This window comes from Streptomyces sp. B15 (assembly GCF_018070605.1).
GTDB lineage: Bacteria > Actinomycetota > Actinomycetes > Streptomycetales > Streptomycetaceae > Streptomyces > Streptomyces smyrnaeus.
The window spans coordinates 1-43,233 of the sequence record NZ_JAGPXJ010000067.1; the positions used below are offsets into that span (position 1 = coordinate 1).

The 43,233-nt window shown below is 73.2% G+C and carries 35 protein-coding genes and 1 tRNA gene; 19 read left to right on the forward strand and 17 right to left on the reverse strand.

The features are described from left to right. The 4 genes from KBY19_RS25595 to KBY19_RS25610 all read right to left on the reverse strand — a co-directional run. The coding region (locus KBY19_RS25595) for a serine/threonine protein kinase (RefSeq protein ID WP_210966794.1) at positions 1-1,675 on the reverse strand (1,675 nt) is incomplete at its 3' end. Further along, positions 1,672-2,970 (reverse strand): hypothetical protein, encoded by a 1,299-nt coding sequence (locus KBY19_RS25600; RefSeq protein ID WP_247691418.1) that lies wholly within the window; start codon positions 2,968-2,970, stop codon positions 1,672-1,674. The genes KBY19_RS25595 and KBY19_RS25600, both read right to left, overlap by 4 nt. A 97-nt stretch (positions 2,971-3,067) precedes the next feature. Then, complete coding sequence (locus KBY19_RS25605) at positions 3,068-4,159, reverse strand: glutamate ABC transporter substrate-binding protein (protein ID WP_247691419.1); 1,092 nt, start codon at positions 4,157-4,159, stop codon at positions 3,068-3,070. A 13-nt stretch (positions 4,160-4,172) separates the two neighbouring features. Continuing rightward, positions 4,173-5,603 carry a hypothetical protein gene (locus tag KBY19_RS25610; protein ID WP_307843619.1) on the reverse strand — a complete coding sequence of 477 codons (1,431 nt, stop codon included), beginning with the start codon at positions 5,601-5,603 and terminating at the stop codon, positions 4,173-4,175. A 443-nt stretch (positions 5,604-6,046) separates the two neighbouring features. Between KBY19_RS25610 and KBY19_RS25615 the strand changes: the two genes are divergently transcribed. The 3 genes from KBY19_RS25615 to KBY19_RS25625 all read left to right on the forward strand — a co-directional run bounded on the left by KBY19_RS25615 (position 6,047) and on the right by KBY19_RS25625 (position 8,565). Then, complete coding sequence (locus tag KBY19_RS25615) at positions 6,047-6,772, forward strand: ABC transporter ATP-binding protein (RefSeq protein ID WP_099880855.1); 726 nt, start codon at positions 6,047-6,049, stop codon at positions 6,770-6,772. Further along, the gene (locus KBY19_RS25620; protein ID WP_099880857.1) at positions 6,769-7,845 is read left to right on the forward strand and encodes an ABC transporter permease; all 1,077 of its coding nucleotides are present in this window, start codon (positions 6,769-6,771) and stop codon (positions 7,843-7,845) included. The genes KBY19_RS25615 and KBY19_RS25620 overlap by 4 nt, the downstream gene beginning before the upstream one ends. A gap of 318 nt (positions 7,846-8,163) precedes the next feature. Next, positions 8,164-8,565: a globin gene (locus KBY19_RS25625; protein WP_180289638.1), complete on the forward strand. Its 402-nt coding sequence runs from the start codon at positions 8,164-8,166 to the stop codon at positions 8,563-8,565. A gap of 68 nt (positions 8,566-8,633) precedes the next feature. On the opposite strand, the gene KBY19_RS25630 is transcribed toward KBY19_RS25625, so the two are convergent. The 7 genes from KBY19_RS25630 to KBY19_RS25660 form a co-directional block, all read right to left on the reverse strand. Next, the gene (locus KBY19_RS25630) at positions 8,634-9,308 is read right to left on the reverse strand and encodes a hypothetical protein (protein ID WP_185016858.1); all 675 of its coding nucleotides are present in this window, start codon (positions 9,306-9,308) and stop codon (positions 8,634-8,636) included. Further along, on the reverse strand, positions 9,289-9,714 hold the full coding sequence (locus tag KBY19_RS25635; RefSeq protein ID WP_099880863.1) for a thioesterase family protein: 426 nt from the start codon (positions 9,712-9,714) through the stop codon (positions 9,289-9,291). The genes KBY19_RS25630 and KBY19_RS25635 overlap by 20 nt, the downstream gene beginning before the upstream one ends. A 4-nt stretch (positions 9,715-9,718) precedes the next feature. Further along, on the reverse strand, positions 9,719-11,383 hold the full coding sequence (gene ettA / locus KBY19_RS25640) for an energy-dependent translational throttle protein EttA (protein ID WP_099880865.1): 1,665 nt from the start codon (positions 11,381-11,383) through the stop codon (positions 9,719-9,721). 233 nt (positions 11,384-11,616) lie between these two features. Further along, complete coding sequence (locus KBY19_RS25645) at positions 11,617-13,116, reverse strand: thioester domain-containing protein (protein ID WP_185016859.1); 1,500 nt, start codon at positions 13,114-13,116, stop codon at positions 11,617-11,619. Positions 13,117-13,347: 231 nt separating this feature from the next. Further along, on the reverse strand, positions 13,348-13,887 hold the full coding sequence (locus KBY19_RS25650) for a single-stranded DNA-binding protein (RefSeq protein ID WP_185016860.1): 540 nt from the start codon (positions 13,885-13,887) through the stop codon (positions 13,348-13,350). Between the two features lie 147 nt (positions 13,888-14,034). After that, on the reverse strand, positions 14,035-17,628 hold the full coding sequence (locus KBY19_RS37615; protein ID WP_307843620.1) for a GTPase: 3,594 nt from the start codon (positions 17,626-17,628) through the stop codon (positions 14,035-14,037). Between the two features lie 5 nt (positions 17,629-17,633). Further along, positions 17,634-19,772, reverse strand: coding sequence for an ATP-binding protein (locus KBY19_RS25660; protein WP_307843621.1), 2,139 nt, complete (start codon positions 19,770-19,772; stop codon positions 17,634-17,636). A gap of 342 nt (positions 19,773-20,114) precedes the next feature. On the opposite strand from KBY19_RS25660, the gene KBY19_RS25665 reads away from it, so the two are divergent. The 6 genes from KBY19_RS25665 (at position 20,115) to KBY19_RS25690 (ending at position 25,087) form a co-directional block, all read left to right on the forward strand. Beyond that, positions 20,115-20,190 (forward strand) — tRNA-Arg (locus KBY19_RS25665). Between the two features lie 394 nt (positions 20,191-20,584). Continuing rightward, positions 20,585-21,079 carry a MarR family winged helix-turn-helix transcriptional regulator gene (locus KBY19_RS25670; RefSeq protein ID WP_099880995.1) on the forward strand — a complete coding sequence of 165 codons (495 nt, stop codon included), beginning with the start codon at positions 20,585-20,587 and terminating at the stop codon, positions 21,077-21,079. Continuing rightward, the gene (locus tag KBY19_RS25675; protein WP_210966797.1) at positions 21,076-21,549 is read left to right on the forward strand and encodes a MarR family transcriptional regulator; all 474 of its coding nucleotides are present in this window, start codon (positions 21,076-21,078) and stop codon (positions 21,547-21,549) included. Before KBY19_RS25670 ends, KBY19_RS25675 begins: the two co-directional genes overlap by 4 nt. Before the next feature lie 392 nt (positions 21,550-21,941). Next, positions 21,942-22,694 carry a DUF4232 domain-containing protein gene (locus KBY19_RS25680; protein ID WP_210966798.1) on the forward strand — a complete coding sequence of 251 codons (753 nt, stop codon included), beginning with the start codon at positions 21,942-21,944 and terminating at the stop codon, positions 22,692-22,694. 150 nt (positions 22,695-22,844) lie between these two features. Then, entirely contained in the window at positions 22,845-24,098 is a 1,254-nt protein-coding gene (locus KBY19_RS25685) for a glycosyltransferase family 4 protein (RefSeq protein WP_099880999.1), read from the forward strand. After that, the gene (locus KBY19_RS25690) at positions 24,095-25,087 is read left to right on the forward strand and encodes a hypothetical protein (RefSeq protein WP_247691420.1); all 993 of its coding nucleotides are present in this window, start codon (positions 24,095-24,097) and stop codon (positions 25,085-25,087) included. Before KBY19_RS25685 ends, KBY19_RS25690 begins: the two co-directional genes overlap by 4 nt. Positions 25,088-25,432: 345 nt before the next feature. On the opposite strand, the gene KBY19_RS25695 is transcribed toward KBY19_RS25690, so the two are convergent. Both KBY19_RS25695 and KBY19_RS25700 read right to left on the reverse strand, forming a co-directional pair. Continuing rightward, positions 25,433-26,110 (reverse strand): transcriptional regulator, encoded by a 678-nt coding sequence (locus tag KBY19_RS25695; RefSeq protein ID WP_099881001.1) that lies wholly within the window; start codon positions 26,108-26,110, stop codon positions 25,433-25,435. Continuing rightward, complete coding sequence (locus KBY19_RS25700; RefSeq protein WP_185019394.1) at positions 26,107-27,318, reverse strand: pyridoxal-phosphate dependent enzyme; 1,212 nt, start codon at positions 27,316-27,318, stop codon at positions 26,107-26,109. The genes KBY19_RS25695 and KBY19_RS25700 overlap by 4 nt, the downstream gene beginning before the upstream one ends. Positions 27,319-27,456: 138 nt before the next feature. Between KBY19_RS25700 and KBY19_RS25705 the strand changes: the two genes are divergently transcribed. After that, entirely contained in the window at positions 27,457-28,164 is a 708-nt protein-coding gene (locus KBY19_RS25705) for an SUMF1/EgtB/PvdO family nonheme iron enzyme (protein ID WP_185016870.1), read from the forward strand. Positions 28,165-28,247: 83 nt separating this feature from the next. On the opposite strand, the gene KBY19_RS25710 is transcribed toward KBY19_RS25705, so the two are convergent. The 4 genes from KBY19_RS25710 to KBY19_RS25725 all read right to left on the reverse strand — a co-directional run bounded on the left by KBY19_RS25710 (position 28,248) and on the right by KBY19_RS25725 (position 32,248). After that, positions 28,248-29,129, reverse strand: a complete 882-nt coding sequence (locus tag KBY19_RS25710) for a glycosyltransferase (RefSeq protein ID WP_307842321.1) — start codon at positions 29,127-29,129, stop codon at positions 28,248-28,250. Positions 29,130-29,209: 80 nt separating this feature from the next. Continuing rightward, entirely contained in the window at positions 29,210-30,280 is a 1,071-nt protein-coding gene (locus KBY19_RS25715; protein WP_210966799.1) for a glycosyltransferase family 2 protein, read from the reverse strand. A 64-nt stretch (positions 30,281-30,344) separates the two neighbouring features. Next, the gene (locus tag KBY19_RS25720) at positions 30,345-30,536 is read right to left on the reverse strand and encodes a DUF2795 domain-containing protein (protein ID WP_210966800.1); all 192 of its coding nucleotides are present in this window, start codon (positions 30,534-30,536) and stop codon (positions 30,345-30,347) included. Positions 30,537-30,727: 191 nt separating this feature from the next. Further along, positions 30,728-32,248: an MFS transporter gene (locus tag KBY19_RS25725; protein WP_307843622.1), complete on the reverse strand. Its 1,521-nt coding sequence runs from the start codon at positions 32,246-32,248 to the stop codon at positions 30,728-30,730. Between the two features lie 551 nt (positions 32,249-32,799). Between KBY19_RS25725 and KBY19_RS25730 the strand changes: the two genes are divergently transcribed. From KBY19_RS25730 to rfaE2, 9 genes are all read left to right on the forward strand, one after another. Beyond that, positions 32,800-33,792, forward strand: a complete 993-nt coding sequence (locus KBY19_RS25730; protein ID WP_210966801.1) for an NAD-dependent epimerase/dehydratase family protein — start codon at positions 32,800-32,802, stop codon at positions 33,790-33,792. A gap of 39 nt (positions 33,793-33,831) precedes the next feature. Beyond that, entirely contained in the window at positions 33,832-35,547 is a 1,716-nt protein-coding gene (locus KBY19_RS25735) for a carbamoyltransferase C-terminal domain-containing protein (RefSeq protein WP_210955299.1), read from the forward strand. Beyond that, on the forward strand, positions 35,544-36,638 hold the full coding sequence (locus KBY19_RS25740; protein WP_210966802.1) for a glycosyltransferase family 2 protein: 1,095 nt from the start codon (positions 35,544-35,546) through the stop codon (positions 36,636-36,638). Before KBY19_RS25735 ends, KBY19_RS25740 begins: the two co-directional genes overlap by 4 nt. Then, entirely contained in the window at positions 36,635-37,342 is a 708-nt protein-coding gene (locus tag KBY19_RS25745) for an HAD-IIIA family hydrolase (protein ID WP_099886512.1), read from the forward strand. Before KBY19_RS25740 ends, KBY19_RS25745 begins: the two co-directional genes overlap by 4 nt. Beyond that, entirely contained in the window at positions 37,339-38,469 is a 1,131-nt protein-coding gene (locus tag KBY19_RS25750; protein ID WP_099881017.1) for a glycosyltransferase family 9 protein, read from the forward strand. The genes KBY19_RS25745 and KBY19_RS25750 overlap by 4 nt, the downstream gene beginning before the upstream one ends. Continuing rightward, entirely contained in the window at positions 38,466-39,431 is a 966-nt protein-coding gene (locus KBY19_RS25755) for a glycosyltransferase (protein ID WP_099881019.1), read from the forward strand. Before KBY19_RS25750 ends, KBY19_RS25755 begins: the two co-directional genes overlap by 4 nt. After that, on the forward strand, positions 39,431-40,735 hold the full coding sequence (locus KBY19_RS25760) for a glycosyltransferase (RefSeq protein WP_099881021.1): 1,305 nt from the start codon (positions 39,431-39,433) through the stop codon (positions 40,733-40,735). The genes KBY19_RS25755 and KBY19_RS25760 overlap by 1 nt, the downstream gene beginning before the upstream one ends. A 156-nt stretch (positions 40,736-40,891) precedes the next feature. Continuing rightward, a complete protein-coding gene (locus KBY19_RS25765; protein ID WP_099881023.1) occupies positions 40,892-41,554 on the forward strand; it encodes an SIS domain-containing protein in 663 nt (220 codons plus the stop codon). A 43-nt stretch (positions 41,555-41,597) separates the two neighbouring features. After that, entirely contained in the window at positions 41,598-43,061 is a 1,464-nt protein-coding gene (gene rfaE2 / locus KBY19_RS25770) for a D-glycero-beta-D-manno-heptose 1-phosphate adenylyltransferase (RefSeq protein ID WP_210966803.1), read from the forward strand. Positions 43,062-43,233: the final 172 nt, after the last annotated feature.

Sequence of the window (43,233 nt, forward strand, 5' to 3'; positions counted from 1 at the left end):
CGGTGCGCGCCGGTGCCGCCGTCGCCACCGGGGAGGGCGCGGCAGCCTCGGAGGCGGGAGCCGCCGGGGAGGCGGACAGCGCGACGGGGGCCGCGGGCGCGGAGAGCTCAGCCGGAAGCAAGGCCTGCTCCTTTCGGGTACGGCGTTTCTTCGCGGCGGGTTCGCGCGCCCCCAGCAGCGAGGCATCCCCCGTGTGCGGGGCGAAGAGCCCGGTGTCCACCACACGCAGTTCGGGTCCGAAGAGCGTGGACAGGGCGGGGCGCGGCTTCCCGGTCTGCACCGCGACGACCTCGCGCAGCACGCCCAGCAGTTGATCGGACATCTCCTGCGCGGAGGCGAACCTGCGCCGCGGGTCGGGGTCGGTGGCACGTACCAGCAGCCGGTAGAAGGACTCGTACCGCTGGAAGACCTCGATGTTCTCCGGGTTGGGCAGGCTGTCGACGTAGACGTTGGTGTAGCCCTGGAAGTCGAAGGTGAGCACGGCCAGGGTGCGCGCCACGGTGTACAGGTCGGAGGCGACCGAGGGGCCCTCCTCCGCGACCTCCGGTGCCTGGTAGCCGACGGTGCCGTAGATCGCGCTGTCGTCGTCGTCCATGCGGCGTACCGCGCCCATGTCGATCAACTTGAGCTGATCGTCCTGCTGTATCGCGTTGTCCACCTTGAAGTCGCAGTAGAGCAGATTGCGGCTGTGCAGGTGTCCGAGGGCTTCCAGCGCCTCGATGCCGTAGGCGCACGCCTGCTCGACGGGGAGCGGGTCGCGCTTTCCGTCCGCGGCGCGCCGGGCGTTGGCGATCTGCTTGAGGGAGTTGCCGCCGACGTACTCCATCACGATGTAGCCGTCGAGGCTGCCGGTGCGCTGGTCGAGGTGTTCGACGAAGTTGTAGATGCGCACGATGTTGGAGTGCTCGATCTCCGCCAGGAAGCGCCGCTCGGCGATGGCCGCGGCCATGGCGTCCTGGTCGCCGGTGTCCAGCAGGCCCTTGAGCACGACCCAGCGGTCGGAGACGGCACGGTCGACGGCCAGATACACCCAGCCCAGCCCGCCGTGCGCCAGGCAGCCGGCGACCTCGTACTGGCCGTGCACGATGTCGCCGGGGCGCAGCTTGGGAACGAAGGAGTAGGGGTGGCCGCACTTGGTGCAGAACCCCTCCGTGCGGCCCGGCCTGCCGCTGCGCGCGCGTCCAACCGGTGCGCCGCACTCGCCGTTGCTGCAGAAGCGCTTGCGCTCGGGGACCTCGGGGTTCTCCAGGACGACACCGGCCGGGTCCGGCCTGGGCACGGGTGGGATCTGCACCAGTCCGGCGCCCAGCCTGCCGCGGCCGGAGCTCTCGGCGGAGGTGCGGGCGCTGCGCACGGACACCGAGCGCTCGGTGCTCCGCCCGGACAGCGAGGCGGACAGCCGCCCGGAGACCGAGCGACGCGAGGAGCGGGACCGCCCCGAGCTCCGGGAGGAGGCCCGCGAGGAGGAGCCGGAGCGCGCGGAGCCGGACGAGCGGCTGTCGCGTCCCGGGCCGGTCATCCCGGTGGGTGCCGAGCCCAGCATGCCGCCGGGGGCCACCACGGGGGCGAGCCCGCAGGTGTTGCAGTACACCTCACCCGCGCCCATGTCCTCGTAGGTGCCTTCGCACTGCGGCCGTTGGCACGGCCTGTCCTGCGCGCCCGACTGCTCGCTCATTCCGCCCCCATGTTCATCGCTCCGCCCGCGGCGTCCCGCGCGTCCTGCTGCCGCTGCTGAAGCGTCTCCTGTGCGGCACGCTGGTAGCGCAGTACGGCGTCCTCGGCGGCCCGCAGATCGCACGGAGCGCTCCACAGCATCCGGCGCGCCACGTCGTAGCGCTCGATGAGCAAGCGCTCCTCCGCCAGACCGTTGTGGGCCACCTTCGCCTTGTACGCGTCCAGACGGCCGCGCAGTTCCGCGCGGACGGCCAGCGGCGCGGTGACGGCCGACAGCTGGGCACGCGCCCGCTGCAGCTCCTCCTCCGCGCGCTCCTCCAGGCTCTCCAGCAGCGGGGAGAGCCGGTGCCACTGTGCGTATCTGCGGTACTCGGCGGCCATGGCGAGCTGTTCCTGCAGCGCGGTGGGCGGGCCGCTGACGGCGGGTACCTCGGAGGCGGCGATCTTGGCCAGTACCTCGCCGCGTGCCACCCGGGCCTCCGCCAGGGTGCGGTCGGCGCGGGTGAGCAGGTCGCGCAGTCTCATCAGCCGCTGCTCGGCGTCCTGCCGCACGGCGAGCACGGCGTCGATCTCGCGCCGTACCTCCTCCAGGGCGCGGGCCGCGCTGTCGTAGCGGGTGGTGTCCGGCCGGCCACCGCCCGGCGCGCCGCTGCCTCCGGTCGGCGTCCAGAAGGCGAGCGGGTCCTGGACGACCTCCTCGCGCAGCGCCTTGAGTTCGGCAGTCGTACGGTCCAGGTCGTCGGCGGCCGGATGCTCGCCGGGGCGCACGCCCACCGAGTGCGCCAGGGAGCGCACGCGGCCCAGTTCGGCGGCGAGCAGGTCGATACGGGCCGGCAGCGCGGACCACACCGAGTCGGCCGCCGCCACCACGTCGAGGGCCTGCGCGTACCACTCGTTCATCCGCTCGACGAGTTGGGTGAGCGTCAGCTCCTCGGCCAGTTTCGGGGTCCCGGTGAGGCTCGCGCCCGGCGTGCCCGGCAGCGCACCGCCGGGCACGGTGAGGGTGCCGCGCAGCAGGCGGGTCAGTTCGACCAGGTCGTCGCGGCTGGGCCAGCGGCGGCGGGCCCGCAGTTCGCGGGCCTGCCGCAGGGTGTGCGAGTAGACCTCGAAGCCGTTCCACAGCCAGGTGATGGCCGCCTCGGCCCGAGCCCAGCGGTGCGCGGTCGTCCCGGTGAGCCGCGCGCCCTCCAGGAGCCTGCGCCCCGCGTGGTCCTGGAGTGCCAGCAACGAGGACTCCACCGCCTCGTGCTCGGCGTCCAGCCGCTCCAGCACACGGTCGGTCTCCTCCCGGCTCATCACCTCTCCGGCAGCACCCGCGGGCCCCATCGATCACCTCGCTGTTCGACTCGTACTCACGGACCGGCACATCGGTATCGCGACCACGGCAACTGGTTCAGTCACGGTAGAGCGGTTCGGGCGGTGCGGGTTTCTTCCCTTCCGTACCCATCATGTCGTCAGCCAGCCAGCGGTCGTAGGAAGACTTCCACCCGTCCTTGCGAAAGTCCTTGAGAACCTTGTTGACCCTGCGGACGAGATCCTTGTCCTCCAGGTTCATCGCGACACCGTACGGCTCCACCGTCTCCGGCTCACCGATGAGTTCGACGGCAGGGTCCTGCGCTGCCTGCCCCGCGCCCAGGGCGCTGTCGGTGACCGTGGCGTCCGCCTCGCCCAACTGGAGGCGCACCAGGCAGTCGAGCTGGTTGGGCACCACGACCGGCTCGGCGCCCAGCGCCGCGTACCGGGGTGATTTCATCATCTTCTCCGCAGTGGAGCCGGAGGCGTAGCACACTCGTTTGCCGCGCATGCTGCTGTCGAAGCCCTTGACGCGGGCCCGTTTCTTCGGCACGACCAGCTGCTGGCCGGCCTCGAAGTAGGCGGTGGAGAAGGCGACCTGTTCGATCCGCTCGCAGTTGATGGTCATGGTGCGCACCACCATGTCGACTTCGCCGTTGCGGATGGCGGGGATCCGCTGATCGGTGGGGATGGTCCGGTAGGTGATCCGGTCCGGCCCGTCGTCGCCGAGCAGATCGCGGGCGATGGCCTTCACCAGGTCGATGTCGAAACCCTCGATGGTGCCGGTGGCCGGGTCGCGGTAGCCCCACAGATAGCTGTTCTGGTCGACGCCGACGACCAGTTTGCCCTTCTTCTTGATGCGCTCGACCGCCTCGCCCGAGGCGCCGGAGGGCTTGAGGCTCTCGGCCGGGTTGCGGCCGTCCTCGCACTTCTCCGGCTCGGGTTCGGCGCCGGGTTCGGAGGCGGACGCGGGCCGGCCGGGCGTGACGCCGGTACCACTGTGCACCTCGCCCGTCCCCGCCGTGTCCGCGGGGACGCCGGTACCGGTCGGCCCGGTGGACAGCACCGTGGAGACGAGTACGGCCGCCGTGACCGCCAGCCCGCCCGCGGCGACGGCCCACGGCTTCCGGTAGGACTCCTGCCGCCGCGCACGCTCACTGCCGCGCACCGTCATGGTGCCGCGCTTCGTCATGGCGTTCCCCTCCTCACCTGTACTCCGCGAGCCTGCGCCCGAGGCCCAGCACGGCGGCGGCAGCGCCCAGCACGGACAGCAGCAGAGCCCCGACCACCAGCCCGCCGAACCGGTCACGCGCCGTGTCGGCGGCCTTCTCGAACTGCCGCTGCTCGTGCGCCGCGGCGCGACCGAGGCTCTTGTCCACCTCGTCGAAGCTCTCGCGCGTACTGTCCTCGGCGCCGATCACCCGGGCCACCGCGTCCTCGTAGTTGCCGCCGTCGTCCGCCGCACGCGCCTGCTTGTGCCGCTGCTGCCACGTACGCACGGCGTCCTGTGCCTCTTCCACCGCACTGCGGCCCGAACGGTCGTCCGCGGCCTCGCGGGCTTCCTCCAGCAGGCCGCTGCCCGACCGGCCCCGCTCACCGTTGCCCGCGACAGCCGCCATCTGCTTGCGGTAGCTCTTCTCGTACTCCGCGCCACCGCCGCGGGCGACCAGCGTCATGTTCTCGTCGCCGCGCGCCTGGAGGATGCCTATGCGTGCCTCGTTGAGGGCCTGCAGGGAGCCGGCGCCCTTGGTGTCCGACTCGTTCAGCCCGGAGCGCGCCAGCGCGTGCCCGGCCACCAGCCACACCAGCAGGGTCAGTGCGGCGGCGGTCGCGCCCAGCAGGCCGCGGTTGAAGACCCGGTTGGTACGGCGGTAGTTGCGGCGCTGTGCCCAGCCCAGCGCGACCAGCGCCACCGCACCGGTGCCGACAGCGAGCAGCGGCCAGCTCTCGGCATCGCTGTAGTCGCCGCCCAACTGCTCGGTCTCGGCCGTGTAGAGCTTGCGTGCGGCAGGCAGCAGTTCGCCGCGCATCTTCTCGTTGGCGTAGCGCAGATAGGCGCCGCCCAGCGGAAGGCCCTGCCGGTTGTCGGCGCGCGCGGACTCCACCAGGCCCGTGTAGACCGGCAGACCGCGGTTGAGGACGGCGATCTGGCGCCGGGCGGTCCGCGAGCCCGCCGAGTTGGCCGCCGCCTCGGCGAGCAGCTCGGACGCCTCCCGGATGTCCCGCTCGTAGCGGCGCCGCTCCGAGCGGGGCTCGTCGCCGCCGGCCAGGAAGCCGCTGGAGGCGGAGGTGTCGGCGTCGGCCAGCGAGCGGTAGATGTGCGCGGCGTCCGCGCTCAGCGGCTGGCTGTGGTCGACCACGGCGTCCGCAGCGGCGACCCGGTCGGAGATCTGCCAGGCGGACACGGCCCCGAACAGCAGGAGGAGCGCGGCCACGACGGCGCCGATCGCGCGCAGCCGTCCGGGCTCGGTGGTCGCGGCCGTACGCAGCCGCCGTACGCCCTCGGACCAGGCCGTGCGGCGCGGCGCGTCGGCCGCGGGAGCGGCGCCGGAAGGGGCAGCGCCGGGCTGCGGGGCGGTGGCCTCCGGGTACGCGTCAGCGCCCGAGCCGGGCCCGTCCGGTGGGATTTGCGGCACCGGCGGTGGGGTCGGTGGCGCGGTCGGCGGCTGTGTCACGGCTGGAGCCCTCCCCCTCGGTCGCTGGCAGACACTGCCGGTGCGTTCGCTCTGCTCCCTTCCGTGCAGTCCCCCGGCTCCCCTGCCCGGGTCTGCGGGCGTCAGGACGCCCCGGTGTCGCTGCCCAGGCCAGCAGTATGGCCGCAGCAGCAGGTCTCCACAGCCGCTTGGTCGGCATCTTGTTCGGATCGCGACCAAATGTCCGGCTCGCCGTGCGGCTGTCCGGCCGGGCTTTCCGGCCGCGCACTCCCGCCGTGCTGTCCTCCTGTAACTCCCTCACGCATCCGCCGGGACGGGCGGTTCCCCGCCGGGCCACGCACTCCGCCGGACGGCGAGGGCCGTACGAGACCGGACCGATGACCGCGCGAGACCGGAAGCTTGGATTCAGCCGTTAGCCTCCGCGCATGTCCAACGCGATCACAGCCGAGGGGCTGCGCAAACGCTACGGGGAGACACAGGCCGTCGACGGCGTCTCCCTGGAAGTACGGCGCGGCGAGTTCTACGGCATCCTCGGGCCGAACGGGGCCGGCAAGACCACCACCATGGAGATCCTGGAAGGGCTGCGCGAGCCCGACGAGGGAAGTGCGCAACTGCTGGGACAGCCGTCCTGGCCGCGCGACCCGTCACTGCTGCACCGCATCGGCGTGCAGTTGCAGGCGTCCGCCTTCTTCGAGCGGCTGACGGCCCGCGAACAGATACGCACCTTCGCGGCGCTCTACGGCGTCGCGGAGACCCGCGCCGACGAGATGCTGGAGACCGTCGGGCTGACCGAGAAGGCCGGCACCCGCGAGGACAAACTCTCGGGCGGCCAGGCGCAGCGGCTCTCCATCGCCTGCGCCCTGGTGCACGACCCGGAGCTGGTCTTCCTGGACGAGCCGACCACCGGACTCGACCCGCAGGCCCGGCGCAACCTGTGGGACCTGCTGCGCCGTATCAACTCCGCCGGCCGCACGGTGGTGCTCACCACGCACTACATGGACGAGGCCGAGACACTGTGCGACCGGGTGGCCGTCATGGACCACGGCCGGGTGCTGCGCGTCGGACCGCCGCGCGAGCTCGTACGGGAGCTGGGAGTCGACACCCTGGAGGACGTCTTCCTCCAGCTGACGGGGCGGGAGTACCGGGAGTGAAAGCCTTTCTCAGCCTGTCGGTGGCGATGGCGCGCGGGCTGGCCCGCGACCGGGCGGCGGTCTTCTTCACGCTGATCTTCCCGCTGATGTTCCTGATGCTCTTCGGGGCGCTCTTCAAGGACCAGGGCGTCGACCGTTCCGAGATCGTGCAGATCGGCTCCGTCAAGGTGCTCGACAGCATGCCGGACAAGGAGCGCGCCTCACTGCGGGACGTCTTGAAGATCGAGAAGACGGACGGCTCGGCGGCGGCCCGCAAGGAGGCGCTGGAGAAGGTGCGCAAGGGCGACGCCGACGCCGCTGTCTTCCAGCAGGACGGCAAGGTCGAACTGCGCTACTCCGCCGCCGACCAGGTCCGCTCGGGCACCGTACGCGGAGTGCTCGACAGCATCGTCCAGCAGGCCAACCAGCGAGCCACCGGACAGCCGCCCGCCTTCGCCCTGCGCACCGGCACCGTGGAGGACGAAGCCACCAAACCGATCCAGTTCCTCACCCCGGGGCTGCTGGGCTGGGCCGTGGCGATGGGTGGCGTCTTCGGATCCGCCTTCAACCTCGTCAGCTGGCGCAGAAAACGCATCCTGCGCCGCCTGTGGCTCGCCCCGATCAACGCGAGAACCGTCGTGGGCGCCCGCATCGGCGTCAATCTGGTGACCGCGTTCGCGCAGACGGCCATCTTCCTGGCACTCGCCTCGCTGCCCTACTACGGGCTGAAGCTGACCGGCATGTGGTGGCTGTGTCTGCCGCTGGTCGCCTGCGGCACGCTGGCGTTCATGTCCATCGGGCTGCTGGTCGGCTCCTTCGCGAAGACCGAGGAGGCGGCCAACGGGCTGGCGCAGATCATCATTCTGCCGATGGCGTTCCTGTCCGGGGCCTTCTTCCCCCTGGACAGCGCACCGGGTTGGGTGCGCGCAGTCAGCGAATTCATGCCACTGAAACACCTCGCCACAGCCATGCAGGACGTTCTCAGCCGCGGCGAGGGCTGGGGTGCGGCGCTGCCCGTGATGGGTGGGCTGCTGCTGTTCGCCGCGGTGCTCACGCTGATCGCTTCGCGGCTCTTCCGCTGGGACGCGGCGTAGGGCCGTCCGGCGGGAGGCGCGGTCGTTACGGTCGCGGGGTCGTTACGGTCGCGAGTCGGTTCTTCCGCCGGCCGGTTCTTCCGCCGGACCCGCGCTGCTGCGGTTGCGCGTGGCGGCGGACGGGGGCCGGGGGCTCCACTCCCCGTCCCCGGGGCCCCTGGACGCCTGGGCGCCTGGGCGCCTGGGCACCTGGGCACCTGGGCCTCAGGCACCCTCGTGCCGAAGCGGAGGAGGAGCGGGGCTCGCCCCAGGGCGCCCTCGGAAGGTGGCCCTAGGACCACAGACCTCCTCCGGGGCGTCTGCGACCATGGACGGGTGATGGAGATTCCGCGCGGCAGCCTGGAGACGCAGACCTTCTACGAACAGGTCGGCGGCGAGGAGACCTTTAGACGACTGGTGCACCGCTTCTATCAGGGCGTCGCCGAGGACCCCCTGCTGCGGCCCATGTACCCCGAAGAGGACCTGGGACCCGCCGAGGAGCGACTGGCGCTCTTCCTGATGCAGTACTGGGGCGGCCCCCGCACCTACAGCGACGCACGGGGCCACCCCCGGCTGCGGATGCGGCACGCGCCCTTCAAGGTGAACCAGGCGGCCCACGACGCCTGGTTGCGGCACATGCGCGACGCCGTCGACAGCCTGGAGCTGCCCGAGCACCTGGAGACCCAGCTGTGGAACTACCTCGTCTACGCCGCCGGGTCGCTGATCAACTCCGCGGAGTGACCGGACGGAGACGGACCCCGGAGTGATCGGACGGCCCGCCGGGGCCCCGCGCCCCGGCGGGGACGCCCTCACACCGGGGTGACGCTCAGTCCACCGCCCGCGCCCGGGCGCTCGCGGCGGCGTACGACCACCGAGCCGTAGGCCGTCCGCAGCCGCAGCCAGGCGCCGGACTCCAGCAGGACGGCCGGGTCCGTACCGCGCAGAAAGCCGAGCGCGTGTGCCGCGTGCGCGGCGCGCAGCGGCAGCTGTGTCCGCCCCAGCGGCCGGGACCAGATCTCCTCCGCGAGAGCGTCCAGGGTCTGCCGGGCGCGCCGCTCGGGCGGCAGCTTCTCCGCCCGTTCGCGGAACTCGCCGACAGCGGCGGCCGCCACCGAACCGACCGCGTCCACCGGCACCCTGGCGAACTCCTGCCAGCCGCCCCGCGGCGGCAGCACACCCGCCCAGGACGGCCCGGTGACGGCCTTCGGAACGCCGACCGCCTCCTGCTCCTCCTCGACGAGCTCCAGCAGTTCACCGGCCGCCACAGTCACATCCAGCTCGACCGGCTCCAGCAGCCTGCCCGTACGCACGGCAAGCACCTCGAAGCGGGCGGGCTTGGCGAACACCGCCGCCACACCGCCACCCGCCTGGATCCGCACGGCGGCGTTCTTCTCCCAGCGCACCAGCCGCTCCAGGAAGGCGGCCAGACCCGCCGCCTCCCCGGGGTCGGCGAACACCAGCCGGTCAGCCACTGTGGCTGTCATCGAAATAGCCCTCCAGGAAGGAGCGCTCGGCCGCCGACAGCCGCCTCAGATGCCCCTCCCTCAGGTTGTACGGCACCACGACCGTCCGCGCCCGCACATACGGACCGCCCTCGGACGCCGGGTCCCTGATCTCGTAGGCGAACGTGGCCGAGGCGGCAGTCAGCTTCTCCACCCACAGCTCCACCGTCACCGGGTCGGTCTGGTGGACCAATTGCCGCAGATAGTCGATCTCGTGCCGCGCCACGACAGTGCCGCCGGTGAACGCCTCCGGGTCCGTCTGCCGCGCGGCCCGGGCCAGGAAGTCGATCCTGGCCTCCTCCAGATAGCGGAGGTAGACCACGTTGTTGACGTGCCCGAAGGCGTCCATGTCCGACCAGCGCAAAGGGCACTGGTAGCTGTGCCGCACGCGCTCAGCTCCGGGTGAGCTTCTTGTACGTCGCCCGGTGCGGACGCGCCGCGTCCGGTCCCAGCCGCTCGATCTTGTTCTTCTCGTACGACTCGAAGTTGCCCTCGAACCAGAACCACTTGCTCTCGCCCTCGTAGGCGAGGATGTGGGTAGCGACCCGGTCCAGGAACCAGCGGTCGTGGGAGACGACCACCGCGCAGCCCGGGAAGTCGAGCAGCGCGTTCTCCAGCGAGGAGAGCGTCTCCACGTCCAGGTCGTTGGTCGGCTCGTCGAGCAGCAGCAGATTGCCGCCCTGCTTGAGGGTCAGCGCCAGGTTGAGGCGGTTGCGCTCACCGCCGGAGAGCACACCGGCGGGCTTCTGCTGGTCCGGGCCCTTGAAGCCGAACGCGCTCACATAGGCGCGCGAGGGCATCTCGACCTGGCCGACGTTGATGTAGTCCAGCTCGTCCGAGACGACCGCCCACAGCGTCTTCTTCGGGTCGATGTTGGCGCGGGTCTGGTCGACGTAGGAGATCTTGACCGTGTCACCCACCTTGATGGAGCCCGAGTCGGCCTCCTCCAGCCCCTGGATCATCTTGAACAGGGTGGTCTTGCCCGCGCCGTTCGGGCCGATCACGCCGACGATGCCGTTGCGCGGCAGCGAGAAGGACAGATCGTCGATGAGCACCTTGTCACCGAACGCCTTGTGCAGGTTCTCGACCTCCACCACCACGTTGCCCAGCCGCGGCCCCGGCGGGATCTGGATCTCCTCGAAGTCCAGCTTCCGGGTCTTCTCCGCCTCGGCGGCCATCTCCTCGTAACGGGTCAGTCGCGCCCGAGACTTGGCCTGCCGCCCCTTGGCGTTGGAGCGGACCCACTCCAGCTCCTCCTTGAGGCGCTTCTGCCGCTTGGCGTCCTTCTGCCCCTCGACCTTGAGGCGGGCCTGCTTCTTCTCCAGGTACGTGGAGTAGTTGCCCTCGTAGCCGATGGCACGGCCGCGGTCCAGCTCCATGATCCAGCCGGCGACGTTGTCCAGGAAGTACCGGTCGTGGGTGATGGCCACGACGGTGCCCGGGTACTTCGCCAGGTGCTGCTCCAGCCACTGCACCGACTCGGCGTCCAGGTGGTTGGTCGGCTCGTCCAGCAGCAGCAGGTCGGGCTGCTCCAGCAGCAGCTTGCACAGCGCCACGCGGCGCTTCTCACCGCCGGAGAGGTTGGTGACCGGCCAGTCGCCGGGCGGGCAGCCCAGCGCGTCCATGGCCTGCTCCAGCTGCGCGTCCAGATCCCAGGCGCCCGCGTGGTCGAGCTTCTCCTGAAGCTTGCCCATCTCCTCCATCAGCTCGTCGGTGTACTCGGTCGCCATCTGCTCGGCGATCTCGTTGAACCGGTCGAGCTGCTGCTTCGTCTCCGCGACACCGTCCTGGACGTTCTCCAGCACCGTCTTCGACTCGTCCAGCGGCGGCTCCTGCAGCAGGATGCCCACGCTGTAGCCGGGCGAGAGCATCGCGTCACCGTTGGAGGGCTGCTCCAGCCCAGCCATGATCTTGAGCACGGTGGACTTGCCCGCGCCGTTGGGGCCCACGACACCGATCTTCGCGCCGGGCAGGAAGCTCAAGGTGACGTCGTCGAGGATCACCTTGTCGCCGTGCGCCTTGCGCGCTTTGCGCATGGTGTAGATGTACTCAGCCAAGAGGAACCGTCCGGCAATCTGTAGGTAGTCGTACGCGGCCAGGCCGCGCGGGTCGTCATGCGGCAGCGCGCCGCGGGTTGAAGTGCGGCCGCACCACGTAAGGCATACGCACCCCATCTTGCCGCACCCGGGCCCCGCCCCGGAAACCGCATCTGTACCGAAGCCGGGGAGCACCCCTCGGGACCGGGCCGCCGACGGGCGCGGGCGACACGGGCTGCGACGGCCGCCGGGCCTCAGCCGCGGCGGCGCAGAACGCGGAGCGTGGTCACCCCCACAGCGAGCAGCCCGAGGGCCAGGGCCGTGAACAGCCGGGTGCCGCCACCGCCCGTGTCGGCCAGATCACCGTCCCCGGACACGGCGTCGCCACCCCCCACGGTCGCGGGGCGCTCCACCGTGGCGGGAGCCTTCTGCCGGCTCACCCCGCCATCGGCGGCGGAGGTCGTGCAGTCGAGAACGCCGCTGAACGTCTTCTCGTAACCGTGCGGGCCGCGCACCGGAATGCGGTAGGGCTGGTCCTCGGCGACCGGCACCGTCACCGTGCCGCGCTCGCCCTCCGCGACCGCTTCGCGCTGCTTCCCGACCCGCAGCGGAAAGGCGCCGTCACCGCTGTTGACGACGGTGATGTCCACCCCGGATCCGGCGCAGTTCTCCGCCGCGGAGGTGGCCGGCACCGGTCCGCGCTCGGCCCAGTTGACGGCTGCGGTGGCCGAGACGGTCGACTGGCTCGACCCGGCGAGGATCTGGGCCTGGCCCCCGCCGCGCTCCCCCGCACCGGTGAACACCCGCCCCACGGGCACCTTGGTGGCCGCCTGCGCGGTCAGCGAGGCGCTGCCGGACTTCGTGCTCTCGGGCAGATCGAAGTAGAGCTTCGTCCCGTTGCGGGCGGTGCGGACCCGCTTGCCGTCCCGGTCCACGATGCGCACCCCCTGGGAGACCGCGTGCGGTCCCGGCGCCACGCTCACGGCGCCGGCGTTCGTCCGGACCGTCACCGGGCCGGGGCGCTCTCCGTTGCGCCCCGCCACCTCCGGCTTGTCGAAGGTGAGCGACGGTCCCGGCTCGGCCATCGAGCGGGCCTTCCTCACCAGGTAGGCGGCGAGCTTCTGGGCGGCGGGGTCGGCGGCGGTGATGACGGGCCGCTTCGGGGGGCCCTCCCCCCTCCCCCCGCCCCTCACTGTCTTCCGTGCCCCGTGTTCGGCGAACCTCCAGATGGCGACCTGCGTGCCCGCGGCGGCGGTCTGCGGAGTGAGCCGCTTGGCACCCGCGGACTTCGCCAGCGCCTGAAGGTCGTTGCGCCGCGGGTAGGAGTGCTCAACTATCCAGCGAATCTTGCCGGCGTTGCGGTTGCCGGACAGCGACGAGGACTTCCACTTCCCCTCCGCGTAACGCGACTGCTTCCGTATCGGGTTGAGCGCGTCGAGCCCGTAGGTCTGCAGGGTGCCGCCCCCGTCGACGGACATCTCGAAGAGCCCGGCGCCGATCTTCTGCTTCTCACCATCGACGGTGATGACCGCCTGGTCGTGGATTTCGAGCCCGTTCAGCGTGGCCACCGCGCCACTGCGCTGCTCCGGTATCCCCTCGGTGAACGCTCCTCCGGAGGCGGCCCCGGCGGCAGACCGGGCCGTCACCGCGGCCGCGGCCGACCCGGCACTGCTCACCATGCCGGTCGCGCACAGCCCTGTGGCCGCCGCGACGACGGTGAGCCGGCGGGCCGCCCGCGCGCGTGCACAAGTCATGGTCTTCCCCTCTTGGCAGAACCTCCCCCCGGCCGCGTCGCCCACGTACCGCTGGTCTACCGCAAAGCTTCGAACCCCCTGGTCAGTACGCGTGGGATCGTAAGGAGACGGACGCCGCGCAATCCCCACGATTCACGGTGGCCACACATTCCGACTCGGAATCGTTATCGCCGAATCCGGCGGACCGGGACGATCAAGGCGCACCGCGCTGACCTGGAACGCTTCCTTCCGCTATCCCTCGGGCACCAGTTCCTCGCCCTCCGCCGGCTCCTTCCCGGCCGATCCGGCACCGGAAGTGTCCGCCCCGTCACCGGGGGCTCCGAACGGAGGCGGCCCGGCGTTCTCGGCCGGCGGCCACACCGGCGCCGGCCCACGGGTCAGCTCCGGCCCACGGAACGGTTCCGGGGCCGCGCGGGAGGTCCGTACGAACGCGGACGTCCCCCGCGCCAGATCGTGCCCGACCGTCGACGCCATCAGATCGGCCGACAGATACCGCCTGTCCTCCCGCTCCTCCTCGACGACCCGCAGTTGCCCCCGGACGACCACAGGTTCGCCGCGCGCCACCGACGAGGCGACATTGACGGCCAGCCCTCGCCACGCCCAGACCGTGTAGAAGCTGGTGGACGCGTCCGTCCAGCACCCCTTGTGCTTGTCGAACCGCCGGACGGTGCTGGCCAGTCGGAACCTGGCGACGGGCACCCCCGAGGGTGCGGTCCAGTGGTCGACCTTCGTCGCCACATTGCCCAGCACCGTCACATATGTCTCGTTCATCCGAACCTCCCCCGGATCGCAGCCGGTCGGCTGCCTTCGGACACCACCTCGGCGCCGCCGCGAGGCGGTCACCGGGTGGTGTCGTCGTGCGGATTCCAGAGTGAGGGCGGAAGTGGAGAAGCGGGGAAAGAAGTTCTCAGCTGTGGATTACTCGGAGGTTGTGCACAACTCGGTCCTCCCTGCGGGTGACCCGTCCGCGTTCTCGCGTGCCGCATCGGGGGCGTCGGCTTGCGGGCCACCAGCCGTCTCGGCTCGTACGTCCCCACCCGCCTGGGCTCGTGCGTCGCCGTACGCGGGGGCGTGCGCCTCACCGTGGCCGTCGGTCTGCGCCTGAGCGTCCAGGCTCCTGGAGCCGGCGCCGCCCGCACCGCCCGCCGTGGCGGCAGCGGCCATGTCGCCCGCAGCGGCCGCGACAGCCGCCGCAGCGGCGTCCAGTGCCCCGACGGCCTCCGCGACCCCCGCGACTCCTCCGCCGACCATCGGCCGCTCCTGCGGGGTCGAGTCCACCGCACCGGCCGCGATCGCGTACTGCTCCCGCACCTGCCGGTACCGCAGCAGTTCGGCGGCCACCGGCTCCAGCACCCGCGTCCGGCCGCAGCACGCCGCCAACTGGCGCAGCCTCCGCTCCTCCTCCAACCCGTATGCCCGCGCCGGGCCGCGCGCGGCTCTCCGGCACGCCCAGGCGAGCGCCGGGCCCGCGAGAGTGGCCACCGCGAAGAGCGCCCCGGGCAGCAGCACGGTCCGGTCGACACCGTGCGCGAGGACGACCATCGCGACCGCCCACACGGCTCCCACCGCCTGCAGGGCCAACAGCAGCCACTGGCCCGCGAAAGCCGCGGTGTGCCAGGTCGGGCGCGGCACGCGTGCTCCCAGGCCCGTGCGCCTGCCCGTGCCCCGCGATTCCTCTTCCGCAGCTTCCGCAGCACCCGCAGCACCCGCGAGCGGCCCGGCCGCGGCCTCGGGTACGTCCTGAGGCCCGGTTGCCGCCGCGGCGGCAGCTGTCGGCTCGTCCCTTCCGCGCTGCCTCGCGGACGCGTCCGCGGAAGGCTGCTGATTGGGCACGGTCGGTGCGGCAGGTGCAGTCGGTGCTGCGGTGGCAGTCAGTGCGGCAGGTGCGGCGGCCCGTGTCGGCCAGTTGGCGTCCACCCCCAGGGCGATGTCCGTCATCGACGCCGTCCGCACCGCGTCCGGTCCGGAGGCGCACACCTCCATGACCTCGTCCAGCACCTCCGGCAGGCCCGCGGCACCGCGCCGGGCGGACTCGCGTACGGTGCGCGCCCAGGCGCCGGGCAGGCCGCTCGCTGCCGCGTCCGCCAGCTCCCGTACGGCCTGCGCCACCACCGGCCGGGCGGCGAGCGACTGCTGCAGGGTCTCGCGGCGGGCGGCCCCGCCGGCGGCAGTGCCTTCGTGCTCTTCTCCCTGGGCCTCCCCGAGGGGAGTCCGGGCCGACTCCTCCCGCTCCTGGGTGGGCCTGGAGGCGTACCAGCGCAGTGCGCGCACCCAGGGGATGCCGGCGGAGTGCTCGGCCTGGCGCAGCCAGGCCCGCTCGGCGGCCTGTCCGGCGGCAGCGGCGCCGACGGCGACGGCCAGACGGTCCTCGAAGTCCTCACGGGCGCGCTCGGTCAGCCCGATGGGGCCGTCCTCGGTACCGGGCCCGGGTTCGGCGTAGACGGGGCGCAGCCGTTCCATCGCGTCGTCGAGGTCGGCGGTCAGCCGCAGGACGGCGGCGCGCTGCTGTGCGACGAACTCGCCCAACTCCTCGCGCAGGACGTCGATGCCCTCGTGGGTGAGGGCGGAGGCGGACAGCACGACCGCTCCCGGCTCCCCGTGCTCGCCCAGTGCCATACCGTCCTCGTCCAGCAGCCGCCGCAAGTCGTCCAGGACGACGTCCACGGCGTCCCTGGTGAGCCGGTCGGTCTGGTTGAGGACGACGAACGTCACCTCGGCGTGCCCGGCGAGCTGTCGCAGATAGTCCTCGTGCAGCAGCGCGTCGGCGTACTTCTCCGGGTCGACGACCCACACCACCGCGTCGACCAGTTCCAGCATCCGGTCCACCTGTTCGCGGTGCCCTGGTGCGACGGAGTCGTGGTCGGGCAGGTCGACGAGGATGAGGCCGCTCAGTGTGCCGTCATGCGTACGGTGCCGCGCGTGCTGCGGGATGCCCAGTCTGTCCAGGAGCCCGTCGGGCCCGCCGTCGCTGTACCGGCCCGCCTCCCAGGTGCACGCCACCGGTGCCGCGGTGGTGGGGCGGCGCATGCCCACTTCGGAGAGGCGTCCGCCTGTCAACGCGTTGAACAGGGAGGACTTTCCGCTGCCTGTCGCGCCCGCGAGGGCGACGGTGGTGTAGGAGCGGGGCAGCGCTCGGCGCGTCGCCGCCTCGTCCAGCACCTTTCCCGCCTCGGCGAGCACGTCGGTGTCCAGCCGGGTGCGTGACAGTCCGACGAGTTCGCGAAGGGCCCCGAGCCGCTTCCGCAGGGCGCTCTCTCCAGCGTCGCACCGGGGGTCCCTGCGGATGTCCCTGCGGAGGTCCCTTGTGATGTCCCTGGAGATGTCCCGGCACAGGTCCCTTTCGATGTTCCTGGAGGAGGCCGTCCCGGTGTCCTGGTGAGCTCCCTTTTCGACGTCCTGGCCGACACCCCTGTCGCTGTCCTGCCTGTCGCTGTCCTGGCCGACGCCCTTGTCGGGACTGCCGCGCTGTGCGGCATGGACGGGGGTCTCCTGTACGGCCTGGGCGGTCGGCCCCTGTGCGGCCTGAACGGGTGTCTCCTGTTGGGCCTGGATGGGCGTCTCCTGTACGGCCGGGGTGGAGGCCCCCTGAACGGCCGGTGAGGGTGTCGGGGCGGCGGGCGGAGGCGTTTCCCGCCCGGCCTCATAGGCAGTGCCGTACGGGGGATTCGGCCAGGCGGTGCCGCGCCAGGGCGGGGTGGGGGCGAAGCCGGGCCTGGGATGGTCCGCCCCCCGCTCCGTGGTGTCCGTCTCACCGGCGTGCCCCCGTGGCTTCGGCGCCCGGAGCCCGGCCTCCGCCTCGGCGGCGACGTGCTCGGAGCGCTCGGCCTCCTCCGCGCGCTCCACCGTGTGCTCGGCGCGCTCCGCATACCCGGCGGGCTCCCCGTGCTCGGCGCGCTCCGGGTGCCCCGCGCGCTCGCCGTACTCGGCGTCGCCAGGGTGCTCGGCCCGCGGGGCGAGCGGGGCCGCCCGTTCGGCACGTTCGGCGCGGGCCCTGCGGGCGATGACGCCGTCGTCCCAGGCGGGCTCGGGGCCGACCGCGTACGCGTGGACGTCCTGCGGCTCGGCGCCCCGGTGGGAGCGGCCCCCGTCGGTGTGGCTGCGGCTGTTCTCCGGGCGCTCCGCCGGCCCGCCGCCGCTCTGCTCGGCCCGCTGCGCGGAGGCCTCCGGCTCGTTACGGGCGCGCCGCTCACCCGTTCCGTCCGGCTGCTCTTCCAAGCCGCTCGTCCCGTCCGGTTGCCACGGGACGCGTCCGGCCTCCGACGGGCCGGCTGCTGCGGCCTCCGACTGCTGGCGCGGCAGGTCCGCGGCGGCACGGTGACCCAGCGATCCGTCGGGTCCGCTCTGCGAGGGGGCCTGCCGGGGCGGGGCCTCCTCGTCCAAGCTCAGCTCCAGCTGCCCCTCGACGGGCTCGCTGTGCGGGCTGACCCAGCCGTCGGGCCAGCCGCTGCGCCAGCGCTCGGGCCGCTCGGGCGGCTCACCCGCTCCGGGGTTGGTGGCATCGGTGGACGTCACTGCTGTCACCTCTCCATGTGCGCGCTCTGCAGACCGCGCGTGCCGTCCGGGCCGAGCGGGCTACGCGTCGGCGGGAATTCACGGGCGGTCACGTCCGTCCTGCTCAGCTCCTGCGGCCGGTGGAGCTCCCGGAGCTGGTGCGGCTCGTGCAGCCCGTGCGTCCTGTTGAGCTTGTCCAGTACGGAGAACGCGGCGATCAGTTCCATCTGGGGTTCCGGCCCGGCGTTGAGCTCCTCCAGCGGGGCGAGTCGGAGGTCGCACTCGCCGTACAGCACGCGCTGCACACAGTCCTCCAGCAGCTGAGCGCACTGCTCGCGCAGCTCGTGGGCGTCTGTTTCGCCGAGCAGTTCCTCCAGGGCGTCGTCGGCGCCCGCTGCCCGGCGTCCACCGAGGAGGGCGGCGGCCAGCAGCCCGGCGACGCGCTCGGTCTCCTCCTCGCCGCAGGCCGCGCGGCCTGCGGCGTGTGTCTCCTCCTCGGCCAGTTCCTCGACGCAGCGGCGCCATCGGCGCACCATCACGCCGATCCGGCCCACCGCCTCGTCACGCTCGCTCTGGCCGCCCGGGAGAAGCCGGGCGCACTCCTCCAGGCCCGGCACGCCGCGGCGCAGTTCGGCGATGCGTTCGTCTGCGGCGGCGACCGCGCCGGACAGCAGCGCGGTCAGGCCGTCGGCGAAGGCGTCGAAGAGTTCGTCGCCTTCGCTGTCGGTGGGGAAGCAGCGCCAGTGCTCGGCCGCGTCACCGGCCAGCAGTTCGCCGTCGGCGATTCGGGTGCGCAGGCGCTTCTCGGCGTTCTCGAAGGTGGTTTCGATGAGCCGGGTGAGCCGATCGGCTGCCGCGTGCTGTGCGGCGGAGGCGCCGGCGAGGGCGGTGATACGGGGGCGCAGCGAGGCCAGCGTGCCGTCCGCTGTGCGACTGGCCGCCGCGTACCTGGCGTCGGCGTCCCTCGTGCGCTCTTCCAGCCAGTCGCGCAGTCCGCAGACGGCCGAGACGGGCAGCAGTCCTGAGCCGCCCGCCGATTCGGGCAGCTCGGGGATGGTGAAGCGGGGCACCTGTCCGAGGCCTTCGCGTTCCAGCAGCAGGCCGTACTGCGCGGTGACCTCGGCGGCCATCTGGTGCGGCACCCGGTCGAGCACGGTGGCGAGGGTGACGTCGTACTCCTTGGCCGTGCGCAGCAGATGCCAGGGGATGGCATCGCCGTAGCGCGCGGCAGTGGTGACGAGCACCCAGATGTCGGCGGCGCAGATCAGTTCGGCGGCCAGATCGCGATTGTGTGCGACGAGGGAGTCGATGTCGGGCGCGTCCAGCAGCGCCAGGCCGGGGGGCAGACCGCTGTCGGTCTCCAGGCGGAGGAGTCGCCGGGGCTCGTCCCGCTCGGCGTCCCACTCGGTCTCCCAGTCCGCCTCGGGCCCGGCACCCCAGCCGCCGTCCCAGGCCGCGTCCCGCCCGGGATGGCGGACTGCGTCCCGTCCGGCGCCCCGCCCCGGGTCCCAGTCCGCTGCCCAGCCGCTCTCCCAGTCGGTGGAGCGGTCGGCCGCCGCCCGGCCGCCGAAGCGGTCGGTGCCTCCGCCCGCGCCGTCCCGCCCGCCGTGGCCGCCGTTGGTGCCGTGCGTGCCGTTGACGCCGTGCATGCCGTGGCTGCCGTCGGGGCCGTGCGGATCGTGCGCGTCGTGAGCGCTGTGCGGGCCGGAATCGTCGGAGGCACCGCCGCTACCGGACATGCCGGGTACGCCGAGCATGCCTGGCGTACCGGCCGCCGCGTCCTGCCGGGGCATCCAGACCCGCTCCAGCCGGGGCAGCACGCGCTGTCCTACGAACCACCCCCGGTCGTCCGGATGGCAGACCAGCACAGGCGTGCGCGTCGTGGGCCGCAGCACCCCGGCCTCGCTGACCTTGCGCCCCACGAGCGAGTTGACCAGCGTCGACTTGCCCGCGCCCGTGGAACCCCCGATCACCGCGAGCAGCGGCGCCTCGGGGGTGCGCACGCGTGGGACGAGGTAGTCGTCGAGCTGGGACAGCAGCTCGTCCCTGGAGCGGCGGGCGCGTTCGGCGCCCGGCAAGGGGAGGGGGAAGCGCGCGGCAGCGACGCGCTCCCGCAGTGCGGTGAGCGCGTCGAGCAGTTCGAGCCGTACGTCCAAGATCGCCACATGGGCAGAATGCCCAATTTTGCGGCAGTTTTGAAGCTTATTCGCGGTTGCGGACGATGAAATTGAGTGGTTTCACCATCGAATGACCCCTTTCGTACCATTCACCCCGCATGACCCACCTGCCACCCCGCCGCCCCCATAACGACTGCGCAACACCCGCACCCCACGCCGCCAAAACCGCTGCATGAATCGCACCCGCCTGCGATTATCGGGACCGCTTCACGGAACCTCCACAAAGCGTCGCGGCCGTGAAGCGAACAGGACGAGCCGCACGGCCCCCTATCCTTGACCCCGCCGTGGTCACGGGGGACGGCGAGCCCGCCCACCCCGCGACGGAGGCCGGCCCCCGTAGCTCAGTGGATAGAGCAGGCGCCTTCTAAGCGCTTGGCCGCAGGTTCGAGTCCTGCCGGGGGCGCCACACAGGGGGAACAGCGTTCTCGCCCGGACACCCGGCGCACAGGACGTCCCCGGGCCCCGCGGGCAACGTCCACGGTCGCTTCACCGGCAGGTGTCACCCGGCAGCGCAGTGGCAGTGGCGGACGCGGTCGGCGCGCTTGCCGTAGTGCAGTTGGGGCCCGGAACGCTTCGAACACGCGTCGGCGTGTCGCGTCCGGGAATCCGGCGACGTCACCGGCGAACCGCCCTCGCAGTCCCGCTGGGGGGACCTGAGCCGACCGCCCTTCCGGGCAAGACGAACGAGACCGAGGGACCGACGGGGCCAACACGCACCTCCGCCACCCGCCTGCCGACTCTCAGGTTCCCCCTTCGGAAGATAGTAGCCTTGGCTATAATAGCCATGTAATGTATACGCCATGAGCAAGGGTTCACCGGGCCCCACGCCCGGCTTCCTGGTATGGCGACTCGCCAACAAGTGGCGCGTCGCGGTCGATCGCGCTGTGGCTCCGCTGGGCCTCACCCACGCGAAGTACTCACTGGTCGCGTCGCTGCACGGCATGCAGCGCACCGGCGAGCGGCCCAGTCAGCGCCGACTCGCCGACCACACCGGGCTGGAGGCGCTGTACGTCTCGAAGCTGGCGCGCGCACTGGAGTCGTCCGGTCTGATCGAGCGCACCCGCGACCCCCGCGACCCGCGCGCCGTACAACTCGCGCTCACCGAGCAGGGCCAGGCCGTCACACGGCAGGCCATCACGGTGGTCCAGGAGCTGCTCGACCAGTTGCTGGAGCCGCTCGGCGGTCTCGACGCCCCGCGGACGCACGCGTTCACCGACGAGCTGACGACCCTGCTCGACGCGCCTCTCACCCCACCCGTACCGAACGACGAGAGCACTCAGGGGACAACACCATGACCACCACCGCATCTGCCACCGGCGCATCCACCGCCACCGCACCCGTCGCCAACGCCCGCAACCTCGCCCTGGCCCACTACGCGGCCCGCGGCGTCCTGGAGCACGTCCTGAATCGGCACGGCAGCACGTTCCAGCAGCAGGTCGCCCTGCGCGCCGCCATCACCGCCGACGCGCCGCAGACACCGGACGATCTCGTCACCCGTGTCCAGGACTCCCTCAAAGCCGATCCGGCCGACATCCGCACCACTGTCGACACGCTGCTGGCCAAGCAGTTGCTCGTCACGGACGGCGAGCACCTTCGCCCCACGGACGCGGGGCGCGAGCTGTTGGCCGCCGTCGGCGACGAGACCGCCCCCGTCAGCGCCCGCATCTGGGGCGGGATACCCGACGAGGACCTGGCCGCCACCGGCCGCGTCCTCGCCCTTGTCACCGAGCGCGCCAACGCGGAGCTCGCAGCGCTGACCGCCTGACCGCCCAGCCGACCGACCGCTCAGCCGACCGACCAACCGACCGGCCGACCAGCCGACGCAACGTCAACCGCCCCAACGACACCCGGACCCGCGCACGATCGCCGGCTCCCACGGCGTCTGCCCAGGCACTGCCGGTGGCGCCACGACCCGCCCTCCCATCAGGAGGGCTTTTTTTCGGTCGGAAGGCGAAACCCAAGGCCGCCAAGTGGCCGCATGGAACAGATGTCGCTCCCGGCAGGCGCCGACGGGCTGTTACAGGGTGCGGACAAAATGCCGTGAACAAATCCGGGCCGGTCGCCATCGAAGTGCATGTACCGACAACTGAACCCGGCCGGGGCGCCCCGCGGAAGTGGGCAGCCGTGCCGCGTCCGACATTCGTGGGGGACCTCGTGATGACCGCTCGTACTCGCCGTACCGTCCGTTCCGCCGGCCTCGTCGCCGTCGCCGCCACCGCCGCGTTCTCGCTGACCGCCTGCCAGGACGGCGGCGGCAAGGATGACGACGCCGGCTCCTCGACCTCCTCGGCGGTGTCGAAGGACTCGCAGACGAAGGACTCGCAGACGAAGGACTCGCAGACGAAGGACTCGCAGACGAACGGCTCCGGCTCCACGGGCTCCACCGGCTCCGGCTCCGCAGGCAGCGGCGGCAGCGGCAGCAGCGGCGCGAAGAGCGGCAACGGGGGCGGCAGCACCGCGGGCGGGTCGCCCCAGGCCGAGGCCGCGGGCGTGAAGCGGACCGCCTGCGCCGTCGGCAAGGTCTCCGTCGGGCTCAAGGAGACCGGCGGCAGTGCACCGGTCATCCTGCTCAAGGCCACCAACAACGGCAGCACCCGCTGCGACCTGTACGGCTCCCCGTTCGTGGGCTACCCGGACGCCCAGGCCCCCATCGCGGTCGGCGGCGGCAAGCCCCAGGCCGTCGTCTCCCTGGAGCCGGGCGAGTCGGCCTACGCCTCACTCGGCCTGGAGAAGGGCGACGGCGGCAACATGCACCGCGAGAAGCACCTCACCGTCGAACTGGCGGACCGCAACCAGCACGGCACCGGCGCCACCGCCAAGGTCAGCGCCCCCGACGGCGCGGGTCTCGCGCTCAGCGACAACTCCACCGTCTCCTACTGGAACACCACCCCCGAGTCGGCGATGCAGTAAGGCGGCACCGTCTCCGCGCGGAAACCGGCCGGCTTGTTCCGGCGACGCACGGGTACCGCTTCGGCGCTGCGGTGGAAGCCGTTCAGCGAGCGGTCAGGCGTCGTCGGCACCTCGGTCAGGCATCGTCGACATCCAGGGATTCGAGGAACAATGCACATCTCTTTCTTGATCTTCAGTGCGTACGGGATGGGCGGAACGGTCCGCACCACCTTCAATCTGGCGCAGGCGCTCGCCGAGCAGCACGACGTGGAGGTCGTCTCGGCCTTCCGGTTCCGTGACCGGCCGTTCTTCGAGGCGGGCGACGGCGTACGGCTGACCTCGCTGGTCGACATGCGCCGGCACAGACCGACGTATGACGGCGCCGACCCCGAACACGCCCGCCCCGCCCGGGTCTTCCCCGCTGCCGACGGCCAGTACGCCCAGCACAGCGCGTTGACGGACCGCCGGATCGGGGAGTACCTGAGCAGCACCGAGGCGGACGTCGTGATAGGCACACGGCCCGGACTCAACGTGCACGTGGCACGGCAGACACGCCGCGGCCCCGTCCGTGTGGGGCAGGAGCACCTCACGCTTGCCACGCATTCCGGGAGACTCAAGCGCCTGCTGCGCCGTACCTATCCCCGGCTGGACGCGGTGACCACGGTGACCGAAGCCGACGCCCGCGACTACCGCAGCTCCCTGCGGCTGCCCGGTGTGCACGTCGAAGCGCTGCCCAACAGCGTGCCCGCCCCGGAGGTCACGCCCGCCGACGGCAGCGGCAAGTGGGTGGTGGCCGCGGGCCGGCTCGCCCCCGCCAAGCGCTACGACGTGCTCGTACGCGCCTTCGCCGAGGTCGTCCGCGAGCGCCCCGACTGGGGCCTGCGGATATACGGGCACGGCCGCGAGGAGAACAAGCTGAGGAAGCTCATCGACGAACTCGGCCTCTACAACCACGTATTACTGATGGGCTCGGCGAACCCCATCGAGACCGAATGGGTGAAGGGGTCGATCTGCGCGGTCACTTCGAGCCTCGAATCCTTCGGCATGACCATTGTCGAGGCCATGCGGTGCGGCCTCCCCGTCGTGGCCACCGACTGCCCGCACGGGCCGGGGGAGATCATCCGCGACGGCGAGGACGGGCTGCTGGTCCCCACAGGCGATGTGAACGCGATCTCCGGCGCGCTGCTCCGCCTCATCAACGACGAGGGGCTTCGGACGCGGATGGGGCAAGCCGCGCTCAGCGCATCGGCGCGGTTCGATCCGGCGCGGGTGGCCGCCCGGTACGAGGACCTGCTGACCTCGCTGGTGAACCGCCGGGCCGGCACCCTCCACCGGGCGCGCGGCACCCTGCTCGGCGGAGCGTACGCGGCCACGGAGACGGTCCGGCTCGGAGTGAAGCACGCCTTGGAAGGAGCACGGACATGATGCGGCAATCCTGCGCCACGTCACCGGACGACGCCGCGGTCGCAGCCCCGCCGGATGCCGGTTCCCCAACCGCTCGCAAGGCCCACCGCCCGCGCGCCGACTGCACGACCGACACCGCCGGGGGGCTCACCTTCCGGGTGCGGCTCTGCGACGGGGCAGACGAGGAAACCGGGGCCCCCGAGGTGCCCCGGTCCGCGGCCGTGCTGCTGCGCCTGCGCCACCAACACGGCCCGGACGCCTCCCTCCGACTGCCGCTCGCCCGCGCAGCGGCAGACAGCAGGCTGCAGGCCTCGCTGCCCAGCACGACGCGGCTTCGCGAGGGGCGCTGGGACGCCTACCTCACCCTCGGCGACGAAGAGCCGCAGCGGCTGCTGCCCGGGGTGCACGATCTGCGATCCCTTGTCGGCAGTGTGTCTGTCGACGCACAGGCATGGATCGGCGTCCGGATCCCCTACACGACCAAGTACGGCAATCTCGCCGTCCGTACGTGGCTACGCCGACCGCACGCGGAGGCAGGGGCGCTGCGCGTGGCCGACGACGCCATCACCGTGCAGGGCAGGCTCTACGGTGCGCGCCTCTCGGCAACCGCGTGCCTGGAGGCGCACCCCCGCGACGCTGCCGCGTCCCCCGTGCGCGTACCGGTGCGCCCGGACAGCGAGGAACGCTGCGAACCGCAGGCCGCCGCGCCCGGGCACGGCGCCGACACAGGCCACTCGGTACGCGACTTCACTGCCGAACTGCCCCTCGGCTCCCTGCTGCCCGGCCACCGGGTGTGGGACCTGTGGCTGCGCCCCGCCGAGGACCAGGAGCCTGTCCGCCTCGGACGGATACTCGATGACATCCCGGACAAGAAGCGCGTCTTCAAGTACCCGTCGCAGCACGTGACCAACCGGGACGGTGCAGCCCACTCGGTGAGGCCGTACTACACGATCAACAACAACCTCTCGGTGCAGGTGAGTGTCGAGAACCCGGCACCGGCGGAGGCATAAGCGGAGGCGGAGTGGGGGGCCTGAGCGGTTCGTGACTGTCGGCTCCGCAGCCGGGGGAACAGGGGCGCAGGAGGAGGGAGTGCTATATCCGGTCCTGCACCGCCAAAGGCGCGCTGCCGTAGGCGCGCGGCCGGACCAGGGGCGACCAGAGGGGGGCCGGCGCGGGCCGTACGCGACATCTGCTCACGGAGCCGGAGTGGGTGGTGCGGCCCGCGCCCGGGCCTACCCCAAAAGCGGTCACCGGGGAAGCGGAGCCCCTGACCGCGAACCCCCGAAGCGGGCCCGCGCGGTGGCCGGGGGCCGCTCAGTCGAGGCCGTCCAGGACCGGGCCGGCCTCGCGGCCATTCACCCCGGCCCTGAAGGGCCGGGCACCCTCCCCGGAAACTCGGTGGGTGGGCGGCGCAGGTCGTTGTAGACGGTGGCTCGGGAGACGCCCAGGAGGCCTGTGAGGGTCTGTACGGCGCCTTTGAGTTCGAGGAAGCCCTGGTCCTTGAGGGTGTGGACCAGGGTGGCGCGGTCCGTGGTGGCCAGGGCGCGGGGTGCGGTGCCGCGGGCGGCGGCGAACGACTCGGTGACGGTGCGCAGTTCTTCCACCGTGCGGGCGCGCAGGGTCTCGTGGACCGGCGGCTGGTGCTCTTCCGTGCGCAGCAGCTCGTTGAGGCCGCGGGTGAGGGTGGACAGTACGGAGACATCCAGGTTGAGGCAGACGGCGGCGATGTAGACGCCCTCGCTGTTCTTGATGCCGATCGAGGTGCTCTTGGCGGGGCGGCCGTCGGGGAAGCGGTTGGGGTAGTTCTGGAGGATCTCGGGGTGGGCGGGGTCCGCGATGCGGGCCAGGCCCAGTTCGGTCGCAGGATCGCCGATCCGGCGGCCCGAGAGGTTGTTCTCCACCGTGCGCACCGCGTGCTCGGGGCTGCGCAGGTCGTGCAGTACGGCCTCGCACAGGCCGGGGAACATCCGGCCGACCGCGGTGACGATCTTCTCCGCCTCCCGCAGCAACACCTCGTCCTCCGGGCTGCTCACGACGCCCCCTCCACCAGGGCCGCCATCGCGGTGGGCGCCTTGAGGGCCGAGCCGGTGAGGATCACCACCGTGGTCTCGTCCGGCTGCAGCTGACCCCGGGCTGCGAAGACCTCGACGGCCGCCGCCGCGGTGGCGCTGGTGGGCTCCGCGTACAGCCCGGTGGCCGCGAGCCGGCGGACGGCCGAGGCGATGTCCGCCTCCGGGATCGCGGCCGTGCTGCCGCCCGAGCGGCGTACGGCGGCCAGCACTTCGGGGAGGCGGATCGGCTCCTTGATGGCCGTGCCCTCGGCCAGCGTCGGCTGCCACCCGCCGGGGACGGGGGTGTCCCGCCCGGCGTGGAACGCGGCGTGCAGCGGGGCGCAGTTGGCGGGCTGGGCGACCAGGAGGCGGGGCCGTGCCGCGATCTGCCCGGCGTCGAGGAGTTCACCGAAGCCCAGATCGCAGCCGAGCACGGTGCTGCCCGCCCCGGCGACCGTGACCACCGCGTCCGGGGCCCGGAATCCGAGGTCCTCCCAGATCTCGTACGCCAGTGTCTTGGTGCCCTCCAGGAAGTACGGGTGCCAGTTGTGGCTCGCGTACACCGTGTGCTCCGCCCGGCGCAGTGCCGCTGCGGCCGTGGCGTCCCGGTCGCCGGGTAGCGGGGTGACCCGTGCTCCGTAGGCCGTGGCCTGCAGCGTCTTCGCCGGTGAGGTGTGTTCGGGGACGAGGATGGTGGCGTCCACGCCGGCGGCGGCGCAGTACGCGGCGACGGAGGAGCCGCCGTTGCCGGAGCTGTCCTCCAGGACCTCGCCGACGCCCTGTGCGGCCAGCGCGGAGATCATCACGCTGCTGCCGCGGTCCTTGAAGCTTCCGCTCGGGTTGAACCACTCCAGTTTGAAGCCGACCTCCACCCCGCCCCACGTCCGCCGCAGCAGCGGGGTGCACCCCTCCCCCAGGCTGACGGGCCGCACCGCCGACTGCGCGGCCTGCGCCGACGGTCCCGACGTCCCCGGGCGGGTCTGCGCGGTGTGCAGGGCGGGCAGGGCGGCGCGGTAGCGCCACAGCGAGCGGTCCGCCGTCTCGATGTCGGCGGGCGCCAGACCGCGCGCCGGTGAGACCAGCAGCGGCGTCCCGTCGTCGCCCCGCCAGCGCAGCGGGTCCAGTGGATAGCGCCGCCCCGAGCGCGGGTCGCTCAGATGGCGCGGGTCGCGCTGCTGGGGCGCTTCCATGGCGGGGGTGACCACGGCTGGTTCTCCGTTCACGGTCGGCCGACTTTACAGAGAGTCTAGATGTAGACGGTATGTGCAGACCAACCCACGGTCGGGCCGGGTCCCAAGCCGGACCGGTGACAGTAGGATCGCCGGATCATGGAAGCACAGGGGCCGGTCGGGATGATCGCCGTACCGGCGGGGCGGGTCACCCTCTCCGACCGTCGGACGCGGCGCAGTTGGCAGGTCGAGCTGGCGCCGTACGAGCTCGCCGCGTTCCCCGTCACCCAGGACCAGTACGCGCGGGTCACCGGCCGGTGGCCGAGCACCGCGCCGGGTGACCGGCTGCCCGTGGAAAGTGTCTGCTGGTGGGAGGCCGTCGAGTTCTGCAACGCCCTCTCCGCAGGCGCGGGGCTCGCGCCCGCCTACCGGCCGGTTACCGACAGCGAGGGGCAGCGGAGCGTCGAGTGGGACGGTGACGCCGACGGGTACCGGCTGCCGACCGAAGCCGAGTGGGAGTACGCCTGCCGCGCCGGTACGGCAGGTCCGCGCTACGGGCCGCTGGACGAGATCGCCTGGTACCGCGGCAACTCGCACGAGCGCCTCCACGAGGTGGGCGGCAAGCGCCCCAACGCGTGGGGGTTCCACGACATGCTCGGCAACGTCTGGGACTGGTGCTGGGACCTGTACGACCCCGAGGTGTACGGCGGCTACCGGGTGCTGCGCGGCGGCGGCTGGTTCGACGAGCACTGGAGCTGCCGGGCTTCCGCGCGGCGCCGCAGCCACCCCGCCTTCACGGTGGACGACGTCGGTTTCCGCGTCGCCCGCGGACGGACACGCGGGCGGGCACGCGAACAGGCGCCGTAGGTCGGGGCCGTAGCTCGGGCGGACGACGCACCGCCGGAGGGCTACCGCCCCGGCCGCCGTCGATCCAGCCGTCGACGCGGCCGTCAGCCCACGTACTGGCGTGCCGTCGAGCGGCGTTGCTCCCTCTCCAGAGCGGCAAGGCGCGCCTCGACCCGGGCGGGGACCGGGCGGCGGTTGGCGAGCACCCAGGGGAGGGCCGCGGCCGCCCGGGCGAAAGCACGGGCGCTGGCCGCGTCGCGGGGCACCGTGCGGGCCAGGTACCAGGTGCGGCGCAGCGCTGCGGGGAGGGGGCGGCGCAGCCAGGTGTACCAGAGGGTGTTGCGCAGCCCGTCGACGCGCCTGCCCGTGGCGTCCCGTACCCGGGAGGGCGCGTGGTGGACGGTGAGGTCCTCGGCGAAGGCCAGCCACCAGCCGTGCACGGCCAGGTCGGTGGCGAGCAGTTCCTCCTCGCCGCCGAGCCACAGCCGGGGCTCGAAGCCGCCCGCCGCGCGGAACGCGGAGACCCGCAGGCAGGTCGCGGCGGCCAGAAAGGAGCCCAGCGCCGGGCCGGGCAGCCAGTCGGGGCCGGGCACCGGGGAGTGGCGCAGTTCGGCCACCACCGGGTCCTCCGTCCCCTCGGGCTCCACGACGATCCGCGCGACCACGCCCGCCAGCCCCGGGTGCGCGTCCAACTGGTCGGCGGCGCCCCGCAGCGAGCCGGGCGCCCACCAGGAGTCGTCGTCGCAGAAGGCCACATACGGGGTGGTGACCTGGCGCACGGCGAGGTTGCGGCCCACCGCGCCGGTGTTGCGGCCCGGCGACAGCAGTGTGATGTGCGGATGCGCGGCCCGTACGGCGGCGGCGGTGCCGTCGCTCGAGGCGTTGTCGACGACGATGACCGGGGGCTGCTCGGGCAGCTGGGCCAGCAGGCCGAGAGTGCGCAGCAGTTCGTCCTTGCGATCGCGGGTGATCACGACGACCGTCACGCGGTGGTCCGGTCCGCCGGCGCGGGGGTCCTCGGCCGGCCCTTCCGTCCGAGCGGCGGCGGGGCGCCCGTCGGTGTCCGTCACGCCGCTGCCCCCTCCACCAGGCGGGCTGCCCCCTCGACCGCGTCCGGAAGGGGGCGGCGGAGACGGAGGGCTGCCGGGAGGCGGGGCAGCAGGCCGCGGGCGGCCCGGCGGGCCTGGTCGTCCCGCACGGAGGCCGCGCACAGGGCCGCCGTACGCGACAGCGCGACCGGCAGCGGACGGCGCAGCCAGTCGATCAGCAGTTCGTTGCGGCGGATCAGCGCTTGCCGCCCGGGCCGGGGAGCGTCCGCCGGGAGGCCGGTCGGGGTGTCGGCCGGGCTGTGCCGGGCGACCACCTCCGGGCAGTGCAGGACCTCCCAGCCGGCCGCTGCCAGGTCGTAGGCGAGGAGTTTCTCCTCCGCGCCGAAGAACAGCAGCGGGTGGTAGCCGCCCACGTCCAGATAGGCCTGCCTGCGCGCCACGGCGGCGCAGCCGAGGAAGCCGAGGACCTTGCGGCTGCGTGGAACGGCCCCCTCGCCCAGCGGGGAGGCCGCCAGCACGCTGTTGAGCGGGTCCGGGCGCCCATCGGGGCCCACGGTGATGCCCGCGGCCAGCAGCCCGGTGGTGGGGCGGGCCGCGAGGATGTCCACCGCCTTGCGCAGGGCGCCCGGCTCCCACCAGGAGTCGTCGTCGCTGAAGGCGATGTAGGGCGTGTGCAGGGCGCGGACTCCGTCGTTGCGGGCCAGGGCACCGCGGTTGACGGGCAGCCGCAGCAGCTGCACCTCGGGGTAGGAGCGCGGCACCATCTCCGGCGTCCCGTCCGTCGAGGCGTTGTCGACGACCAGGATGCGCGGTCGCTCGGGAAGGGCCAGCAGCCTCTCCAACGTGCGGGCGAGGGGGTGGCGCCGGTCCCGCGTGGCGATCACCACGCCGAGCCGGTCGTAGAGGCTGCGGCCGTCCTGGGACCGGTCCCGCTCCTCGGTGGCGGCCTCGGCCCGGTCCTCGGTGACGGCCTCGGCCCGGTCCTCCGTGACGGCCTCGGCCCGGTCCTGGGCGACGGCCTCGCTACGGCTCCGCCGGCCCCCGGAAGGGCCCGGGGGTGCGCTGCCGCCGGGGGTACCCGGGTCCATGGCGCCTCCTGTCAGCGGAGCGCGCGGCCCGGTGTGGCGGCCGGGCCGGCGAGGGGTCGGTGGATCAGCCGCGGAACATCTCCTTCTCGACCTGGTCGGGACCCTCGATGCGATCTCTCTTGAGATGTGCGATCTTGTCCACGACCTTCTCGCTCGCGTGGTTCTTCTTGGCGAGGTCGGTGAGGGGCTTCCGGTCGGCGGGATAGGAGGCTCCCTTGAGGGCCTGCTGCACCTCGATGGGGTTGGTTTCGCTCATCGTGTCCTCCGCTGTCCGCGTCGCTCCATGCCGAGTTTGTGCCGTCTTCCCTGTTTTGCGGCTTCCTCGCTTCATGGTGTGAGGCACCCGCATGGCCCGCAACACGGGCCCGGCCGCGCAGCAGCCGGGGCCCGTATCCGCCGGTGCGGCGAGTACGGGCCCCGGAAAGCGCGGGCCGGAGCGCGCAAGCGTCAGACAGTCGCCGGTTCCGGCTCCGGCACGGGCGCTGCGGCCCTCGTACGCGGCGCGGGCACCGCGACCGTCACGGCCCCGGCGGAGGCCGCCACCGGGTCCGGTACGGGCGCGGGGGCGGGTGCCGCTGCCGGGGCGGCACCGCCGGCGGCAGCAGGCCGCAGCCGCGGCTTCGGCAGCCGGACGGGGCGCTGCTGCAGCAGCTGCGCGGCACCGGTGACGGCCACGATGGCCAGCCCGCCGACGATCAGCCCGCCCCGGGCACCGGCGAACTCCATGAGCACACCCAGCAGCGGCGGCCCGACCAGGCCCCAGCCGGTGCTGGCGCTGCGCCAGACGCCGAGCACACGGCCCCGCAGATGGCTGGGCGGCTCGGTCTGGAGCACGGTGGTGCCCGCGGTGTCGGAGACCGACTCCACGACGGCCATCGGCGCCACCAGCAGGATCAGGAAGACCAGCGACGGCGAGAGACCGGCGACGGCCTGCAGCAGCGCACCGGCGGCGGCCAGCAGCGCGACGTGCCGCACCGACGGCTTGCGCAGACAGCCCGCGAGCACGGCGCCCGCCATACCGCCGACCGCGAGCACGGTGGAGACGGTGCTGAACGCGCCGGCGCCGGCCGCGAGCGGGCCCGTGACCAGGACGGCCAGTGTCAGCTGGTAGTTGCGGCCGAAGATCGCGGAGATACCGGTGATCGCGGCGAGGGAGACCAGGCGGGGGTTGCGCAGGAAGTAGACCAGGCCCTCGCGGGTGCCACCGGTCAGGGCGCCGCGCTTGCCGCGCCGGTCCTCGACGGCTGCCGGAGCGGTGCGTTCGTGGACCGTCTGCGGTTCCCGCTCCTCCTTCGCCACCAGCTTCAGGAAGGGGATGACGGCGGCGACGGCCAGGAACGACAGCCCGTTGACCACATAGGCGGACGCCATACCGAACCAGGCGACCGTGGCACCGGCGGCGGCGGTGCCCAGCAGCCGTCCGGCGCTGTGCACCACCGAGCCCAGCGCAATGGCCGAGGGCACGTCCTTGCGCTTGACCAGGTCGTTGCCGAGCAGCGAGCAGGCGGGGTTGTCGACCGTGGCGATGGAGCCGGTGACGGCGGCGAGCACCATCAGCAGCGGGACGGTGAGCATGTCGAAGGCGACGAACGTGGCGGTGCTGAAGGCGACCACACCGAGCAGCGCCTGACTGACCGAGGCGGTCATCTTGCGCGGCCAGGAGTCGACGAGGCTGCCGCCGACCAGGCTGAGCAGCAGGCCCGGAGCCGCCTGCACGGCCAGCGAGAGGCCGGTGGTGGCGGCGGAGCCGGTGAGCTGGAGCACCAGCAGGTTCTGCACCGTCAGCTGCATCCAGGTGCCGACGTTGGAGACGAGGTTGGCCGCGGACCACCAGCGCATGCTGGGGTAGCGCAGGGAGCGCCAGGGGCTGCGTTCGGAGCGCTCGGAGCCGGCGGATCCCGCCGGGGCGGCGGGGCGGCGTCGGAAGCGCTCGGCCCAGCGGGCGGCAATCGGGTGAAGAAAAGGCATGGGGAATTCACGCGGGAGGGCAGGCGACAGGGGGCGGAGAAGAAGGAGAAGCCGGAAGTGGAGAAACAGGCGGAATGGCTCGCGCCTGTTGCCCTCAGCCATGTTCACAGACGGTTCACTTCGGCCAGTCCCCGAATGCCGCCGCGAACCGACCAGTAGGTCGTTTTTCTCCGTTCTGACCTGCGAGGAAATGACTCCGCGTTGCCTTGCTCACAGCCCGGAGCGCGATCGGACGCCAGTCACAGAGCGTCCACGATTGACCCCCCTATACAGCGCTCAATGACAGGCGGTGACGGCATTGTGTGTGGTGTCGACCGGTCGAGTACTCGACCACGGTGAGCAGCGCTCGACAGCTTCTCGGTTGCGACCGGACTTACCGAGCCGCACGCTGAGAGAGCGAACTGACCGGCCCTTCAGCGCGTCATGATTCCGCGTTCCATGGCCCGGGAGAACGAGGAAAGACAGTACATCGCTTCCCCTCTTGAGAGGGCCCTCCACCTCAGGAATCGGCTGTGCCCCATGGCACGGTGCCCGTGACCGTAGGAGTGTTCATGGACGTCCCCACCGATGCCATATCCCGTTTCCGGCACGCCGTCGTCACGGGCGGGGCGGGATTTCTCGGCTCGCATCTGTGCACCGCGCTGCTGGAAAGCGGATGCGACGTCACCTGCGTGGACGACTTCTGCACCGGCCGCCCGGAAAATGTGGCGCATCTGACCGGGCGGCCGGGATTCACCTTGCTGGAAGCCGACATCTGCCGCCCTTTCGAGGTGGCGCGGAGTTCCGGCTCCTTTGCCCCGCCCGACCTCGTACTGAATTTCGCCTCACCGGCCTCGCCCGCCGATTATCTTCGGATGCCGCTGCACACCCTGGAGACGGGGAGTGCGGGCACCCGCAACGCTTTGGCGCTGGCCCGGCGGCACGGGGCGCGGTTCGTGCAGGCCTCCACCTCGGAGGCGTACGGCGACCCGCAGGAGCACCCGCAGAGCGAGCGGTACTGGGGGCATGTGAACCCGGTCGGGCCGCGCAGCGTGTACGACGAGGCCAAGCGGTTCGGCGAGGCACTGACGGCGGCGGAGGCGCGCGTCCACGGCAGCAATGTGGGCATCGTCCGGCTCTTCAACACCTACGGGCCGCGGATGCGCGGCTACGACGGGCGGGCCGTCCCCACCTTCGTGCGGCAGGCGCTGGCCGGCGAGGAGCTCACGGTGACGGGTGACGGGCGGCAGACCCGCTCGCTCGCGTATGTCGAGGACACGGTGCGCGGCGTCCTGGCCATGGCCGGCTCCGAGCTGCTGGGTCCGGTCAACATCGGCAACCCGGACGAGATCACCATGCAGGAACTGGCCGAGCTGGTCATCGAGCTGACCGGCTCCCGTTCCGGCCTGCGCTTCGTGGAGCGGCCCAGCGACGATCCGGCGGTGCGCTGCCCCGACATCACCCTGGCCCGCGGAAAGCTCCAGTGGGAGCCCCGCGTCACGGCCCGCGACGGGCTGGAGCGGACGATCGGCTGGTTCCGCGCCCACACGCACTCCGGCGGCTGACCCCACCACCCTCCCGCCCTCTCCGGCGAAAGGCAGACCATGCGTGTTCTCGGTATCAACGCCCTCTTCCACGACCCGGCAGCCGCGCTCGTCATCGACGGACACACGGTCGCCGCCGCGGAGGAGGAGCGGTTCTCCCGCCGCAAGCACGGCAAGCGGCCGGTGCCGTTCGCCGCCTGGGAGCTGCCCTGCAAGTCCGCGGCGTGGTGCCTGGCCGAAGCGGGGCTGCGGCCGCAGGACATCGACGCGGTGGCCTACTCCTTCGACCCGGACCTGGCCAAGCCCGCCGCCGACATGGAACTCGACGACCCGTGGGACCCGCTGCGGCTGACGTACGCGCGGGAGGCGCCGTCCTTCCTGTGCGACGCGCTGCCCGGCCTCGACCGCGAGAAGGTGCACTTCGTCCCGCACCACATGGCGCACGCGGCCTCCAGCGCGTTCGCCGCGCCGCACGCCGAGCGGTCCTCGGTGCTGGTGGTGGACGGGCGCGGCGAGTCGACGTCCCATCTGGCGGCGCGGCGCCGCGGCGCGGCCGTCGAGCCGCTGCACAGTCAGCAGCTGCCGCACTCGCTCGGCCTCGTCTACGAGGAACTGACCGAGCACCTGGGCTTCCTGCGCTCCAGCGACGAGTACAAGGTGATGGCGCTGGCCTCCTACGGCAGGCCGCGGATGGCCGCCGAGCTGGCCAGGTATGTGCACTCCACCGGGGACGGCGGGTTCGTCGCCAAGGACGTGCCCTGGGAGAGCTTCGCGCCCCGGGCCCGCCCGGGGCAGGACTGGACGCAGGAGCAGGCGGATCTGGCGGCCGGCGCCCAGCGGGTACTGGAGGACACGCTGCTGGACATGGTGCGCTGGCTGCACGGCCGCACCCACGACGAACTGCTCACCATGGCGGGCGGTGTGGCGCTCAACTGCGTGGCCAACGCGCGGCTGGCCGCCGAGGGCCCCTTCTCGCGGGTATGGGTGCAGCCGGCGGCCGGGGACGCCGGTACGGCGCTGGGCGGTGCGCTGGCGCTGGCCTCCAGGGGCGGGGACACGACCGCGCCGATGGGCGGGGCCGACCTGGGGCGGCAGTGGGACGAGGCGCAGCTGCGCGAGTGGCTCACCACCGCCGGGGTGCCGTTCGAGCGGCCCGACGACGTGGCCGAGACGGTGGCGCAGGCCCTCGCCCAGGACGCGATCGTCGCCTGGTTCCAGGGGCGCTCCGAGTACGGGCCGCGCGCGCTGGGCCACCGCTCGCTGCTGGCGCACCCCGGACGGGCCGAGAACCTGGAACGCCTCAACGATGTGAAGGGCCGCGAGCAGTTCCGTCCCGTGGCGCCGATGGTGCTGAAGGAGCGGGCACCGGAGATCTTCGAAGGCCCGCTACCGAGCCCCTACATGCTGTTCGTCCACGACGTACGGCCCGCCTGGCTGGACCGCATCCCCGCCGTGGTGCACACCGACGGCACCGCGCGCATCCAGACCGTCGACCGCGAGCAGGAGCCCTTGGTCGCCCGGATGCTGGCGGCGTTCGAGCGGCGCACCGGGCTGCCGGTCGTGGTCAACACCAGCCTGAACACGGCGGGGCGGCCGATGGTGGACGACCCGCGTGACGCGCTGGAGTGCTTCGGCTCGTCACCCGTGGATCTGCTCGCCATCGGCCCGTACGTGGTGCGGCGCGCGAGCTTCTTCCACCGGCCCGAGGAGACCGCGCAGCCCGCCGGGGCCCCGCGCCCCGAAAGGCTCGACGCCGTACGAGGGGAGTCCACGTGAGCACCGGACAGCCGGACGCCGAGCCCGGGTTCGCCGTCGTCATCCCCACCCTGGGCCGGCCGTCGCTGGCCGGGACGCTCAGAGCGCTGGCCGACGCCGGCCCGCCGCGCCCGCGCCGGATCGTGCTGGTGGACGACCGGCCGGCCCGCGCGTGCGGTCCGCTGCCGGTCGAGGTGCCGGACGAACTGGCCCCACTGGTCGAGGTGGTGCCGGGCACGGCAGCCGGGCCCGCCGCGGCGCGGAACGTGGGCTGGCGGACGGTCGGCGAGGAGTGGATCGCCTTCCTGGACGACGACGTGCTCCCCGGCGAGCGGTGGACGCGGCGGCTCGCCGCCGACCTGGCCGCTGCCGGTCCCGACACGGCCGGCAGCCAGGGCCGCATCACCGTCCCGCTGCCCGCGCACCGGCGGCCCACGGACTGGGAGCGCAACACGGCCGGACTCGCCGACGCGCGCTGGATCACCGCCGACATGGCCTTCCGGCGGGTGGCGCTGGAGGCCGTCGGCGGCTTCGACGAACGCTTCCGCCGCGCCTTCCGCGAGGACGCCGACCTGGCGCTGCGGCTGTTGGCCGCCGGATGGCGGCTGACGGAAGGCGAGCGGCACACGGTGCACCCGGTGCGGCCCGCCGACCGCTGGGTCTCGGTGCGCGCCCAACGCGGAAACGCCGACGACGTGTTGATGAACCGCATCCACGGCCCCGGCTGGTGGCGGCGCGCCGGAGCCGCCCGCGGCCGGCTGCCGCGCCATGTGGCCGTCACGGCGGCGGCGGGTGCCGCGCTCGGCGGGCTGGCCGCCGGACGCGGCCGCGCCGCGGCGGTGCTGGGCGGGATGTGGCTGCTGGGCACCGGCGAATTCCTGTACGCGCGCCTGCGCCCGGGGCCGCGCACCCGCGACGAGAGCCTCACCATGCTGCTGAGCAGCCTGCTGATCCCGCCCGTCGCCACCTACCACTGGGCAAGCGGCCGGCTGCGGGCACTGCCCGCGCGCGACAGCGGAGGGCAGCGCCCGGTCGTCCGCGGCGGGGAGCCGAGCGCCGGCGGCGGGGAGCGGCGCGTCCACGGCACCGAGGAGCGGGAGGTGTGGGCATGAACAGCCAGGCACCCGTGGAGTCTGCGCCCGCAGCCCGCAGCGCGCGCCCGGCGGCGGTGGTGCTGCGTACGGCGACCGCCACCTGGTACCAGGACGGCCCCGCAGAGCCGCTGGTACGTATCCCCCACACGAGTTCGGCACCCTGCGCGGCGGTACCGGCGTGCGGGCGGCCCCGCGCCGTCCTCTTCGACCGGGACGGCACCCTCGTGGAGGACGTACCGCACAACACCGACCCGGGGCGGATCCGGCCGCGCCCCTCCGCGCGGGAGGCACTGGCGGCACTGCGTGCTGCCGGGGTGCCGGCGGGTGTGGTGAGCAACCAGCCCGACGTCGGACGCGGCCTGCTGCGGCTGACGCAACTGGACGCGCTGCACGCGCGGATGGAGGCACTGGTGGGACCGCTCGCGGTGACCGCCGTGTGTCCGCACCGGCCGCAGGACGGCTGCGGCTGCCGCAAGCCGGAGCCCGGCCTGGTGTTCGCCGCCTGCCGGGTACTGGGGGTGCGCCCCCCGGAGACCGCCGTCGTCGGGGACATCGCCGCCGACCTCGGCGCCGCACACCGGGCCGGAGCCACCGGTGTGCTCGTACCCAACACCGCCACCCGCGCGGCCGAGACCCGCGCGGCTCCCCGCACCGCCGCACATCTGGCGGCGGCCGTCCGCGCGCTGGTCGGTGCCCCCGCCCGGCCTGGAGGCCCGACATGACCCACCCGCACACCGGCCCGCACACCGATCCGCGCACGGATTCCGGGGCCGCTGCCCCCCACACCCTCGTGGTACGGCTCGACAGCGTCGGTGACGTACTGCTGGCCGGGCCCGCCGTGCGGATGGCGGCCGCCGGTTCACGGCGGGTGACGCTGCTGGCGGGCCCGCTCGGTGAGGGCGCGGCGCGGCTGCTGCCGGGAGTGGACGAGGTGCTCACCTTCGACGCGCCCTGGGTGGGCCGCCGGCCCGCCGCCGTGGACCGCGCCGAGACCGCCACGCTGGTCGAAGCCCTCGCCCGGCGGCGCTTCGACCGTGCCCTTGTCCTCACCTCCTACCACCAGAGCCCGCTGCCCATCGCCCTGCTGCTGAAGCTGGCCGGGGTGGAGTGGGTCGGCGCGGACAGCGAGGACTACCCCGGCTCGCTGCTCGAGCTGCGGCACCGCAGGGCGGCCGGACGGCACGAGGCGGAGGCGGCCATGGACCTGGCGGCCGCCGCCGGGTTCGCGCTGCCGGAGGGCGACCACGGGGGCCTGACGATCCACCCCCCGCCGGACACCGGCCCGTTGACCGGGACCGACCCCTACGTCGTCGTCCACCCCGGCGCCTCGGCACCGGCCCGGGCCTGGAGCCGGGAGCGGGCGAGGCGCGCGGTGGCGGCGCTCGCCGACGCCGGGCACCGGGTGGTGGTCACCGGCGGTACCTCGGAGAAGGAGCTGACGGCCACCGTCGCCGGGGAACACGCGCTCGACCTGGGCGGCCGCACCGGGCTGCACGAGTTGGCGGGCGTGCTGGCCGGTGCCCGCGCGGCAGTCGTCGGCAACACCGGCCCCTCCCACTTGGCGGCTGCCGTGGGCACCCCGGTGGTCTGTCTGTTCTCCCCCGTCGTACCGGCCGACCGGTGGGCGCCGTTCGGGGTACCGCACATGCTGCTCGGCGACCAGAGCGCGCCGTGTGCCGGCACCCGCGAGGTGACCTGCCCGGTGCCGGGCCACCCGTGTCTGGACGCGGTGGACGACGCCCAGGTGCTGGCGGCGCTCGACCGGCTGCCGCCCGCCTCGCCCTCGCGGGCCCCGCACACGGCCCGCACACACCCCACGGACCGGACGGCCGAGGAGGCCCGCGCATGAGGATTCTGCTGTGGCACGTGCACGGCTCCTGGACGACGGCGTTCGTCCAGGGACCGCACACCTATCTCGTGCCCGTGCTGCCCGACCGGGGCCCCGACGGGCTGGGCCGGGCCGAGACCTTCGCCTGGCCGGAGTCCGTGCGCGAGGTCGGCCCGCGGGAGCTGGCCGAGCTGGACGTGGACGTCGTCGTGCTGCAGCGCCCGCACGAGGAGGAGCTGGCCGAGCGCCGGCTGGGCGGACGCCGTCCGGGCCGCGACATCCCGGCCGTCTACCTGGAGCACAACGCACCCGACGGTGCGGTGCCCGACACCCGCCATCCGTACGCCGACCGGGACGACGTCACGCTGGTGCACGTCACCCACTTCAACCGGCTCTTCTGGGACAACGGCACGACGCGCACCACCGTCATCGAGCACGGCATCGTCGACCCCGGCCACCGGTGGACCGGTGAGCTGGGCCGCGCGGCAGTCGTCGTCAACGACCCCGTACGGCGCGGCCGGTACGTCGGCACCGATCTGCTGCCCGCGCTGAGCGAGGCGGCGCCGCTGGACGTCTTCGGCATGCGGACCGCCGGGCTCGACGCACACCTGGGGCTGCCGCCCGAGCGCTGCCGCGCGCAGGACCTGCCCCAGGAGCAGTTGCACTCCGCGATGGCGCGGCGGCGCTTCTATCTGCACCCGGTGCGGTGGACGTCGCTGGGCCTGTCACTGCTGGAGGCCATGCACCTGGGCATGCCCGTGGTCGCGCTGGCCACCACCGAGGCGGTCGAGGCGGTGCCGGAGGGCACCGGCACGCTCTCCACCCGCCCCGAGGTGCTGGCCGAGGCGGCACGCCGGTACCTCAACGAGCCGCAGGCCGCGGCCGAGGACGGCGAACGTGCCCGGCGCGCCGCGCTGAACCGGTACGGGCTCAAACAGTTCCTGCACCGCTGGGAGGAGCTTCTCGAGGAGGTGACCCGCTGATGTCGGACCGGACAGCCCGGGCGGCCGGGACGGCCCGGAAGAAGGAGCCGCTGCGCATCGCGCTCGTCTCGGAGCACGCCAGTCCGCTGGCGGCACTGGGCGGCGCCGACGCCGGCGGCCAGAACGTCCATGTGGCGCGGCTCGCCGAGACCCTGGCCGAACAGGGGCACCGGGTGACCGTCTACACCCGCCGGGACTCCCCCGACCTGCCCGAGCGGCTGCCGATGCGGCACGGCGTGGACGTCCACCATGTGCCCGCGGGTCCGCCCCGTCCCGTACCGAAGGACGAACTGCTGCCCTACATGGGGCTGTTCGGCGCCTTCCTGTCGTCCCGGTGGGCCGCCGAGCGGCCCGATCTGGTGCACTCCCACTTCTGGATGTCGGGGCTCGCCACCCTGCAGGCCGCCCAGGACGGCCTGGTGGGCGGCCTGCCGTTCCTGCACACCTACCACGCGCTGGGCACCGTCAAGAAGCGGCACCAGGGCGACGCCGACACCAGCCCCGGCGAACGCATCCCCTGCGAGACGGCGGTCGGCACCTCCTGCGACCGGATCATCGCCACCTGCCGGGACGAGGTGGCGGAGCTGACCGCGATGCGGGTGGGCGCCGGCCACGTCTCCATCGTCCCCTGCGGTGTCGACCCGGACGTGTTCACCCCCACCGGCCCGCAGTGGCGACGCCCCACCCACCGCCCGCTGCTGGCGCACATCGGCCGGCTGGTGCCGCGCAAGGGCGCCGCGCTCTCCATCGCGGCGCTCGGCCGGATACCCGAGGCCGAACTGATCGTCGCGGGCGGCCCGAAGGGCGCGGAGCTGGACCGCGACCCGGAGGCGGTGCGGCTGCGCGAGCTGGCCCGCGAGCTGGGCGTCGCCGACCGGGTGCATCTGACCGGCGGGCTGGACCGGGAGGAGGTGCCGCGGCTGATGCGCGCGGCGGACGCCGTGCTGTGCCCGGCCGACTACGAGCCGTTCGGCATCGTCCCGCTGGAGGCCATGAGTTGTGGGACGCCCGTGGTGGCCACCGCCGTCGGGGGCCAGTGCGACACCGTCGCGCACTGCGGCACCGGACTGCTGGTGCCGCCCCGCGACCCGGAGGCGCTGGCGCACGCGGTGCGGACGCTGCTGGCGATGCCTGCCCGGGGCCGGGCGTACGGCGCCGCCGGGCGACGGCGGGTGCTGTCCCGGTACAGCTGGGCGCGGGTGGTGGCGCAGACGGAGGAGGTCTACCGGCGGGTGCTGGACGCACGCGCGACGCGGGCCGCCGCGCAGCCGGCAGCCGTACCCATGACACCGGCCGCCCGCTGAGGCAGCTCGGCCCGCCCCGGACCCGCGGCCCAGGGCCGCCCTTTCTCATCTTCCGTCTCTTCCCCGCCCGCTCCCCACAGCAGTGGTCCCCGTGGCACCGACCCGTAGCGCGAAGGAGGGAGGCCGCCGGCCGGTCCCGGCCGTCAGGCCGCCGACATGCTTCCTGCCGACCCCGCACACGCACACTGCCAGGCGCTCGAACAGGCCGTGGCCGCGTTCCGTCAACAGCACACGGCCCAGGTGACCGCCTGGGGGGAGCGGCTGGCCGAGGCGCTGCGCGCCGGTGGCCGGCTGCTGGCCGCGGGCAACGGCGGCAGCGCGGCACAGGCCCAGCATCTGACCGCCGAGCTCGTCGGCCGCTACCAGGGCGAGCGCCGGCCGTACTCCGCCATCGCCCTGCACGCCGACACCTCCGCCGTGACGGCCATCGGCAACGACTACGGCTTCGCCGACCTGTACGCCCGTCAGGTCGCGGCACACGGGCGCCGCGGAGACGTCCTGCTGCTGCTGTCCACCTCGGGGCGCAGCGAGAACCTGGTCAACGCCGCGCTGGCGGGCCGCGAGGCGGGACTGCGGGTGTGGGCGCTGACCGGGCCCGCGCCCAACCCGCTGGCGGCGGCGGCCGACGCGGCACTGTGCGTGGCGGCGGACACCACCGCGACCGTCCAGGAGGTGCACCTGGTGGCCGTGCACCTGCTGTGCGAGGCGTTCGACGCGGCGCAGGAACCGGCCGAGGACCTGCTGTCGGCCACCGCGCCGCTGCCCGCGGTCGAAGCGCCGCTGGGTGCGGCGGAAGGCGGTGGGCCGCCCCGACTGTGAACCGTGCCCCCAAGCCCCTTCCCGCAGGACGAAGGAAGCCGTCATGCCACGCAACCGCCCGCTCGTCGTCGTCGGCGACACGCTGCTGGACACCGACGTCGAGGGCCAGGCCCACCGGCTGGCGCCGGACGCTCCCGCGCCGGTGCTGGACGTGGCCGAGGAACACGACCGGCCCGGCGGGGCCGGGCTCGCCGCGACGCTGGCCGGGGCTTTCCCGCCGGACGCGGCGGGGGGATCGGAGGGGGGCCCGGAGATCGTGCTCGTCACGGCGCTCGGCCAGAGCCGGTCCGACCAGACGGTACGCGATCTGCTCACCCCCCGGGTGCGGCTGCTGGAGCTGCCGCTGCGCGGCAGTGTGCCCGTCAAGACCCGGCTGTGCGCCGACGGGCGACCGCTGCTGCGGGTGGACCGCGGCGGCGGCACCGTTGGGCCGGTGACCGACGAGGTGCGGGCGGCGCTCGCGGGGGCGCACACGGTGCTGGTCTCCGACTACGGGCGCGGGGTCGCCGCCCGGCTGCGCGCCGAACTCGCCGTACTGGCCGGACACACCCAGGTGGTGTGGGATCCCCACCCGCGCGGTGAGCCGCCGGTGCCGGGCGCCCGGCTGGTGACGCCGAACGCGGGCGAGGCCATGGCGCTGTGCTCCGGGGACCATCGGGACGCGAACGGCGACGGGCTGCACGGGCACGGGTGGCGCGGCGCGGCCCTCGCCTCGGAGTGGCGCAGCGCGGCCGTCGCGGTGACGCTGGGCAGGCGCGGCGCGGTGCTGGCCCGGCCCGGGGACGAGGCACCGCTGTACTTCCCCCCGCTCCAGGAGGTCGACGGCGACCCCTGCGGCGCGGGTGACTGCTTCGCGGCGACGGCCGCCCGGGCGCTGGCCGACGGCGCCCTGCCGGAGGAGGCCACCCATGAGGCGGTGCGGCAGTCCGGTGCGTTCGTGGCCGCGGGCGGGGTGCGCAATCCGGCGCTGTGGGGCGGTGTGCCCGCCGCCCCGCCGACGCCTCCGGTGAGCAAGACGGACGACGCGCGCGCCCTGGCCGCCTCCGTACGGGCCCGCGGCGGCACCGTGGTGGCCACCGGCGGCTGCTTCGACCTGCTGCACGCCGGGCACGTGGGGATGCTGCAGAACGCGCGCCGCACCGGCGACTGCCTCATCGTCTGCCTCAACTCGGATGTGTCCGTGCGCAGGCTCAAGGGCGAGGGCCGGCCGATCACCCCGGAGGCCGACCGGATCTCGGTGCTGGCCGGGCTCGACTGTGTCGACGCTATCGCCGTCTTCGACGAGAGCACCCCCGAGCGCCTGCTGCGGGAACTGCGCCCCCATGTGTGGGTCAAGGGCGGCGACTACGGCACGGAGCGGTTGCCGGAGGCCTCCACGCTGGAGGAGTGGGGCGGTCGCGTACTGCTCCTCCCCTACCTGGACGGCCGCTCGACCACCGCACTGGCCCGCCGCGCCGCCGGGCACCACGGCGCGGCCCGGCCCTCCGGCCTGGAGCAGTCGTCATGACGTGGCCCACGGCGCCGGTCGGCACCGCGCACCCCCAGCCGGAGCGGCGACCCGCCGACGGCGCTCGACCCGGCCGAAGGCAGCCCGGCGGTGCGTGGCGAGGGCGTCCCGGGGGTGAGCCGGAGCGGCCGGCACCGCTCGCCCTGCGGGAGGGCGCCGGCCTGGACCCGGA

What these genes read in the sequence shown, in the direction of transcription:
- KBY19_RS25600 (WP_247691418.1), bottom strand. Translation starts at nt 2,970, where the DNA reads ATGAGCCGGGAGGAGACCGACCGTGTGCTGGAGCGGCTGGACGCCGAG.
- KBY19_RS25605 (WP_247691419.1), bottom strand. Translation starts at nt 4,159, where the DNA reads ATGACGAAGCGCGGCACCATGACGGTGCGCGGCAGTGAGCGTGCGCGG.
- KBY19_RS25615 (WP_099880855.1), top strand. Translation starts at nt 6,047, where the DNA reads ATGTCCAACGCGATCACAGCCGAGGGGCTGCGCAAACGCTACGGGGAG.
- KBY19_RS25625 (WP_180289638.1), top strand. Translation starts at nt 8,164, where the DNA reads ATGGAGATTCCGCGCGGCAGCCTGGAGACGCAGACCTTCTACGAACAG.
- KBY19_RS25630 (WP_185016858.1), bottom strand. Translation starts at nt 9,308, where the DNA reads ATGACAGCCACAGTGGCTGACCGGCTGGTGTTCGCCGACCCCGGGGAG.
- KBY19_RS25645 (WP_185016859.1), bottom strand. Translation starts at nt 13,116, where the DNA reads ATGACTTGTGCACGCGCGCGGGCGGCCCGCCGGCTCACCGTCGTCGCG.
- KBY19_RS25650 (WP_185016860.1), bottom strand. Translation starts at nt 13,887, where the DNA reads ATGAACGAGACATATGTGACGGTGCTGGGCAATGTGGCGACGAAGGTC.
- KBY19_RS25670 (WP_099880995.1), top strand. Translation starts at nt 20,585, where the DNA reads ATGAGCAAGGGTTCACCGGGCCCCACGCCCGGCTTCCTGGTATGGCGA.
- KBY19_RS25675 (WP_210966797.1), top strand. Translation starts at nt 21,076, where the DNA reads ATGACCACCACCGCATCTGCCACCGGCGCATCCACCGCCACCGCACCC.
- KBY19_RS25680 (WP_210966798.1), top strand. Translation starts at nt 21,942, where the DNA reads ATGACCGCTCGTACTCGCCGTACCGTCCGTTCCGCCGGCCTCGTCGCC.
- KBY19_RS25685 (WP_099880999.1), top strand. Translation starts at nt 22,845, where the DNA reads ATGCACATCTCTTTCTTGATCTTCAGTGCGTACGGGATGGGCGGAACG.
- KBY19_RS25690 (WP_247691420.1), top strand. Translation starts at nt 24,095, where the DNA reads ATGATGCGGCAATCCTGCGCCACGTCACCGGACGACGCCGCGGTCGCA.
- KBY19_RS25700 (WP_185019394.1), bottom strand. Translation starts at nt 27,318, where the DNA reads ATGGAAGCGCCCCAGCAGCGCGACCCGCGCCATCTGAGCGACCCGCGC.
- KBY19_RS25705 (WP_185016870.1), top strand. Translation starts at nt 27,457, where the DNA reads ATGGAAGCACAGGGGCCGGTCGGGATGATCGCCGTACCGGCGGGGCGG.
- KBY19_RS25715 (WP_210966799.1), bottom strand. Translation starts at nt 30,280, where the DNA reads ATGGACCCGGGTACCCCCGGCGGCAGCGCACCCCCGGGCCCTTCCGGG.
- KBY19_RS25720 (WP_210966800.1), bottom strand. Translation starts at nt 30,536, where the DNA reads ATGAGCGAAACCAACCCCATCGAGGTGCAGCAGGCCCTCAAGGGAGCC.
- KBY19_RS25725 (WP_307843622.1), bottom strand. Translation starts at nt 32,248, where the DNA reads ATGCCTTTTCTTCACCCGATTGCCGCCCGCTGGGCCGAGCGCTTCCGA.
- KBY19_RS25730 (WP_210966801.1), top strand. Translation starts at nt 32,800, where the DNA reads ATGGACGTCCCCACCGATGCCATATCCCGTTTCCGGCACGCCGTCGTC.
- KBY19_RS25735 (WP_210955299.1), top strand. Translation starts at nt 33,832, where the DNA reads ATGCGTGTTCTCGGTATCAACGCCCTCTTCCACGACCCGGCAGCCGCG.
- KBY19_RS25745 (WP_099886512.1), top strand. Translation starts at nt 36,635, where the DNA reads ATGAACAGCCAGGCACCCGTGGAGTCTGCGCCCGCAGCCCGCAGCGCG.
- KBY19_RS25750 (WP_099881017.1), top strand. Translation starts at nt 37,339, where the DNA reads ATGACCCACCCGCACACCGGCCCGCACACCGATCCGCGCACGGATTCC.
- KBY19_RS25755 (WP_099881019.1), top strand. Translation starts at nt 38,466, where the DNA reads ATGAGGATTCTGCTGTGGCACGTGCACGGCTCCTGGACGACGGCGTTC.
- KBY19_RS25760 (WP_099881021.1), top strand. Translation starts at nt 39,431, where the DNA reads ATGTCGGACCGGACAGCCCGGGCGGCCGGGACGGCCCGGAAGAAGGAG.
- KBY19_RS25765 (WP_099881023.1), top strand. Translation starts at nt 40,892, where the DNA reads ATGCTTCCTGCCGACCCCGCACACGCACACTGCCAGGCGCTCGAACAG.
- rfaE2 (WP_210966803.1), top strand. Translation starts at nt 41,598, where the DNA reads ATGCCACGCAACCGCCCGCTCGTCGTCGTCGGCGACACGCTGCTGGAC.